Origin of the sequence: Corynebacterium bouchesdurhonense, from assembly GCF_900078305.2 — a bacterium.
Taxonomy (GTDB): Bacteria; Actinomycetota; Actinomycetes; order Mycobacteriales; family Mycobacteriaceae; genus Corynebacterium; species Corynebacterium bouchesdurhonense.
The window spans coordinates 744,792-799,617 of the sequence record NZ_LT546028.1 but is presented as its reverse complement, the minus strand read 5'-3'; the positions used below and the strand labels follow the sequence as shown (position 1 = coordinate 799,617).

Sequence of the window (54,826 nt, the reverse complement as noted above, 5' to 3'; positions counted from 1 at the left end):
TACACCGCCGAGGAAATGCAGCGCATGGGCGCGGTGAACATCGTGGCGGACCACGGGGAACTGGAGCAGACCGCGATCGAGGCGGCGCGCGAGATCAACGGCAAGTCCCCCACCGCGCAGCGCATGCTCAAGTTCGCCTTCAACCTCACCGACGACGGCCTGATGGGCCAGCAGGTCTTCGCCGGCGAGGCGACCCGCCTGGCGTACATGACCGACGAGGCCGTGGAGGGCCGCGACTCCTTCCTGGAGAAGCGCGCGCCGAACTGGGAGCAGTTCCCCTACTACTACTAGACGCGGCGGGCAGGGCGCATCCCCTTCAGTGCCCGGAGTAGCGCGGCTGAAACCAGGGCGAGCAGGACTACCCCAAGTCCGCAAGCGACCCAAACCCGCGCGCCGGTAGCGGTGACCGGCCAGGCCGGCACGGCAACGATCCACAGCGCGGACTCCGCCAGCACGTCGCCGCCGATCGTGGCGGAGACGATAGTGACTACAACGGTCGCGGCCAGCGCCCACATCACGCCGAAGCGCACGGTCACTGCCAGCGAGGCGAGCGTGAGAACAGCGCCCGCAAGCAACGAGATAAAGGCGAAACGGGCATCGCCTACAAGCACACCGGCGAACATGCACACCAGCACAACGATGCAGATAAACCACGCCGCAAGCGCGGTTCTCACCTGCGAGTGTTCAATCTGCATGAGCGCCCACGCCGGGCGAATGCGCGGCCACACGAGCGTTGGCAGCACCCCCGCGCCGACCGGCAGGATCGCATAGGCGAACAGCGCCCCGCGCACATCGGCCGGGTAGCGGGCGCCAAACACCAGCACGAGGGCTGTGAGCACGAGCACCACGCTTAACGACGGCGTCCGCCCCGCCCTCGCGACCCCTTGCAACGCAGACACGAAACCGGTGCGCTCGGGCCGCTGCGTGGCCGGCCCCACGGCGACGGGAGCGCCCACCGCGTGGATAATCCGGTGGGCGAGCAGGGGCCGGGCGCGGCGCGGGGTAAGCGCAGCGGCGACGAACCCGACTACGGCTAACACCAGGGTGAGCGCGAGCGCGGGCAGAGGCGACTCGTCAGCCATAGGCGAGGTGCCTTCCAGCGGCAGGAGGTTAAAGTGCAACCCCATCGCGGGCAGGGTGAGGCGCGCAGGCCAGGCTCCCGGGTTGGCCCACCACCAGCTGCGTTCGGTGAAATAGCCGAGCTCGATGGTAAAGCCGAAAGCCGCGACCAGCGTGGGCAGCAACCCGATGCGCCGGGTGGCAGCGGCAGCCAATCCAGCCGGGCCGAGCATGCCAAGCCACACGAACACAGCAACGACCGCGATGGTTCCCGCACTGCCCAGGCCAAGCGCTAGCACCGCCGCGAACGGCACGGCGAAGTCGAGGGCGACAAAGACTGCCAGGGCCAGCCACACTACCGCGATACGCGCAGCACGGGTGCCTATGGGAGCAACCGGCCGCCAGAGCGTGCCCCCGGCGCGCGCGTCGCGCTCACGGTCTTCAGCAAGACCCGCGAACAGCGCCGCCGCCGGCGCAGCCATGCCGGTAACGAGCAACCCCTGGGGGTACAGCAGGTCTCTGGCGGCGTTTACCTCGCCGACAAGCGAAAACGCGGTCAGCAGCAGGCCGAGGAATAGACCCGCTCCGGCGAGCCACCACAGCATCGAGCCTTTGGCACGGATCCATTCTGCGCGTAGCAGACTCATCGTCCGCCTCCCGCGGTGAGGCGGAAGAAAGACTCCTCCAGGTTTGGGCCCAATTCCACGAGTTCGCCGGTGAAGCGGACGCTGCCGCCGGCAATGACGGTGGCGTCGTCGGCCATATGCAGCACCTCGCCGAGCTGGTGGGAGCTGACTAAGACAGTGCGCCCCGCGCTGGCGTAATCCCTGAGGTAAGCGCGCAGGTGGGCGATACCCTCCGGGTCGAGGCCGTTTTGCGGCTCGTCCAGGATGAGCACCTCTGGCTCACCCAGCAACGCCTGCGCCAACGCAAGCCTGCCTTTCATGCCGGTGGAGAAGGTCCCTGCCTTTTTCTTGCCGGCCGCCTGCAGGCCAACAAGCTCAAGCACCCGGTCTGCCTCCGAGTCAGGCAATCCGAGCAACGTAGTGTGCACGCGTAGGTTGTTGCGGGCGCTTAGGTGGCTGTAGACGGCCGGGTCGTTGACCGAGGCGCCCACGTGCCGCAGCGCATCGCGGGTGAGCGGCTTGCCCATCAGCGTCACCTCGCCCGCGTCCGGTTCAAGCAGGCCCAGAAGGACCGACATCAGCGTCGATTTGCCGGCCCCGTTGGGGCCCAGCAGCGCATGGACGCGGCCGGGTGTGGTGGTCAGTGAGATGTCGCGCAGCACGTGGTGGTCGCCGAAGGAGACGTCCACGCCGCGGCAAGCGAGTTGAGTGTCAGTCATGGCTTTATCGTCCGCGGCGGGCGGGCTCGCCACATCGGCCGGCGGGACCAATCTGCCTCCTCCTCTAGGAGGAGATGCCAGCCCGCTGGGCGAGCAGCGCCAGCGCCACCCGGTCTCGCACGCCGAGCTTCGACAGCAGGCTTGACACGTGCGTTTTGACAGTCGTTTCGGCGATGAAGAGCGTGGCGGCAATCTCCGCGTTTGTGGCACCGCGGCCGATCTCGGCGAGCACGTCGCGCTCGCGGGCGGTGAGTTCATCGAGCCTCTTGCCCGCGTCCGGGTCGCCTGCACCGCCGCGAACCCACTGCATGACCCTCCCGGTCACCGCGGGCGCGAGCACCGATTCGCCGTGGGCAACAGCGCGCACCGCCCCAGCAAGGACGTCTGGCTCCGCGTCCTTGAGCAGGAATCCGTGCACACCGGCGTCGATGGCTGAGTGGATGAGGACGTCGTCGTCGAACGTGGTCAGCATAATCACCCGCGGGCCCATCTCCATGATCGCGCGGGCGGCCGCGATGCCATCAAGCACCGGCATGCGGATATCCAACACGGCGACGTCGATGCGGTGCACCCGCGCCTTCTCCACAGCCTCCGCCCCGTTGACCGCAGTGGCCGCTACGGTGATGTCGTCTTCGGCACCTAGAATGGTCGCAAGCGCGTTGAGCAGCAACGACTGATCGTCAGCCAGCAGGATCCGGATCATGCTGCCAGCTCCGCGCGCACGGTGAACGTCTCCCCCGCCTGCCACGCCTCGAGCGCGCCGCCGGCGCTCGCTGCGCGCTCTCGAAGCCCCTCCAGGCCGACGCCGGCGCCTGGCTGCGGGCGCTCCTGCCCGGTGGAGATCACCTCTACCTCTACCGTCGGCCCCGGTGTGACGCGCACGGACACCACGGGGTTTACCTGGTGGCGCGCCGCGTTGGTCAGTGCTTCGGCGACAATGCGGTAGATGGTGAGGGAAGTCACCGGCGGAAAGTCGATAGGCGGGGCGTCAAGCGCGACTTCAAGACCGGCGTCGCGGAAGCGCTGCACCAACGCGGGCAGGTCTGCGACCCCCGCCACCGGCGCGAACCCTCGATCACTTTCGCGCAAGCCACGTACCAGGAGGCGAATTTCCGAGAGCGACTCGCCCGCGGCCGCATTGATCTGCTGCAGTGCTTCGCGCTCCCTGCCAGAGACGAGACCCGCGGTGGCCTGCACCTTGATCAGGGTTAAGGAGTGCCCCAGCACGTCGTGGATGTCACGCGCGATGGCCTGTCGCTCGTTCACCCGCGCCGCCGCGAGCCGCTGCTCTTTCGCCTCCGCCTCCCTGCGGCGCGCTGCTTCCTCCCCCGCAAGGTTTGCCCCCAAAAGGTACGCCACCGCGCAACCCGCCCAGTGCAGCGCCAACGTGAGCGCGCCGTCCGCGCCTCGGCGGTAAAACAGCACGAGCTGCTCGTTCCATGTCCACATAAACGGGGAGAGGAACGCCCACGCACACGCCGCTGCCAGAACACCCAAGGCGAAACGCTTGTCCGTGAGCCTGCCGGCGACAAACGCCGCCACCGGCACAGACAACACCCAGAAGGAGTAACCCAGGTTCACCGGCGCTACGAGCCAAACCAGCGCCCACGCAATATTGAGCGACACCAGCGCAGCCGAGGCGACACGCGGTTTGGCGGTGAGCACCGCAAACGCCGCAACATACCCCCACGACAGCACCGCCTGCGCCCATCCGGAGGCGACGCTTGGGTCACCGAATACCGCCACGGTGTAGGCGGCAGCCAGCACTGCAGCCGCGCCTGCGAGCACCGCGTCGCCTGTTTTCACATGCACGGGCGACTAGCTTATCGACGGCTCCGCGCCTCCACCTCCTCCTCCGGTAGGAGGTTTGGATGACGGTCGTCCGAATGCAGTGCTTTTATGAGTCGACCAATAAGAGGAGACCTCACGGGTTGCTACCCTTATCCCCCGTGTCACACCTCCTCGAATTGACCCCTGTCGACCCGGCTAACCCCCTGGCTATCATGCCCGCGCTCGAGGAGGCGCTGACCGGCCAGCGCACGCTTTTACCCGTCCCCGCCAACGACCCGGCGCGCGCGAGCCTGTTGCGCAACACGCTTAAACCCGGCGCGCCCATCGACGACGACATCGCCCTGGTCGTATCCACCTCCGGTTCCACCGGCACACCCAAAGGCGCAATGCTCACGCCCGCGAACCTGATCTCCAGCGCGGACGCCACCCACCAGGCGCTCGGCGGTGAGGGCCAGTGGCTGCTGGCCATGCCCGCCGCCTACATCGCGGGGATCCAGGTGCTGGTACGCAGCATGGTCGCTGGCGTCGAGCCCGCGTTCATCGACCTCTCCCACGGCTTCAACGTCGCCGAGTTCGCTGAGCGCGCCCAAGAGCTCGCCCGCACCGGCGAGCGCACCTACACCGCGCTCACCCCAATGCAGCTGACCAAGGCCACCTCCACGCTCAAGGGCATCGAGGCACTGCGCAGCTTCAGCGCGGTCCTTGTCGGCGGCGCGGCCACCAACCCGCGCCTGCTCGAATCGGCGGCGAAACTGCACATCAACGCGGTCACCACCTACGGCTCCTCCGAAACCTCCGGCGGCTGCGTGTACGACGGCCGACCGATCCCCGGCGCGCGGGTGAAAGTAGACGGCGGCCGCGTGTGCCTCGGCGGTCCAATGGTCGCCCGCGGCTACCACCTGCTCGAATCCCCCGACCTCAAGGACGGTTGGTTCCGCACCTCCGATGCCGGATCGCTGGAGGGCGGCGTGCTCACCGTCCTCGGCCGCACGGACAACGTCATCTCCTCCGGCGGCCTCAAACTGCACCCCGAGGTGCTGGAAGCGGAGCTCTTGCGTATCGACGGCGTCACCGCCGCCACCGTCATCGGCAAAGACGACGACCGCCTGGGGCAACGCATATGCGCCGCCTACACCGGCTCCGCGTCAGTGCCCGACGTCCTGGACGCGCTCGCAGATGCGGAGGACGCCGACCGCATCCCGCACTGGCAGATCCCGAAAGAACTCAAGGTCGTGGCGGCACTGCCTCGGCTCGGGCCGGGCAAGGTGGACCGCGCGGCGGTCAAGGAGCTGTTTTAAAGATGGATGGCGAGAACGGCCCCGCCGAGGTTCCCGTGTCGGCTAAAGACGTGCTCGACTCGATTACAAGCGACTTCCCGGATGGGTGGGCTGACAAGTTACACGAGCCTGCGGAGCTCCACCTGGAGCCGATCCCCGATTGGGATGAATGATGCGTTCACGCCCTAGCCGAGTGGGTTCTCAATGACCAGGGGTACCAGCCCTCACCCCGCTGCGAGGGCCGCCGCACGCTGATACGACACCCCCAACACTTGTCCCATTTCACGCACCGTGAAACCTTGCTGTTTCATGGTGCGGGCCAGCGCCCGTTTAGCAGCAGCGGCGTCAATGGCAGCGGTATCCGCCTTTGTTTGGAGCTCCTCCGCCTGCGCCCTCAGACCTTCAATATCGGGTGCCAGAACGGGCACAACTTCAATCCGGAACGCTTGCGGCTGCAGACCGGATTGATATGCGATCGCTTCCGCGACCTCGTCCTCGGCCTGGTCGAGCCGCTTCGTCTGCGACACCACACCCAGCTCTTCACACTCCAGAACCCAGGCCCCGCTCGACCCACGCTCTGCGGTTACCGTGTACCGCTTCATCGCCACCATCCCTTTCCAAGTACGTCCTCGAACTGATCAAAGAACTTTCGTGCGGTGAGGTCATCGATCTCCCTGTGCCGTCCGAGAGTTCGACTGACATTTCCAACCCGGTAGGCATCGTGCTTGCGAAGCGGGATCTCTTCGAACTCCAAACCACGCTTTCGGGCTTCCACCCTCAATCTCTTGATTACCGCAGAACGCTTCAATAATCAATCCCCCCTCGAACACTTTCGTCTACCAGGTGTAGACGACCACATTGGTCTCGTCTATTAGACGCCGACAATGCCTCTCCGGTTCCCGCCTCCGAACACCTGACTGTCGCCTGTCCCACGAGCGATCAACGAGAAATTCACCCGCCAGCTGGTCATCGAGGCATGGGCTGACGGCGTGATCACCGGCAAGGAGCGCCAACGACTCATCGACATCGCCGCCACGTTGGAAGTGGACGCCACGCGCATCCGCTCGCTTATCGACGAACCACAGGCCCCAACCTCCCCCACCCAATTCACCCTCTCCCCCGGTGACCGCGTCGCCTTCACCGGCTCGCTGGACATCCCGTACGAGATCTGGGCGCAGCGCGCGGCGGCCGCCCGGGCCGATCTAGGATGTGAGACCCTGCCTACTATGAATCGTATGGAAGCGACTTCGAGCATAGAAGGCGTCACGCTGAATCTCCTGGCATTTTCGAACGCGTCGTCGCTTGGGGATTGTGCGTGTCGGCGCAGCGGTTACACTTGGACGCGACGTGAGCGCTAACCATGTCGGCCCACACGGCTAGGCCCCGCGCCGCTTTGATCACCAGCACGAAGGTTTGGTGAGACTAGCTATCTGGCCAGCCTGTTAGCTCACGGACGATGTCCGCGAGCAAATTGGCCAGAAGCCCGCCCAAGGCCCGGATCGCGATCTCGGACATCGCTTTCCGGGCCTTCGGCTTATCCGGCTGATCACAACGGGCATGACAAAGAACGTAGCAAGTGGGCCCGACACGACTGTGACGTGCAGAGATGACGACCGGAGGTCGTCGATAAGTGGGAGGCTCCTAGGACTCCGCGAGGACCGACTCCCAAATGACCGCCTCGGCAATGAGGGTGTCCGCGAGCTTCTGGTTATGAAAGCGCGAGTACATCGTTGAGCCGCGCCGCATGAGGCGGACGTTGAGTTCGTAGGAGGCGTCGACGAATGCGTCGAGCTGAGGGAAATCAATCTCCCCGGTAGTGATTTGGTCCAAGTCTTCTGGGTCGAACCAGAATCCGCCGACGTGCTCGTTGGAATATCTGCCGGCGGATGCGCCCCAGCGAGCTCGGTGCATCCCACTTTCCGGATCCCGGAACTGCTCGTAATTGTCAAGGCTCGAAGTGTTGATCCGAACGGTGTAGTAGAAGGATCCATCATGCATCCGGCGATCGGCGGTGATGTAGAGGGTTTCCAAATTCCCGCACGAGATCGTGATCAGCCTGTGGTGATTGTCAGATTTGTTGGTGGAGGGCAGGCAGGTTGCCGTCCAGAGCTGGCCCGCTGTGGCTGCGGGGTCTGGGATGGTCAGCGCGATGTACCACCCCAGAATCGAGCGCAGTGTGGGAAACATCGGGTGGGTAAGCAGGTTGGCGAATTTTTCTTCCCCCTCGTCCGCGAGCGACTTCGCTGGCCCCTTGGCACGTTCCGGCTCCCAGGGAAGCGCGACGGTTGAGCCGGCTGCGGTAACGATCTCGATGGTCTCGTCGCCCCGGGGACGGCCAGCGAGCATGACGTTGCGCAACGGCATGAGCTGCTCAGTCTCGGTGATCAAAATCTGCTCGGCCTCGTTGAGGCGGGCCTTAGAGAACGGGAAGAAGTCCACACCCACGATGTCTGGGTAGTGGCGACGGTGCGCGCCGTAGCGACGGATGACGTTTGTCGCCTGGCCGCAATACGCCTCACCGTTGGCGAAGCGCAAGCGATAGACGCCGCAGCGGGACTCGCCACGCTTGAACGCGGGGGCGAGTGAGTCGAGATCGCGCGTGTCGATGGACTTGCCCTTGGGGAACCTCACACGTGTGAAGATATCGCAGGTCGGATGGTATCGCGCGTGGGCGCGTACAAAGCACAACCGTGTAATTCGTGCAACAATGCGAAAGCGTGAGGCTAGAGAAGCTACGCTCCCGCAAACCGTCCACAAATCCGAAGTACGCGACCTCCCCCTCCACCACCCACTACCGCGACACCTCGCCGGCGCGCATGCAGGCGTCCCGATTGCGGCACAAGCAGCGAAGGCCGCTTTCGCCGGTGTTCTAGGCCTCATCCAGGAGCTCGACCACGAGCGTTTTCACGCGGGCGTCGATGTCGTCGCGCACCAGGCGCATCCGTTCGGGGCCGGTGATGCCGCGGGCCGAAGGTTCGTCGATAAGCCATCGCTCTGTGTTGGGGGCTTCAAGCTGGACCTCGGAACCGAGCAGCACCACGCGGTCGGCGGTGCGGAGGATCTCCGGGTCGATGGGTTTGGGGTGGCCGTGGGACATGTCGGCGCCGACTTCCGCGATTGACTCGACGGATTCCTGGTTGAGTTTGGTGCCGGGCTCGGTGCCGGCGGAGTGGATCTCGAGGCGGTCGCCGGCGTGTTTTTCCGCGAGTGCCGCGGCCATCTGCGACTTGCCGCTGTTGCGGACGCAGAGGAAGAGGACTTTGGGTCGCATGGGGGCTCCTTAATTGGGAAGGGTTGGATCGGCCGGGAAGAGGCGCGGGCCGAGGGCGCGCATGACGTAGACAAGTCCTACCAACACCGGGATCTCAATGAGCGGGCCGATGGTGCCCGCCAACGCCTGGGCGGACTCGGCGCCGAAGGTGCCGATGGCCACCGCGATGGCGAGCTCGAAGTTGTTGCCGGCGGCAGTAAATGCCACCGACGCAGACTGGGCGTAATTCATGCCGGTGAACTTCGCGGTTGCGAGGGCCACGGCGAACATGCCCACGAAGTAGCACAGTAGCGGCAGCGCCACCGTGGCCACGGTCCACGGGCGAGACAGGATTTGGTCGCCCTGCAGCGAGAACAACAGCACGATGGTGTACAGGAGGCCCACCAGCGCCAGCGGCGAAATCTTGGGCAGGAACGTGTTCTCGTACCAGTCGCGACCCTTGGTGCGCTCGCCGATGATGCGGGAGAGTAACCCGGCAAGCAGGGGGATGCCCAGGAAGACGAGGACGGCGGTGACGATGGCGGTGAAGGAGAACTCCACCGATGTGGTCTCCAGCCCCAGCCAGCCGGGCAGGATCTGCAGGTAGAACCAACCCAGCACCCCAAACATGAGGACCTGGAACACGGAGTTGATGGCCACCAGCACTGCGGTGGCCTCCCGGTCGGCGCAAGCGAGGTCGGACCACACCAGCACCATGGCGATGCAGCGTGCCAGACCGACGATGATTAAGCCGGTGCGCAGCTCGGGCTCGTTGGGCAGGAAGATCCAGGCGAGCGCGAACATGAACGCAGGCCCGACAATCCAGTTGAGCACGATGGACACGGCCATGAGCCGTTTGTCGGTGGCGATCTCGCGGGTCTTGTCGTAGCGCACCTTGGCCAGCGGCGGGTACATCATCACCAGCAGGCCGAGCGCGATGGGAAGAGAGATCCCGCCGACTTCGAGGCGTTCAAGTGCGCCCGAAAGCCCCGGTACAGCTCGGCCGAGTCCGAGCCCCGCCGCCATCGCGAGCATGATCCACACCGGCAGGAACCGGTCCAAAAATGACAGTCGCTCTACAGGCTGAGAGGCCGGGTCGTGCATCTGGAATCCTAATCTATTGACAGCAACCAGCACAAACACTAAACCGCATATTTATAACTGTCAATATGACGAGGGAGAAAGCATGGAAGACCACGTCGCCACCACAGTAAACACTGGCCCCGAATGCTGCTCGCTGGGCTCCGGCGTGCTCTCCGCAGACGACGCGACGCGTTACGCGGCCCTGTTCAAAGTTTTGGCGGACCCCGGCCGGCTGCAACTACTTTCCTGGCTTGCCGAAGAGGGCTGCGAGCCGATGAGCGTGAGCGAACTGACGCAACGTTCTGGGCTCAGCCAACCGACGGTTTCCCACCACCTCAAAAAGCTGACCGAGGCCGGTCTCCTGGAAAAGAGCCGCCTGGGTAGGTCGGTCATACACCGGCTGCGCCCAGAGCTATTCGCAGAACTTCGCGCCGTGCTGCAAATGGACTGAGCCTAACCAGCGCAGATCTCCTTACTCCGCGACGCGCAGTGGTTTAGCCACGCCTTGCCAGCGCTCAGAGGTGCGACCCTCCGGCCTCCCCCCCTATCCGCACACGCCAGGTCCGACCGCACCGCCGACAGGCGCTTTACTGGCTGAGAGGTTCGGTCGTGGAAATACTGCCACCATCCCCTACTGCTGGGAAAAGCGCTCTAAGTCGTCCGGCGCACCCGCCATCACAATCAAGTTCGACGGGGAAAGTTCCTGGCCCGGGACAAACGGCTGCCACTCGCTGTTGCTGTTGCGCACGGAGACCACCTGCACGCGGTGCTCATCCCACAACTTCTCCGGGTCGCAGGGCCTCGAAAGCAGGACGCGCGGCGGGACCATTTTGATCACGCCGTAGTTCTCCGCGAGCTCGGCGAAATCCTGGAACCGCCCGCCGAGCAGGTGAGCGACGCGGCGGCCGGTGTCGTGCTCCGGACGCACCACATGGTGCACACCGAGGCGCTCCAAGATGCGGGCGTGGGAGTCGGAGTCGGCCTTGGCCCAAATGTCGGGCACGCCTAGGTCCACCAGGTTGGAGGCGGTCAGGATTGATGCCTCGAGTGCGGAACCGATGCCGAGCACCGCGCGTTTGACCTCCTCGATGCCGAGCTGGCGCAGTGCTTCGGGGTCGGTGGTGTCGGCGACGGTGGCGTCGGTAAGCAATGGCGCGTGTTCACGCACAAGCCGCTCATCGGCGTCGATGCCGAGCACCTCCACGCCGTAGCGGGTGAGTTCTTGGGCGATCGCGCCGCCGAAACGGCCGAGGCCGATCACCACCACGGGTGGGATGTTGAACCGTTGGGAGCGTGAGCGGCGGGGAAAGTTAGCCAATGAAGGGCCTTTCTGTGGGGTAGTCGAACCTGCGGGAGACGGTGCGCAGCGCCAGCGCCGCGACGAGGGTGAACGGGCCGATGCGCCCGACGTACATCAGCAGGCACAGCACCAGCTGGGACGGGGTGCTCAAACCGGCGGTGATGCCGGTGGACAGCCCGGTGGTGGCGAACGCTGATATCACCTCGAAGCTGACCTGGTCAGCCGTGAATTGAGGGTCGAAGAGGCGCAGCGCCGCAACACCGCCGGTGACTGACACCACCCCAGCCGCGGCGACCGTCATGGCCTGGCGCACCACGCTCTTCGGCACGGTGCGGTGGCCCACGGTGGTGTCGTCGCGCCCGCGAAACTCGGCAGCCATAGCCGCAAGCAGCACGATCGCGGTGGTGACCTTGATGCCGCCCGCGGTGCCAGCGGAGCCGCCGCCGATGAACATGTAGATATCCGTGACCATCAGCGTGATCGGGTGGGCGTCGGCGTAGTCGATGGAGTTGAAGCCGGCGGTGCGCGGGGTCACGCCCGAAAAGAACGCGTTGAGCCACTTCGCGCCCAGCGGCATGCCAGCGAGGAACCCGCGCCACTCCAGCGCTACGATGAGCAGCGTGGCGGTGAGCACGAGAACCGCGGTGCCTTTCAGCGTCATACGGGTGGTGATGGACAGCCGCCGCGAGCTCACCGACGTGCCTCGCAGCCAGCCACGCAGGCGTTCCCCGACGCGGCGCACCAGCTCGGAAAGCACCGGGTACCCCAAGCCCCCGATCATCAGCGCGCCGGCGAGCGGGATGAGGATCCAGCCGTCGGCGTTGTAGGAGATCAGACTGTCCGGCCGCAGGCCAAAGCCGGCGTTGTTGAACGCCGACACCGCGTGGAAAATCCCCTCCCACGCCGCGCGCGGCACAGACATGCCGTAGGCGGTGGTGAAGCGGGCGAAGAGGAGCACAGCCACCGTCGCCTCAAAGAACACCGTGAGCAGCAGCGTAGCGACGAGCGTTCGCCTCACCCCGCCCTCGAAAATCGGCCGACCTTCAGCCGCGGTGGAGTAGCGCGTGCGCAGCTTCACCCGCCCCGTGAGCAGCATACCGGTCAAGGACGCAATACTCATGATGCCGAGGCCGCCAGCTTGGATGAGCACGAGCACGACGACCTGGCCGAACAGGTTGTAGTGACTACCGGTATCGACAACAACAAGACCCGTAAGCGTCGTTGCCGACGTGGCCGTGAAGAAGGCTGCCGTGGGCGGTGTGGCGGTACCGTCCGCAGAGGCGAGCGGCGTGGCCAGCAGCACCGTTCCCGCCAGAATCAGTGCGAGAAAGCCGAGCGAAGTCAGCTGCGCCGGACCCAACCACCTCGAAGAGGTCGTAGCGTTCACCGGCAGAACGCTACTCCGCGGCGCGCAGCTTGGCCACGTCTTCGGAGGAGTACGTCGCCGCGATCTGCACGTCGTTGCCGCCGGAGAGGTTCACGCGCGACAGGCGCACGCGCTGCGAGCCCAGGACCAGCGGAAAGTTCGCCGACCGTGCCGACACCTGCTGCACCGGGAACCCGGCGCGAAGCGCGCAGTGGTTCAGCCACACGTCGTCGGCGCGCGGGGGGAGGTCCAAAAACTCGGTGCCGCGCCCTGCCCCCATAGCGCACCATCTCTAGCGGGTAGCGCACGCCGTCCACGCCGGTGGCGGAGTTCAGGTGGGACGGCTGGGAAGACCGTGCTGGCCTCCACTTCTTATACGGTGCGATGCCGTTCGCGTCCAGCACGATTCTGTGGGCGCGGTAGGGGCGCGCGGCGTTGAGCAGGACCGGCAACCGCACAAATGCGCCGGGAGCCGTAATCCCTTGCGCACGGCGTAGTCAATCCACATGGCGATAAACCCGAGCCGACACCTCGGGGAGAGGGCATGATAGAGGCCATGACTCAACCCGCAAGCCCAGCAGGTAATACCGGACCGGGCGGCAGCGCCGGCCAAGCCAACGCCAACAACACAGGCAACACAGACAACACAGACAACACTGGCAGCGCCGCGACGCTCCGCGACTGGTGGCAGGCCGCGCGCCCGCACACCTGGCCAAATGCGTTTGCGCCCGTCATTGCCGGTACGGGCGCGGCGGCGTTCTGGGGCTCGGCGCACGTTGGTAAGGCGCTGCTTGCGCTCGGTGTTGCGTGGGCGCTGATTGTGGGCGTGAACTACGCCAATGATTACTCGGACGGGATTCGGGGCACGGATGACAACCGCACGGGCCCGACCCGCCTGACTGCCTCCGGGCTGGCGGCTCCGGAGAACGTGAAGATGACGGCGTTCATCGCCTTTGGCGTAGCGGCGGCGCTGGGCATCATCCTCGCGGTGAGCTCGTGGTGGCTGGTTCTGGTGGGTGCGGTGTGTATCGCCGCGGCCTGGTTCTACACCGGCGGGTCACGCCCCTACGGCTACGCGGGGTTAGGGGAGCTGGCGGTGTTCGTCTTCTTCGGCCTGGTGGCAGTGATGGGGACGGAGTTCACGCAGTCCGGGTTCGTCTCGCGTGAGGGTTTCTGGAGCGCGATCGGTATCGGCGCGATCTCGGCGTCAGTGAACCTGGCCAACAACATCCGCGACATCGACACCGACGCCGCCGCGGGCAAGCAGACGCTGGCGGTGCGCCTGGGAGACGCCGGGGCACGAAAGCTGTTCACCGTGCTCACGCTTACACCCTTCGTTGCCTCGGCGCTGCTGGCCGTAAGTTACTCCCCGGCGTTGATCGGGCTGGCGGCGCTGCCGTTTGCGGTGGCGTCCATACTCAAGGTGCGTGGCGGCGCGAGCGGCAAGGACCTGATCCCGGTGCTGGGCATGAACGGGCGCACCATGCTCATCTGGGCGGTGCTCACCGCGATCGCCCTTGCCATCGCGGGCTCTTTCTACTGGGGCCAAACGGTGCCGTACATCGGTGAGAGCGACTTCGGCTGGACTATGGACATCCCACTCGATAGGCCCGGGATCCTGGCGCCTTAAACAATGCTCGACATCCTCACTGGCTTTGCCATCATCTTCGTGGTGATCGGGGCTGGCTACCTGCTGGCGCAGTTCAAGGTGATCCAGGCGCAGAACCGCCTGATGTTGAACCAGATCGCGTTCTGGGCGGCCACCCCGTCGCTGATCTTCAGCTCGGTCGCAGTGTCGGATACCTCGGCGTTCCTCTCCCCGGTGGTGCTGGTGATCGCGGTGTCGTCACTGGCCACCATGGCGGCGTATGCGCTGCTCAGCGCGCTGTTTTTCCGCCGTGGCGTGCCCGAGACCATGTCTGGGGCGGCCGCGGCCAGCTACTACAACTCCGTCAACATCGGGCTGCCGATTGCCACGTACGTGATCGGCGATCCCGTCTACGTGGTGCCCGCCCTGGTGCTGCAGATGGCGGTACTCACCCCGATCATCATCACGGGCCTGAACTTCGGCGGCGAGACCAAGGGGGCGACGCTAAAGGCGGTCGTCTCGGGGGTGACCGCGCCGGTGGTTCTTGCGGCCGTCGCGGGGTTCGTCGTCTCCGCCGCACATTGGACGGTGCCCGAACCGGTCATGGCCCCGCTGAAGATCCTGGGCGGCGCGTCCATCCCGCTGATCCTGATGAGCTTCGGAGCCTCGCTGAAGGGCGACCGCGTGCTCCAGCAGGACCCCGTGCCCACCCTGGTCGCCTCCGCGCTGAAATTGGCGGGCATGCCGGCGATCGCCTGGGCCGCCGGGACGGCGATGGGCTTGAGCGCGGAGCTGCTGTACGCCGCCGTCATCCTCGCGGCCCTGCCCACGGCGCAGAACGTGTACAACTACGCGGCCACGTACCGGGTCGGGCAGACGGTGGCGCGGGACACGATCTTCATTACTACGTTCCTGTCCCTGCCAGCGATGCTGGTGATCGCGTGGCTCTTCGGCTAGCGCCGGTTGACCACGCCGGCTAGCGCCAGCTAGCGCTCGGCGAGCTCGTCGGCGATCCAGTTCTTGCGGGCGGTGCGTTGCTCGCGCCAGTGCGCCAACGCCGCGTTGGCGGCCAGCCGCTGTTTGGTGAAGATCACCATGGACAGCGGGAAGGCCACAATGAGGGCGAGGAGGGCGGACATGACGAGGGGCACGGGGGCGTCGATAAGCAATGCAAGCCCCTGGATGACCACGGTGAGCATCACAAAAAGCAGGAGGCGGAGCAGGCCGTAGACCGCGATCGCCTTGGTCGCGCGGGAGCGGGCGCGGGGGTCGGCGGCGGTGGGCTGGGTGCTGGGGCTTGGCTGCGTCACGCTTGTTTACCCTAGATGGCCACCAAGTAATGTTGGTAGTCATGGGAAGGCTTCTACTCCTCGTTCTGGTTGTCGCCGCCGCCTACCTCATGTGGAAGGCGTTCGGCCCCGGCTCGGCGCAGCGCTACGGCACGCTGAAGCAGCAGCCACCGGCCCGCCCGGAGATCAAAGGCCCGGACGATGACGAGGAATTTTTGTGGAATATTGAGAAGAACCGCTTCAAGGAGCGCCGCGCCAGGGAGGAAGCGGAGCGCAAGCGCCGCGAGGAGGAGGAGCGCCGCCGCCGCCGTGAGGAGGGCTAGCTGCTTGTCGACGCCCCCTTTTCTAGCCCCGCCCCTCCAACTTCAGCGCCAGCCCCAGCTCCTCCGCCACCGCCACCACCTTCTCCCACCGCACCCCGGCGCCGCCGTGCTCAATCGTGTGCAGTGTGGAGCGGGACACCCCCGCGGCCGATGCGACGTCCTGCTGGACGCGACCGGTCTCGCGTCGCCGCTGAGCTAGCTGCTCCCCGAGCTCGATGAGCACCGGGTCATCGCTCGCCGGCTTGCCCTCCTTGCGGCGCGGCTGGTTGCGGGGGCCGGTCACTGCTGGCCCTCTGAGTGTGCCTTCGAGTGTGCCTTCGCCTTCAGCTCGGCTTCTTCCTCCAGCACGGCGGGCAGCTTCTCCGCCCAGGCCAGGGCGTCGCGCACCCCGTCGGCCACGGAGCGCTCCGGCTCCCAACCAAGCACGCGCCGCGCCTTCTCGATACGCGCCGCGCTGCCCACCACGTCCCCGTCACGCGGCGGGGCGGTGCGCACCTCGAGCGGGGTGCCCGTGGCCTCGCCGAAGGCCTCGGCGAGCTCGAAAACGGTGGTGCCCTGCCCGGTGCCGAGGTTGATGGTGGTGTGGGTGGGCTCGAAGGGGGCGCCAAACAGCGCAAGCGCCGCGACATGCGCCCGGGCGAGGTCCCACACGTGGACGTAGTCGCGCAGGCCCGAGCCGTCGCGGGTGGGCCACTGCACCCCGGTGACGGTAAACGGGGCGCCCGCGTTGTGCGCCTCGATCATCTTGCCCATCGCGTGGGTGGGGTGCGGGTTCTGCAGCCCGGTGCGCAGCTCGGGATCAGCGCCGATGGGGTTGAAGTAGCGGAGGGAGAGCGCCTGCAGCTCGCCGGCGGCAGCGGAGTCTGCAAGCACGCGCTCCACCATGTGCTTGGACGCAGCGTACGGGCTCAGCGGGCGCACCGCGCTGGACTCGTCCACCATGAAGTCCTCGCCCGGCTCGTACATGGACGCGGTGGAGGAAAGGATGACGCGGCGGATGCCGTTGCGCGTAAGCGAGCGCAGCAGTGAGACGGACTTGGCCACGTTGTTGTCGTAGTACGCCAGCGGGTTGGACACGCTCTCCGGCACCACGATCATGGCGGCGCAGTGCACTACCGCGTCGATGTCCGGGTGCTCGGCCGCGATCCGGTCGATCAGCGCCGCGTCCGCGATGTCGCCCTCGTAGTGGTCGAAGCGGCGCGCGAACACGCGCAGGCCCGTGGAGTAGTTGTCCAGGATCACGGGCGTGATCCCGTTGTCCGCGCAGCAGGACGCGATGGTGGACCCGATGTAGCCGGCGCCGCCGGTGATGAGAACCTTCACGCGTACTCCCTTAATTCAGGCCGGCGTAGGAGTGGAGGGACGCCGCCACGAAGTTCACGTACGTCATGTTGAACACCGTCATGCACAGCGCGAAGACGTTAATCCACGCAGCGGCCGTGGACTTCCACCCGGCGGTGGCGCGCGCGTGCAGGTAGGCAGCGTAGAGCACCCAGGTGATCATGGACACGGTCTCCTTCGCATCCCAGTTCCAGAACCGACCCCACGCCACCTCGGCCCAGATCGCGCCGAACACGATGCCCACACCGAAGAGCGGCAGGGTGACAATCGCCGTCTTGTACGCGATGGTGTCCAGCGTCTTTGCGCTGGGCAGAGGCTTTGCGACGCTCCCGAAGAAGCCGTGCTCCTCCCCCTTCGGCTGCCACATGCGCAGCAGGTACAGCAGGGCAAAGATGCCCGAGACGACGCCGATGGACGCGCCGATGGACACCGTGGACACGTGCACCGGCATCCAGTAGGACTGCAGCGCCGGTACCACGGGGGCGGCCTGCAGGTGGAAGACGGTGGAGTTGAGGAACATCACCACGACCATGGGGAACAAAAGCCACGGCCAGATGGAGTGCCAGCCCTTGCGCTGGATCACGGTGGCGGCCACGAGCATGATCACGGCCGTCATGAACAAGATGTACTCGTAGAGGTTGCCCAGCGGGAAGCGGCGGGCCGCGAAGCCGCGAGTGACAAAGGCCGCGACGTGCAGCGCCACACCGAACCAGACCAGCGCCTGCGTCATGCCGGCCCACTTGCGGGCGGAGGCGACGCGCTTGTCGTACTCGGCGCCGCCCTCGGCGGTCGCGCGCTCCTCGTGCTCGCGGCGCAGGTCGATCACCCCGAGCAGGCGGCCGTAGTAAATGCAGGACATGACGAGCGCCGCAATGTAGATGACAAAGGCGGTGCGGAACGTTAAGTCCGACAGCGTTGCCATTGAGGAGTCCACAAGCATGTGCTTAACCTACTCCACCGGCCTCGGCCGGGGCTACAGGTCCGGCTCGTCCAGGTCGCCCCCGCCGCCGGGGCGCGAGGCCGCTTCGCCGCCGGTGCCGAGGATAGCGGCCGCCACCTCGTCGAACTCGCTGCCCCACCCGGCGCGGTCGGTGCGCGCCAGGCCGGCGATCTCCACCTCGACGAGGCCAGCGCCGCCATTTTGGCCCGTGCCCTCCACCGGGCGCAGGCGCACCCACACGCGGCGGCGCTTGATGGTCAGCGAGGCCGCGAGGGCCGCCAGCATGACGGCTGTGGTGGCCAGCGCCCAGCCCTGCAGCGGGTCGCGTGAGATCTGGTAGTTGGCGTACTCGGCGGCGCCGTCGAAGCGCACCTTCACGGTGCCGGCGTCGCCCAGATCCACCTCCGTCTCCTGGCCGGGTTCGAGGTTGAGGCGCTGCGCCTTCTCCAACCGCCCGTCGGCGATGAGCGACTGGTCCAGCACGAAGATGTTCTGCGGGCGGCCGGTGTCCAGGCCGGCGTCGCCCACGTATACCTCGGCGGCCAGCGCCGGGTCATCCATGGCCGGGAAGGCGGACTGCAGCATGTCGCCGTTCGGCCCGGTCCAGGACGCGGTGGGCGCGAACACGCCCTCGATGGCGATCTGGTGGGCGCGGCGCTCCGACAGGTCCGGGTACATGCCGGCGGGCGGGTCGAAGCGCATCACGCCGGAGGACAGGAACGTCTGCGCGTCGGTGGGCCGAAACTGCACCATCTGGGTGCGCGTCTCCCCGTTGGGCCAGGTGATGGTCACCTGCGGCGCGAAGCCGTGGCCCTGCAGGTACACGCGGTTGCCGCGCACGCGCAGGGGCTTGTTCACCTCCAGGGTGAACGGTTCCCACTCGCTTTTGGGCTTGCTCACGTCGTCGGTGTAGGTGATGTCGGAGGTGAACCCGCTGGCCTGGCCGTTGGGCAGGTAGTCGGCCACGAAATTCTGCGATTCGAAGCAGAAGGGTGTGAGCCCGGTGCCGTCGAAAAGCGATCCGGCCCGAAAAACATCGAAGTTGGCGGGAGAGGTGTTGCAGAACTCGCGCGAGCGCTCCACCGGCACGGCGGACGGCGCCTGCGAGTTGGTCACCACGATGGCCTGGCCCTCGTAGAACACCATGCGCCCGGCGGCGAAGGTGACAATCATGCCCACCAGGCCGATGTGGAACAGCAGGTTCATCAGCTCGCGCGTGTAGCCGCGCTCCGCCGAGATCGAGTGCGCGCCCGCGCGGTCCGCGGCCGGCTCGTACGTTGCGGTGTGCCACTTCCGCAGCACCGAGTGCACATGCTTGTCGACGCTCCCGATGTCACCCTCAACCACCCCCGACGCGTGCAGCGGCATCCGCGACAGGTACTTCGGCGCGCGCGTGGGCGTGGCCCGGTAGGCGCGCCAGTGGTCCAGCGAGCGCGGGATAATGCAGCCGACCAGGGAGACCATGAGCAGGGTGACAATGGCCACGAACCACGTGGAGCTGAAGACGTCGAAGAACTGCAGCTTGTCGTAGATCGGCCCCATGGTTGGGTTGGCCTTCAGGTAATCGTCCACCAGCGAGGCGCTGACCTGGCGCTGCGGGAGCAAGGCGCCCGGGATCGCGGCGAGGGCGAGCAAAAACAGCAGGATGAGCGCGGTACTCATGCTGGTTAGCCAGTGCCACGCGCGGCGCAGCCACGTCACAACCTTGGGCAATTAGATCACCGTTCCTCCGAAGCCGAGCGTGAGCTGGCGGGCCCAGCCGATGAAATGGTCCCACGCGCCGGTGAGCAGCAGCACGCCGACGGCGATCATGGCCACCCCGCCCGCGACCTGAATCTGGCGGGAGTGGCGGCGCAGGAAGTCCACGCTGCGCACCGCCCGCATTGAGCCGAGCGCGACCAGGAGGAACGGCAGGCCGAGGCCCAGGCAGTAGGCGATGACGAGGACCACGCCGCGCGCCGCGGTCACGCCCGCGGTACCCACGGACACGGAGATGATGGCCGCGAGCGTGGGACCCAGGCAAGGGGTCCAGCCGAGGGCGAACACGCCGCCGAGCAGCGGGGCGCCGAGCCAGGTGGCCCAGCGCTTCGGTTGCATGCGCGTGTCCTTCTGCAGCGCCGGCACCGCGCCCATGAACACCGCGCCCATGGTGATGGTGACCACGCCGCCGATGCGCATGAGCGTGTCCGCGTTGAGGCGGATCAGGCTGATCGCCCCGAACACCGAGACCGTGGCCAGGAGGAACACCACCGTGAAGCCGAGGACGAACAGCCCGGCCGCGGCCGCGACTGCGCCGCGCTTGCGGGTCACGCGCGGGCCGCCGTCCTCGTACGTCATCTCCCCGCCCACCACGCCGGTGAGGTAGGACAGGTAGCCCGGCACGAGCGGGATCACGCAGGGGGACGCGAACGACACCAGGCCGGCCAGCGCCGCGGCGAGGATCCCCAGCAGCAGCGGACCGGAGGCCGCCACCTCAGAAAACGCCTCGCCCACCTAGGCCTCCTGCCCTAGGCGCTCCACCACGTCCAGCACGTCCTGCGCCGTGACCTCGCGCAGGAACACCGCGGCCGGCCGGTGCTGGGAGTCGAGCACCACGGTGGTGGGGATGACGGAGCTGGGCACGCCGCCGAGGAACGCCGCCGTCTTAAACGGCGGGTCATAGATGGAGGGGTAGGTCACCCCGTTGTCCGCGAGGAAGTCGCGGGCGATCTGCGGGTTCGGGTCGCGCACGTTGATGCCCAGCACGGTGCCGCGCGCGCCGGCGCTGCCGCTTTGGAGCGCCTCCTGGATCTCCTGGAGGTCATCCACCTCGGCGCGGCAGGGCGCGCACCACTGGCCCCAGGCGTTGAGCACCACCACCTGGCCGTCGAAGTCGCTCAGCGCGATCTCCTCGCCGGGCTGCGTGAGCGACTCCCCGGAGAAGTCCTGCAACGGCTGGCGCTCGGCCTCGTCGTAGAAGATCTCCACCTGCCCGCCGGGCGAGTGGAAGGCGAAGGTGCCGCCCTCGTCGCCGCCGCCTGCGCCGCACCCGGCTAGCAGGAGGGCGCAGGACAGCGTGGCGGCAAAAGTGCGTTGCATGTCGGCGGGCTCCCTCTCGGTGTGTACCCCGGCTAGATGTGGGCTGCCGGGGTTTCGTAAGACCAGTCAATAACAACGTCGCCGTCAAACACAAGTGACGTCACGCTGGCCAGGTCGCACCGCCGGCTCGCGTGCGCCAGGGGTTTGCCCTGCACGTAGCGCTGCACCATGACGATGGGCAGCTGGTGGCTCACCAGCACCGCCTCGTGGCCTAGGGCCTTCTGGCGGGCGCCCTCCACCGCGGCGAGCATGCGCTCGAGGATCTCGGCGTAGGGTTCGCCCCAGCTCGGCTCGAGCGGGTTGGTCATGTGCCGCCAGCGGATGGGGTTGGCCAGCTGCGTGCGCCACCCCTTGGTGCGCAGCCCTTCGAAGGTGTTGCCGGCCTCGAGGATGCCGTCCACGGTGTCTACCTCGCACCCGGTGACCTGGGAAATCGGCGCGGCCGTCTCCTGGGCGCGCTCCAGGGGGCTCGCGGCAAGGTATGTCACCTCCCGGCCCTCGAAGAATTTTGCGGTTGCCGCGGCCATCGACCGCCCGCGCGAGCTCAGGTGGTAGCCGGGCATGCGCCCGTACAGCAGCTTCTGCGGGTTGTAGACCTCGCCGTGGCGGACGAGGTGCACAACGGTGCGCTCGCTCACTTGCCGGCCCCATCCGCGGTGGCGGCGGCCGCCGCCTTGGCGGCCGGCACCAGCGCCTCCTCGATGCGCCCGAAGTCCTCGTCCGTCAGGGCGGTGGAGACGAACCAGGTCTCAAACGCGCTCGGCGGGGCGTACACCCCGGCGTCCAGCAGCGCGTGGAAGAACGGGGCGTAGCGGAAGGTGTCCGCCGCCTGCATGTCCTGGAAGTTACGGCCCTCGCCCTCGGCGAAGCGGAAGGAGAGCATGGTGGAGGCGCGCTGCACGTGGTGGGCCACGCCCTCGCGCGTCAGTGCCTCGGAGACCAGGCCGGCGAGCGTGTCCGCGTTGCGCTTGAGCACCGGGTAGATGTCCTCCGTGGCCAGGCGCAGCGAGGCCATGCCGGCGGCCATCGCCACCGGGTTCCCGGACAGGGTGCCCGCCTGGTAGACGGGGCCGTTGGGGGCGAGCTTCTCCATAATCTCGCGGCGCCCGCCGAACGCGGCCGCCGGCAGGCCGCCGGAGATGACCTTGCCAAAGGTGGTCAAGTCGCCCGCCACGTGGTCCACGCCGTACCAGCCGGAGTAGGAGGTGCGGAAGCCCGTCATCACCTCGTCCAAGATGAGCAGCGCGCCGTGAGCGTGCGCGATCTCCTTCAGCTGGGCGTTGAAGCCGTCCTGCGGGGCAACGGTGCCCATGTTGCCGGCGGCGGCCTCGGCGATGATGCAGGCGATCTCGCCCGGGTTCTGCGCGAACGCCTCGCGCACCGCCTCGATGTTGTTGTACGGCACCACGATGGTGTCCGCCGCCTGCGCTCCGGTCACGCCCGGGGAATCCGGCAGAGAGAAGGTGGCGATGCCGGAGCCGGCAGAGGCGAGCAGCGCATCGACGTGGCCGTGGTAACAGCCCTCAAACTTCAGCACCTTCGGGCGGCCCGTGTAGCCGCGCGCCAAGCGCACCGCGCTCATGGTGGCCTCGGTGCCGGAGTTGACCATGCGCACCTCCTCCACCGAGGTGCGCTCCACGATCATCTCCGCGATGCGCACCTCGGCCTCCGTCGGTGCGCCGAAGCTCAGGCCGTTCACCAGCGCTTTTTCCACCGCCTCGATGATCTGCGGGTGGGCGTTGCCGTGGATCATCGGGCCCCAGGAGCACACCAGGTCCACGTAGTTGTTGCCGTCCGCGTCCACCAGGGTGGAGCCGTGGGCGTTGGCAATGAAGCGGGTCTGCCCGCCCACGGAGCCGAAGCCGCGCACCGGCGAGTTCACCCCGCCCGGGGTCAGCTGCCGCGCGCGCTCGAACAACTCCTTGGAGCGGGCGGTGTTGCGGGAGGTGGGATTTTGGATGGGATCCGGGGCAGTCATGCTTGTCTATCCTAGGGCATATGAAAATCGCGTTTTTGGGCCTCGGCCGCATGGGAACTGAGCTGGCGCTGAAGCTGGTGGACGAGCACGACCTCACGGTGTGGAACCGCACGCCGGAGAAGACCGAACCGCTGGTGGCGCGCGGCGCACGGGCCGCAGGCATACCCGCGGAGGCGGTCGAGGGCGCGGAGCTGGTGATCACCTCCTTCTTCGGCCCCGACGTGGTGCGCGAGGTGGTCATCCAGCCAGGGCTGATCCCCGAGGGCGTGACCTGGGCGGATGCCACCACCATCTCGCCGGCGGACGCGGACGAGTTCGCCGCGGCGGTCCCCGGCTTCGTGCACACGCCGGTGGTCGGCTCGTTGCCGCCCGCCCGCGAGGGCAAGCTCGGGGTGTACGTGGGTGGAGCAGATGCTTCTCGACGCTCCCTTGTCGCCGACGTAGTCTCCCCGTGGGCCGCCGCCAACCCGGAGCGCCTCCGGCAGGTGGAGACGGCGGCGCAGGCGAGCGTCGGCAAGCTGATTGCAAACCTCGCGCTCGCGGTGACAATCGAGGGCTTCAAGGAGGCGCTCGACCTCGGTGCATCGCAGGGCCTCGGCGCCGAGCAGGTGGTGGGCATGCTGAAATCCACCGGCCTGGAGTTCATCGTGAACATGAAGGCGCCGTTCCTGCTCGGCGAGCGCGACACCGCGCCGGGCGATTTCTCGGTGGACGCGATTGCGAAGGACGCGCGGCTGATGCTGGCCACCGCTGACCGCAACCTGCCGGCGGTGGCCGCGGCCTTGGGCTCGCTCGAGGCGCAGCAAAGCGCCGGGCGCGGCGACGAGGACTTCTCCTCCGTGGTGGTCTACCGGGACTAGCCCGCGCTAGCTAGCGGCCGGCCTCGAGCTCGTTGCCCACGGTGACCGCGGGGGCCGCGGGGGCCGCCTCCGCCTGCTGCTTTTTTGATTGCGCGCGGAACGCGCCCACCATCACCACCACAATCAGCGCGATGGCCACCCAGTTGGCCACCTTGGCGTACTGGTCCAGCACGAACACCACCGGCTCCCCAATCCACCAGCCCAGGCCGAGGTAGATGAAGGACCACAGGGTCTTGGCCACGAAGTCCAGCACCATGAACTTCCACAGGGGCATCCCCGTCATGCCCATCAGCACGAACACCACGAACGCGATGGGAAGCGGGATGGGCACGTAGGCCAGGAAAATGCCCAGCCAACCCAGCTTGCGGGCCCAGCCCTCCACCCGCTCGATGTTCTTCTCGGCGCGTTTCGAGTTCGCGCCCTGCACGTCGAGGATGCCGCGGCCCCATAGCTTGCCGGCCCACCAGTAGATCCAGTCGAACTTGATGCTCACCAGCGAGCCGATGAGCAGGAACAGCAGCCAGTGCGGGGCCTCGCCCACGCCCGCAAGGGCGCCGGTGGAGGCGGCGCCCACCCGCGAACCGGTCAGCGCCAGCATGATCGGCGGGTCTAGGCCCAAGAGCCACGCCCGCAGCGGGATCATGGCCATGCCAAAGACGCCGACGAAGCCGAACCAGCCGAGGCACCAGTAGTCCGCCTTGGTGGGCTTACCGTTCCAGGGCAGCCCGTCCTGCTCCCACCACTGTTCCTCGCGCTGCGGGGCCTCATTTTCCATAGGCGTACAACTTAGTGTGCGCCGGGCGCAGTGACCACCTGCGCCCACAGGGGTATGCTTGCATTTTGCCTACACATCTATTGCAGGTCACCTGGAGGTTGCTATGCCGGCACAGAACAGCGATGTCACCCTCACTATCCGGGGCATAGATGCGTCGGTGAAAGCCAAGCTCAAGCAGCGGGCCGCGCGCCACGGTCGCTCGATGGAGGGCGAGGTCCGGCACATCTTGGCCGACGCGGTACGCCCCGTGAATGTTGGCGTGGAATTTCACCAGCTTGGCGCCGTTTTCGGCGGTTTGGACGACCTCGCTGAAGTAATGGAGGACGCAGTCACCGATCGCCGCGGGAACGCGCCGTGATCGTGCTCGATACCAACGTGGTGTCGGAACTGGGGCGCTATGCGCCGGATACGCGGGTCCTCGCGTGGTCCGAATCGGCTGGAGACCTCCTCACAATTACCGCTGTCACGGCAGCCGAGATGACCCGCGGGGTAAGTCTTCTTCCGCGGGGTGCAAGACGCGACGCCCTCGCCGCGAGCGTGACAGGGCAGCTCATGAGCTTCGAGATGCGCGGGGGTGTACTCCCGTTCGATGCGCGGGCCGCCCACGAGTTCGGTGATGTCGCTGCGCGGCGCAACGCTGCCGGCCGCCCCGTCGCGGATGCCGATGCGATGATCGCCGCGATCTGCCGAGCGCACGGCGCCCCGCTGGCGACGCGAAACATCAAAGACTTCACAGGCACCGGGGTCACCCTGATCAACCCCTGGGACGAGCCCCCAACCTAGCGCAGGCGCTCGGCCGCAGCGCGCGCGTGGGCGATCACCGCCGGCACGCCAACGCCGCCGACCCATGCGCCCGTGACGGCGACGCCCTCCGGCAGCTGCTCCACCACGCGCGCCACCGTGTCGAGGTGGTGCTCGTCGTAGCGCGGGATGCCTCCGAACCAGCGCTGGACGTAGATCTCCTCCAGCCCTGCCTCGCGGCCGTCGAACCCGGTGATGGCCTTCAAGTCATCGAGCGCCCAATCCACCAGGTCGTCCTCGCTGGCGCGCAGCGCGACGTCGTCGCCGAAGCGCCCGAAGCTCGCGCGCACTAGGGCACCGCCGCGCTCGGCTAGGTGCGGCCACTTGCGGGAGGAGAAGGTGAACGCCTTGGCGCGCACGTCCTGCTCCCCCGCTGCGACCAGCACGCCGGAGTTCTGCGGCAGGCCCTCGTCGGTGGCAAACCGCATGCCCACCACGGCGGAGTTGGCCAGCTTCACCGGGGTAAGTGCAGCGGCCGCCCCGGGCGCGACCTGCTTGAGCAACAGCGCCGCCGTGGGGGCCGGCACGGCCAGCAGCACCGCGTCATACTCCACGTCCTCGCCGCCCTTGAGGCGGAACGTGCCAGCGGCACCGTCGCCCACCCGCTCGATGCCGGAGATGAACGCGTCCACGTAAATGTCCGCGCCGGAGCGCTCCGCCAGCTCCTCGTAGAGCTCCTGGTAGCCGTCGCGGAATGCGTTGAACACCGCGCCCTGGCCGGTGGGCAGCTCCTTGCGCGCGTTCTCCAGGTTGCGCACCGCCTCGGACAGATGCACCGGCCCGCGCTCGGCCAGCCGGTCGAACTCCTCCGCCAGCTGCGGGATCGTCGCCCGCACGCCGAGGTCGTCCGCGGCGCAGGAATACACCCCGCCGAGCAGCGAGGTCACAATGTTGTCCACCACTTCATCGCCGTAGCGTTCGCGCACAAGCTTGCCGACGTTCACGTCCGAGCCAATCTCCCACTCGAAACCGGGCGCGTCACCCTCGGCGTCGATCTTCGCGGCCGTTGCCTCCGAGACCAAGTGCGCAACCGGCGCGGACGAGGAGGGGATGCCCATGATCCCCGCGTGCGGCAGCGGCTCGGTGCGCCCGTCCACGTACACCAAGGAGCCCAGCCCCGACGGCTCCACCAAGGAGTCGCCGAGCCCCAGCTCCTTGAAGAACTCCACCGCGTCCACCCGGCGCGCCATGAACGCCTCGGCGCCCATGTCGGTGGGGCCCGCCTCGAACGCGACGGTGTAGAGCTTGCCGCCGATGCGGTCGGTGGCCTCGTAGACGTCCACGCGGGCGCCCGCATCCCGCAGCTCGTACGCGGCGGTCAGCCCCGCCAGCCCGGCACCGATGATGGCAATATTCACGGTTTACGCCTCCGTCTCGTCCGTCTCGTTCGTGTCGTCCGTCTCGTGGATGATGCGGACGGCCTCAGTCACCGCGTCCGCGTCCGTGGTGGGCAGCACCCCGTGCCCCAGGTTGAAGATGTGCCCGGTGGCGGTGCCCTCCTCCATCGCGCGCTTGGCCTCCGCCTTGATGCGCGCCACCTCGGAGCGGACCACGTCGGTGCCCGCGAAGAGCAGCGCCGGGTCCAGGTTTCCCTGCAGCACCCGCGGGGAGGCGAAGCGGCGGGCGGCGGTATCCAGGGGCACGCGCCAGTCCACGCCCATCACCTCGCTGCCGGCCTCGGACATGGCGCCGAGCAATTCGCCTGTGGCCACGCCGAAGTGGATGCGCGGGATCTCGCCCGCCACCGTCTCCAGGATCTCCGTGGAGTACGGCAGCACGTGCTCCCGGTAATCCGCCTCGGTGAGGAAGCCCGCCCAGGAGTCGAACAGCTGCATGGCGTCGATGCCGGCCTCCACCTGGGTGCGCAGAAACGAGGTGATCGTGGGCACCAGGCGGCGCATCAGCGCGTGCCACGTGTCGGGCTCGGCGTGCATCATCGCCTTCGTCTTCTCGTGGTTCTTGCTGGGCCCGCCCTCGACAAGGTAGCTGGCCAGGGTGAACGGGGCGCCGACGAAGCCGATGAGCGCCTGGGTGTCGGTCAGTTCGGCGAGGATCGTCTCGATGCCGGCTGCGACTTCGTCCACGGGTGCGTCGAGAAGCGGAAGCTCCTCCACGTCGCGCTTGGTGCGGATCGGCTGCGCCATCACCGGCCCCTTGCCGGGCACGATCTCCACGTCCACGCCGGCCGCTTTGAGCGGTACCACGATGTCCGAGAACAGGATTGCGGCATCCACGTCGTGGCGGCGCACGGGCTGCAGAGTGATCTCAGCGAGCAGGTCCGGCATGAAGCAGGAATCGAGCATGGGGATGCCCTCGCGCACCTCGCGGTACTCCGGAAGCGAGCGGCCGGCCTGGCGCATGAACCAGACCGGGGTGCGCGCGGGGGTGCGGCCGTGGGCGGCCTCAATCAGCGGGGCATGGGTGAGGTCGCGTCGTGTCATGGTGCCTAAGCCTACCGTCGCCGGCTGGGCGGCCGAGGCCCGAGCTCCCAGCGGCTCGCGCTACTGGGGGAAGCGGCGGGCGCCGATGGAGCGGTACTCGATGATCAGGGAGCTGCCCAGCATCAGCAGGGTGGCGCCCATGGGCGGCAGCGCGCCGAACGCGGCGAGCGCGACCGCCACCGCGTTGTACACGATGGCGAAGACCATGTTCGAGTCAATAATGCGCGAGACGCGGCGGCCGTGCTCGATCAGCTGGGGCACGGCGGTGACCTCCGGGCGCAGCACTACGGCGTCCACATCGGCCTCGGCCTTCTTCACGTTCACGTCCAATATCTCGTCGTCCGCGTAGAGGATGCCCACGTCCCCGACCGCGACGACGTCAAGCACCGAGGTGCTGCCCACCATGGCCACGTTGGCGCCGCGGGTGTGCAGCTGGCGCACCGCGGCCGGCTTCTCCTGCGCGGTCATACCTGCCAGCACCGAGGTGATGCCCAGCATGTTGGCAAAGCGGCGGCTCACGGCGTACGTGTCGCGAGAAAGCATCACCGTGGTCAGCCCCATGGACTCGAGGCGGTCCACGGCGTCGGCGGCGTCGTTCTTCGCAGGCTCGTGCAGCGTGATCACGCCGCGGTCCTTGCCCTTCCAACGCACCACCAGGGGCGCACCGCCGGAGGTAGCCGCCAGCGCGAGGCGGCCGCTGAGCTGGGAGAGGTTGGTGGGGCGCCACAGCGTAGCGTCGATGCGGGTGGTCTGGTCTTCCTGCGGCGACTTGTCGTCCGCCACCGGGCGGACCTCCACGCGGCCCACGCAGCTGCCGTCCGCCTGGAACTCCGAGTCGTCCAGGTCCACGCGCCACGGCGCACCGTGGGTCTTGGCCTCGCGCGCCGCGGCGACGATGGCGCGCGACGCAGGGTGGTTCGACTCCACCAGCAGCGCCGCAGCTACCAGCAGCACAAGCTCCGAGTCCTCGCCGCGGGCCGCGGTGACGGTTTCCACCGACATATCAGGCTGGATCAGCGTCCCGACGCGGTTGAACACCACCGTGTCCACCTCTTCCAGGCGGCGCAGCGCGGAACCGTCCCGGATCAAGATGCCGTTGCGCGCCGCCGCCTCGATGCCGTTGCGCGTGGCCAGCGCCGGCGAGATGGCCAGCGCCACCGGGGCCACCACCGCGAGAATGGCCAGGGCGGTGGAGAACGCCGCGTTGTAGTCGCCCGTGAGCAGGATCCACATACCGAAATCCAGGACCGCCAGCACGTAGGCGGTAGGGATCAGCACGCTCGCGGACTTGGTTGAGATCATGGTGGAGTTGTTCTCGCGCTTCGAGGCGTCCCCCACCCAGCGGCTTACCGACGCCCACCGCGTGGCGTGGCCCGTTCGCTGCGCGCGCACCTTCAACTTCCCGCGCTCCACCACCGCGCCGGCCGAGACCACGTCGCCGACCTTGAACTCCGGGTCCGCGCTCACCCCGATCAGGACGTGGCTGAGCGCGCCTGAGCCGCCAACCACCTCGCCGTCCACGGGCACGATCTCACCGCGGGTGACAATCACGTCGTCGCCCCGGTTGATCTCTGAGACGGCGATGACTTCCGCGTCCGCCTTGCCGCGGCGGCACACCTGGTACTCGGTCTCCGACGCGGGGGTGAGTCGGTTCATCTCGTCCACCAGGCTGTTGCCAGCGCGTTTGGTGAAGAAGCGGCCGATCAGAAGCAGCGCGGTCACGCCGCAGGCCACGTCGAGGAAGATCTCCACCTGGTTACCCCGCCTGGTGGACAGCCACCCGCCGCTGGACACCCAACCCAGGCGGCCGGCCTCGGTGAGGAAAAGCACCGCGGCGGACCAGGTATAGGCGGCCAGAACCGCGATCGAGCTCGCCCCGTCGAGCGCGGAGATACCGCGGCGCACGCCGCCGGCCATCGCGCGGTGGAACGGGAACGCGCACCACAGCGCCACCGGGGTGGCGAGCGCGAAGCACACCCACTGCCAGCCCTGGAACTGCAGCGCGGGCACGTAGCTCATGGCGATGACGGGGATTGCCAGCACAATCGCGGTGATCAGCCTGGCCGGGGTAACCAGGTCGCGCGCGGTGAAGAGCACGTCGTCGCTGTCGTTGCGCTTGGCCGTGTCGCGGCGGTTCATGAACCCCGCCTCGCGCGCCACGGTCAGGTTCGCCTGCGCGTCGCGGCGGCGGCGCCGGATGCGCTCCGACATTGCGCGGGTGCTGCGCCGCGGCGAGCGCAGCTCCGACGCCGCGGTCAGCGCACGGCGGCGCAGGGTGTTGTCGCTCATCTCTGCCTCGATGCCGAAGCTCGCGATGACGGCGGTGATGGCCTCCGGGTCAAGGTCCGCCGGGGCGGTAACCCACGCCGTGGAGGTGGGGTACACCAGCTGTGCCGAAACCCCGGGGATGGTTTCGAGCGCCTCCTCGATGTCGCTGAGCTGCGGGCCGTCCTTGACCCCGGTCAGCTCGAACGCATAGGAGGCGTTGCCCCTGCCGTACGCCTCATCGTCCTCATCGGACCTGCGGCCGTCGGGGTTGATGCCGCACATCCGCGCGGCGTCGCGCGCTAGCTCGATGGAGCGGGTGAGCTCTTCCGATTCTGCCGACACGGTGGGCTACTTCACCCCCCGCCACAGATCGCCGCTCTGCGCGTCCACATACGCGTTGGCCGCCGGGCGGAACGCCGCGAACATGGCGAACGCGACGAGGGCGACGATGACAAAAGACACCGTGCCCGACACGCCGACGAAGAAGCCGGCGAAGTTGAGGAAGATGGTCGCCAGCGCGAACCCGGCCGCCCACCGGCGGGCCGCCTTCGACCCGCGCTCGAAAAAGGACGCCGCGCCGGCGAGGCAGAGCCCCAGGACGATGTTGCCGAGGGAGACGATGAAGAGGTTTCCGCGGAAGGTGCCCCGCACCTCCGGGTCGATGTCCGCGGGCACGCCCGATTTCAGCAGCATCAGCCCGGTGACGAGCATGAGCACCGCCGCGGCGAGCAGCAACCGGTAGCCCCACTTCAGGGACTGCGGCCAGGTGTCGCCCACCTCGCCGGTGAACCGGCGGTTCCGATCGCTCGGGTCGGAGATCATCGTTGGGTACATGTTCGGCATGCCCGTCTCGCTCCTTATGTATGTGGCGGGTTTTATCGGGCGGGCCCGCCCGCACCGCCGCCCGGTTTCGTGTCCGCGCCCGCCTCCACGTAATCGCGCGATTCCTTCTGCGAAGAGTAGATCACGCCTAACACACCCGCTACGGCAAGGATGATCTGGATGATGCCGTCGGCCGCGAAGAACGCCCCCGGCACCGCCGTGGAGCTCGGCAGCGCGACGTAGAGCGCGGCGGCGCGGATGGCAAAGAACCCGGCGAAGATCTGCAGCATCCGGCGAGCCCCCGGAGCCCACTTCTTCTGCGAGGAGATCGCGTTCAGACCCGCCGCGAAGACGCCGATGATAGCCAGCTGGATCAGCCCAGCCACCACCACGGTGGCCCACATACCGGCATGGAGCGTGGCATCGCTCAGCGCGTCACCCTGACTCTTCGCGGCCTGCTTGGCGGATTCCTTCAGCGGCGCCGGGTCGATCACCACCGAGATCACGGTGAGCAGCTGGTGCAGCAGCTCGCCGGCGATCATCACGGCCCAGCAGACCAGCATGTAGCGCACGGCCTCCGGCTTCGAGCCCTTCTCGGGGTGCGGGCCGGCGACCGCACGCGGCTCAACGTGCGACCCGGAGCCCGGGTTTGGCGGCGGGAGGCTAACCACGGTCGCCCCCCTCACCGCGCAGCCGCTTCGAGGCCTCGATGGCGTAGTAGGTGAAGATCTGGTCCGCGCCCGCGCGCTTGATGGAGGTCAGCGCCTCCATCATGGTCTCCTCGAAGTCGATCCAGCCGTTCTGGCCAGCGGCCACCATCATGGCGTACTCACCGGACACCTGGTACGCGGCCACCGGCACGGGCGACATCTCCGCCACCTTGGCCAGCACGTCCAGGTACGGCATGGCGGGCTTGACCATCACAAAGTCCGCGCCCTCGTCGATGTCCAGCTGGGTTTCCAGGAGGGACTCGCGGATGTTGGCCGGGTCCTGCTGGTAGGTGCGGCGGTCCCCCTTGAGGGAGGAGCCGACCGCGTCCCGGAACGGGCCGAAGAACTTGGACGCGTACTTTGCGGAGTACGCCATGATGGCCACGTCCTGGTGGCCGGCCGCGTCGAGCGCCTCGCGGATAACGCCCACCTGGCCGTCCATCATCCCGGAGGGGCTTACGATGTGCGCGCCCGCGTCAGCCTGCGCCACCGCCATCTTCACGTACAGCGGCAGAGTCGCGTCGTTGTCCACCACGTCCCGGCCCCAGCGGTCGGTGCGCACCACGCCGCAGTGGCCGTGATCGGTGAACTCGTCCAGGCACGTGTCGGCCATAATCACCAGGTCATTGCCGAACTCCTCGCGCAGGGCGGCGAGGGTGCGGTTGAGCACGCCGTCCTCCGCCCACGCCACGGAGCCGGTGGCGTCCTTGTCCTCGTCCAACGGCACGCCGAACACGTCCACGCAGGTCACGCCCGCCTCGAGCGCCTCGTGGCAGAGCGTTTTCAGCGAGTCGGTGGTGTGCTGGTACACGCCCGGCATCGAGGAGATCTCGCGCTTCTCCCCGATCCCGTCTGCGGCGAACACCGGCAGGATGAAGTCCGCCGGGTGCAGGCGGGTCTCCGCGGCCAGGGCGCGGATCTGCGGGTTCTGCCGCAGGCGGCGGGGCCGCCGGGGCAGGAAGACGTCGGTGTTGCCGGATTCGAAGTCGGGTTGCAGTGGCATGCGCCCCATCTTAGGACGCCCCCCCAACCCGGCCTATTCTTCCGGTTCTTCCGCGCCCGCGGAATCGGCGGTGCCCTCCGGCTCCCCCGCCTGCGCGGCCGCTACATCTCCCGCGGCGTCGGCCGGCTTGCGGCGGGCGCGGCGCTTCTTGCGCGGGGGCGGCAGCTGGCCTGCGGCGCGGAGGTCAGCGACGTGGTCGGCCAGGGCGTCGACAAGCGAAGGCACGTCAGCAACCTCGGGGACGACATCCACCCGCAACCCCTGCTCGCGGGCCTCGGCCGCGGTCATCGGGCCAATGCAGGCGATGATGGTGCGCTGGTGCGGCTTGCCGGCGATGCCCACCAGGTTCTTCACGGTGGACGCGCTGGTGAAGCAGACCGCGTCGAAGCCGCCGGTTTTGATCATGTCGCGCACCTCGGGCGCGGGTGGGGCGGCGCGCACGGTGCGGTAGGCCACCACGTCGTCGACCTCCCAGCCCTTCTCCACCAGGCCGTCCACCAGCACGTCGGTGCCTAGGTCGGCGCGCGGCAGCAGCACGCGGGAGACCGGGTCAATGTCCTCCACGTAGTCGGGGAACGCCTCGACCAGGCCGGCCGCGTTCTGCTTCGTGCGGTGGGGCACCAGCTCCGGGAACATGCCGCGGGCGCGGATCGCGTCGGCGGTGCGCTGCCCCACCGCCGCCAGGTGCACGCCGGCGAACGAGCGGGCATCGAGCCCCAGCTCCTCAAACTTGTCCCACACCGCGTCAACGGCGTTGGTGGAGGTGAAGACCACCCACTGGTAGCGACCCTCCACGATGCCCTTGATCGCGCGGTCCATCTGCGCCGGGTTGCGCGGCGGCTCCATGGAGATGGTGGGCACGGACTGCGGGATGGCGCCGTAGGAGCTCAACCGCGCGTTCATCGGCCCGGCCTGGTCCTTGGCGCGCGGCACGAGCACGCGCCACCCGTACAGCGGCCGGTTCTCCCACCAGGAGTACTTCGCGCGCTCGTCTGCCACGGTGCCGAGGGTGACAATCAGCGGGCCTGAAAGGTCCGCGTCGAGCTTGCCCACGGTCTCAAGCGTCGCGTCGAAGGTGCGCTGCAGGCGGGTGGTGCCGTTGACCGTCACAGTCACGTCGGTGGAGCCGGCAAAGCCGCGCTGCATGAGCTGCTGCGCCATCTCCTCCAGGTGCTCCTTGGACGCCTGGAACACCAGGGGCTGCGGCGCGGTGGCCAGCTGGTCCCAGTCCACGGAGCTGTTGGCCAGGTCGGTCTCGGTGTAGGTGGAGCCGAGCGCGATGCCGGCGAAGGTGGGCACGGTGGACGGCAGGGACATTCCGGGCACCACCTGGAACTCCAGGCCAGCGGCGGCCACGGCGGAGACCTCGTCCATCACGGAATCGCGGGTCAGGGGGTTGCCGCACACCAGGCGCACCACGTCGCCTTCGCCGCCTTCGCCGCGCTCGACCGCGGCCGCGGACTCCTCCAGCGCGAGCTTAAGCTTGTCGACGATCCCCTCTTCGCCCAATCCCACCTCGCTGACCTCGGCCGCGGTGGGGGCGGCGGGGCGGGGCGGCTTGCGCCGGGCGCCGGCCTCCTTGGCCTCCGCGACCAGCGCCTCGTACGCCGCCTCGGCCTTGTCCAGCTTGGTTTGCGGCACCGGCAGCTGGGCCGCGACCACGTTTCGGACCCCCTCAGAGACCTCCGGATCAACCAGGGCTATAGCATTAGATTCCAGTACCTCGCGGGCACGGATCGTGAGCAGGTCGGGGTTGCCCGGCCCAGCGCCGACAAAGACGATCTTTCCCAATGTCATGCAACGATCTTTTCTATGGCACAAATAGTGGTCCCGGCCATCACGGGTGCAAACGGACCCCGGTGACGCCGAGACGAGAAGACGTATGGTATCTCCTCCACCTTAAAGTGGAGTGCCCGCGAAACAAAAACAGGAACAAAAACCGCGCCGGCGCCTGACCGCCTACTCCATAATCTGCGCCGCGCCCCGTTCCAGCAGCGCGGCCGCCACCGAGCGGCCGAGGGAGACGGGGTCGGTGCCCCGCGCCGTCTCGGTGAGCTGGGTCGACCCATCCAGTGCGAATACGCCCGCGCGCAGGGTAATCTCGCCGCCGTCCACGGTGGCGTACGCCGCCACCGGCGCGGTACAGCCCGCCTCCAGCGCGGCCAGCACCTGGCGCTCCGCGGTTGCCTGGGCGGTGGCGTCCGCGTCAGCCAGGGCGTCGATCGCGGCGCGGGTCTTGGCGTCCCCGGCCCGGCACTCCACCGCCAGGGCGCCCTGGGCTGGGGCGGGCATGAACACGGAGGCGTCGAAAAGCTGCGTCGCGCGCTCCCCGTACCCGCCGCGCGAAAGCCCAGCAAATGCCAGCACGATGGCGTCGAGTTCCCCTGACTCCACGTAGCCCATCCTGGTCTCGATGTTGCCGCGCAGCGGGCGGATGTCCAGGTCGGGGCGGATCGCGCGCAGCTGCGAGATGCGGCGCGGCGCGGAGGTGCCCACGCGGGCGCCGGCGGGCAGCTCTGCAAGCGTCAGCCCGTCGCGGGCGATGAGCGCCTCCCTGTTGTCCTCGCGCTCGGGTACGACCAAGTGGGCGCGCGGCTCCTCCGCGGTGGGGAGATCCTTGAAGGAGTGGACGGCCACGTCCACGGTGCCCGCGAAGAGCGCGTCGCGCAGCGCGGAGGTGAACACGCCCACCCCGATGCGCTCCACGGGCGCCTGGGAGAGATCCCCGGCGGTGGTGACAATCTGCAGCTCCGCCTGGGCGCCGTGTGCAATGAGCTGGTCCCGGACGTGGCCGGACTGGGTGACCGCGAGGTGGGAACCGCGGGTGCCGATGCGCATCATGAGTGCTCCTTTGCGTTCATCTCTTCTGGGCGGGGAAGCCGCTGGGCGTCCACTGCGATGGAGGCGGCGCCGGAAGCCTGCTCGAGCCCGAACAGCTCCTCGATGGCCATCTCCACGCTGACCGGCTCCGAGGACGCGGCCAGCTCCTTGATCTTCACCGTCGGGGTGTGCAGGAGCTTGTCCACCACGCGCTTGAGCGAGCGCGACACCTGCTCGAAGTCCTCCTCGCTCAAGTGGGGCAGCTTCCCGCGCAACCGGCCCAGTTCCTCGGCCTGGATTTCCGCGGCCGAGCGGCGCAACCGCGCCACCGTCGGCGCAACCTCGCGCACGCGCTGCTGCGAGCCGAAGGCCAGCGCCTCCTCGGCGACGATGTCCTGGGCGCGGCGCAGCGCCAACGAGTCCTTCGTCTTCGTCTGCCCACGGCGGCCGTGCAGGTACTCGATGTTGATCAGGTGCACCCCGACGTGCTGCGTCACGTCGTCCGCGATGTCGCGCGGCAGCGAGAGGTCCACCAGCACGGTGGGCCCGGAGATGTCTTCGGCGGTGATGGTGAAGCCGTCCGACGCCGTGGCGGACACGGCCAAGTCCACCCGCGCCAGCGCGCCCGCGCGGGCGTTGAAGTCCACCACTTCCGCCGGCACCCCCGCCTCGCGGGAGTGCTCCGCCACCCGCTCGGCGCGCGAGCGGGTGCGGTTGGCCAAGATCAGCTTGTCCACGCCGCGTTTGCCCAGCTGCGTGGCAGCCAGGGAGCTCATCGCGCCCGCACCGAGCACCAGCGCCGTCTTCCCCTCAAGGGTGTCCAGGCCCAACAGCTGCATCGCCTCGTCCAGCGCGAAGGTGACCATGGAGCTGCCGGCATCGTCGATGTCCGTCTCGGTGTGCACGCGCTTGCCGGTGTGCAGCGCGGTCTGCGCCAGCGAGTGCAGGGTCGCGCCCACGGTGCCGCGGTCCGCCGCGTCCTGGTAGGCGGCGCGTACCTGGCCGATAATCTGCTGCTCGCCCACCACCATCGAATCCAGCCCCGCGGCCACGGAGAACAGGTGCTCGGCCGCGGCATCCGCGTAGCGCACATAGAGGTAGGAGCGCAGCTCCGCGTCGGACACGCCTGAGACGTCCGCCAGCACCGCCAGCACGTCCTCCACGCCGGAGTGGAACGCGCTGGTTACCGTGTAGATCTCCAGCCGGTTGCAGGTGGAGATAATCATGGCCTCGCTCAGCGACGCCCGCTCCACCAGCGCTGTCGCGGTGCGGCGCTGCACGGAGTCGTCCATGCTGAGCCGCTCAAGCAGCGCCACCGGCGCAGACCTGTGCGACATCCCTACCACCAGTACGCTCACGCAACGCCTCCCAAACTCAAAATCAACCGAAAGTATAGCCCTCGGGTTCCCTCCCACCCCGAAGGCCCGAAAGCTCCGCCTCCAGCTCCGCGTTGTCCACTTCCCAGCACGCGAACTCCTCGCCGTCTATCACCACCACGGGCACCCGGTCCCCGTACTCCGCGGCCAGCTCAGGGTCGCCGTCCACGTCAACCAGCACAAGGTGGGCATCATGCTTGTCGACGACCGGCGTAATCTGCGCCGCCACCCTCGCACACGACCCGCACGTGGAGCGCACCATCAACTCCACCGTCGGCCCAACCGTCGGCTCCGTGGGCGTAGACCTTTCATTCCCCGCAGACATTGCAGCTCCTTCCCGCGGACGCGATAGCGGTACCATTAGCGCCAACCCGCATAAGCTAGCACCCCGGGCCGACACCCCGGAGAAAGATGGTGACGGAAGCGATGGCCGAGCCGAAGGAAATCCTGGCCCAGTGGTCCGTCTCCCACGGCAACTTGCGCCGCTTCTTCGAAGATCTCGCGCTGCCGCCGATCGACGAGGAGGCCCAGCGCGCGGCCGGCGAGGCCGCGGCCGCCGCCGCGATCGAGGAAACCTTCGGCATCGGGATCGAGGACTTCTCGGTGGGCGTGCACTCCGTGGGCGGCGCCTTCGCCGCGGCGGGCCGGCCGCACCTCACGCAGCCCGACCCGGACGTGCCGGTGGACACGGGCGCGGCGGCGTTCTTCGACGTGGACAACACCCTCATCCAGGGCTCGTCGCTCATCCTGCTGGCAGAGGAGTTGGCCAAGCGCCGCTTCATCTCGGTGCGCGAGCTGGCCCCGGCCCTGGTCAAGCAGCTGCGCTACCGCCTCTCCGGCTCCGAAAACCCGGCGGATATCGCGGAAGGCCGCGAGCAGGCGCTCAGCATTGTCAAGGGCAAGTCCGTGGCGGAGCTCCAGGCGCTGTGCAAGGACATCGTGGACCGGCACATGCTGACCAAGGCCTACGAGTCCACCGTGGACCTCGCCGCCATGCACATCGCCGCCGGGCAGCAGGTGTGGCTGGTCTCCGCCACCCCGGTGCAGATCGGGCAGGCGCTGGCGGAGCGCCTCGGCTTCACCGGAGCGCTGGGCACCGTGGCGGAGGAGGAGGACGGGAAGTTCACCGGCCGCCTCGTGGGCGACATCCTGCACGGGCCGGGCAAGCAGCACGCCGTGGCGGCCCTGGCCGCCATCCAGCAGCTGGACCTGGAGCGCTGTACCGCGTACTCGGACAGCATCAATGACCTGCCCATGCTGGAGATGGTCGGCTCGCCGGTGGCGGTCAACCCGGACCGCAAGCTGCGCCGGTATGCCAGGCAGCGGGGCTGGGCGGTGCGGGACTACCGCTCGGTGCGCCGCCTCGCGCGCTCCTACCTCGCCCCGGCCGCGGCCGCGGGGGCGGTTGCGGCGGGGGTTGTGTGGGCTGCAAGGGGGCGTCGATAAGCAAAAGCCCGCTCCCGGAACGTACCGGAAACGGGCTGCAAGCCTCGCGGGGCGTTACTTACCCAGCTTGCGACGCTGCACGCGGGTGCGGCGCAGCATCTTGCGGTGCTTCTTCTTGGACATGCGCTTGCGGCGCTTCTTAATCACTGAGCCCATTTGGGTGCCTCATTTCTTCGGTGTACATGTACAGTCCGCCGGCCGCCACCGCGGGCCGGCAAGCGATCCGCGGCTGCCCGCCGAGGTGCACTCCCGTGCGGGGCAGGGCCAGCATGAATGGGTAACAGCATAGCGCCGCGGGCAGCGATGACAAAAAATTCCGGTGCCCGCCCAAAGCTGGGCGGGCACCGGAGCGGAGGGGCGCGCGTAAGGGAAAAGCCCTAGGACGCGTCCGTCTCAACGTTGTACACCGAGGACTCGAGGTACTCGCCGACCGCGGACTCGTTCACGCGGAACGAGCGGCCCACGCGCACCGCCGGCAGCTCGCCGGAGTGCACCAGGCGGTACACGGTCATCTTGGAAACGCGCATGATCTCCGCGACTTCCGCAACGGTGAGGAACTTACCCTTCTCATCATTTGCCATGTTGTATTCAACCTTCCGCACATCAGGCGCGCTGCAGGCTTCCCCTCCCGCAGAACGGACACGCACGTGCTCCAAACAGCCTAGCGTGAACTGAGTGCCACTGGCGACTTGTGAGCTGCAAATTTTTCAGTGTGCTGAGTGTTGGCTGGTGAACCGCCTGAGCGCGGGTGAGTACCCGTGATTACCGGTGGTTACTGGTGAGCACTTGAGTGAAAGCGGGGGCTGGGCGCCCGGCGCGGGTCTCGCGGCAGGACTTCAGGGCGGCTAGCCCAGCTCCGCCGAGCGCTTAGCGCAGGCATCGGTGGCGCGGAACACGGCGCCGCGCAGGCCGGATTCCTCGAACTCCCGCAGGGCCGCCACCGTGGTGCCCGCCGGCGAGGACACGGCGGCGCGCAGCTGGGCCGGGTCCGCGTCGCCGTCGAGCATCGCGCCCGCCCCGGCGGCCGTGGCGCCGGCAAGTGTCTGCGCGAGATCCCGCGGCAGGCCCAGGGCCACACCGGCGTCGATCAGCGCCTCGGTGAGCAGGAAGTAATACGCGGGGCCGGAGCCTGACAGCGCCGTCACGGCGTCCATCTTCTGCTCCTCCACCTCCACCACTCGGCCGGCGGCGGCGAGTAGCTCTCGGATCTGCCCGCGCTGCTCCTCGTCCACGAAGCGGCCGAAGCTCACCGCGAGCACGCCCTTGCCCACCAGCATCGGGGTGTTCGGCATGACGCGCACCACCGGCATGCCCGCCGACGGCAAGGCCTCCTCCATCGAGGCCAGGCTCACGCCCGCCGCCATGGAGATCACCACGGCATTGCCGTCACCGGCATCGAGCTCGTCGCCGATCTCCTCCAGCACCGGCGCGATCTGGCCCGGCTTCACGCAGAGGAAGACGAAGGCCGCGTCCCCCACCGCGGCGCGGTTATCCTGCTCCACCGCCACCCCGTACGTGCCCGCCAAGTAGGCGGAGCGCTCCTGGGAGCGGTTGGTGGCGGTGATGCGGCGCGGTTCCACCCCGGATTCCACGAGCCCCGCGATCAGGGCCTCGCCGATGTTGCCGGCGCCGATGACTGCGATGTGTTCCATGCGGCCCAGCCTAGGCCGAAGCGGCACTTAGAGCAGTGCCGGGCCGAACGCGGCCACCGCCGCGGCGAGTCCCGCCAGCGCCATGGTCAGCGCGTCGCGGCCGTGGCGCATCGCGCCGACGCCGGCCACCACGCCCGCAACCGCGGCGACGCCGAGCAGCGCCGCCACTACAGCCATGGTGTTCGCCCAGATCCACTTGAACAGCAGGAAGCCGAGCACGCCCAGCACCACGCCGAGGAAGACGAGCAGCACCAAAACGATCGGGTTGACCGTGGCCTCCTCCACCACAATCTCCTCAGCCGGCACCGCCGCCGCGTCCCCGGCCGCGCTGAAGTTCTCCGCGAATGGGTCGAAGTCGTCCCTCTGCGCCACCGGCGCGGTTTCAACCGCGGCCGCAGCGGGCTCTTGCTTTTCGACGCCCCCGTGAGTCTGAGTCGCCGCTTCGACCCGCACCGGCTCCGGCTCCGGTGTCGCAGCTGGCTCCGGTGCCGCAGCCGGCGCCGTGACCTTCTTAAATACGGTCGTCTCGCCCTCCGACGCGCGCGGCTCCGTCTTGCGTTCGACCGGGCGCGGCTCCGCCTTCGGCTCAGGTTCCTGCTTCGAGCTCGGCACCGGCTTCGGCGTCGGCTTCGCGGTCACGATCCGCGTCGAGGAGGCGGGGGCCGGCTTCTGCGTCTGCGGCGCAGGCACCGGGGTGGCCTCAGGCGCCGGCGTTGCCTCCGGCACCGGAGTGGCCTCAGGCGCCGGCGTTGCCTCCGGCACCGGGGCGGTCTCAGTCACCGGCGTTGCCTCCGGCTCCGGGGCGTCGATGGGGATGCTGGAGTGCTTTGCCTCTACCGGGCGCGCCTCCACCTTCTTGATGGATCCGGTGAGCTCGGCAACGGAAACGCCGCCCTCCTCCAGGCTGCGGCGGCGCCGGCGGCGCGCTCCCGCCTCGGGGTTTTCCTGCTGCGCGCGCGCGAGGATTTCTGCGACCGTGAGCTGCTTCTCCTCAGACATCAGTCGTCCTCTCCTTCATCGATACCTGGGGCATGACCTTGGTCGATCCATTTCAGGATTACACCCTCGCGCAACGCCCACGGACAGATCTCCAACTTATCAATATTTAAAGCCCGCATTGCGGCTTCGGCCACCAACGCGCCGGCCACAATCTGGTGGGAGCGGTCCGAGTTAATGCCCTCGAGCTCCGCGCGGTCCGCCGCGGTCATGCGGGAGATGAAGGCGATGAGCTGGCGCAGGCCGGGGGCGGTGAGCGTGCGCTTCACGTACGGGCCGGCTGAGGACGGCGCCGCGCCGGTGAGGCGGGCAAGCGAGCGGAAGGTCTTGGATGTGCCCACGGCCAGCCCGGCCTCGCCCATCTGCTTGAAGTGCTCGGCGGGCCCGGCCAGCTCGGCGTCGATGTAATCGCGCAGGAGGTTGATCTTCTTGCGCTCCGGCGGGTCGGTGTCGAACCACTCGTGGGTCAGGCGCCCGGCGCCGAGGTCGAGGGAGACGGCGTAATCCGGCACCTCCTCGGTGCCCGTGGACATCTCCAGCGAACCGCCGCCGATGTCCAGGTTGGTAATGCGTCCGGCGGACCAGCCGTACCAGCGCCGGGTGGCCAGGAAGGTCAGGCGCGCCTCCTCTTCGCCGGAGATGACGCGCAGCTTCACGCCGGTCTTCTTCTCCACGGCCTTGAGCACCTCGTCGGCGTTCTTGGCGGAGCGCACGGCGGATGTGGCGAAGGCGAGGAACTCCTCGCACTTGAGGTTGTCGGCCAGGCTGGAGGCCTCCTGGACAGCGTCGATAAGCTTGTCCACTCCCTTTTCCTCGATGTTGCCCTTCTTGTCCAAGAGCTCCACGAGCCGCAGCGGCTGCTTCCAGTCGGACATCGGGGTGGGGCGGGCGCCGCCGTGAGCATCGACCGCCACGAGGTGGACAGTGTTGCTGCCTACATCCAAAACACCTAAACGCACAACAAAAGAGTAACGGGTCTACGGTACTGAGGTGTGAATCAACTGTCCCCCCGCCCAGAACCGGTCTTCCTCGGCTTCCCCGCGGACTCTCCCGCGGGCCGCTCGATCGGGGCGGGGCGGGAGGTTGCCCCGGATTTCCCGCGCGAGTGGTTCGAGTTCGTACACCCCGATGATCCGCACCACTACTTCAGCATCGACCTCACGTGGCTCGAGTCCACCTGGACGTGCCGCTTCGGCACCCCGCAGTGCCACGGCATCGACGAGTCCCTGCCCGAGGTGGGCTGCTGCATCCACGGCGCGTACCTCGCGGACGAGTCGGACCGGGATGACCTCTACCGCGCCGTGAGCGACATGCCCGCCGAGTACTGGCAGCTGCGCCCCGCGGACGTGGATTCCTACCTGGCCGCGGCGGATCCGACGCTGCTCGAGCCGTGGCTCGAGTGGGATGAGGAGGAGCAATCGCTTGACGACGCCTCCGACGACGGCCCCCACATCAAAACCCGCGTCATCGACGGCGCCTGCATCTTTGCCAACCGCCGCGGTTGGCGCACCGGCCCCGGATGCGCCCTGCACCAGTGGGCCGCGGCCACTGACCAGGACATGCTCCGCGCCAAACCGGAGGTGTGCTGGCAGGTTCCCTTCTCCCGCGAGGACGAGTGGCAGGAGCGCCCGGACGGCCAGGAGATCCTGCGCACCACCATTGGCGAGTACGACCGTCGTCAGTGGGGCGGCGGGGGCGAGGACTTCGACTGGTGGTGCAGCGGCGCACCCGCCTGCCACGCCCCGCAGGCGGACGGCTCACTGGAGCCGGTGTGGCGCACTATGAAAGACGAGCTGGTTGGGCTCATCGGCGAGCGCCCCTACGAGGTGCTCGCGGCGCACTGTGAGGCCCGCCGGGCACTGCCGGTCGAGGCCCGCGCCCAGCACCCGGCCAGCGCTTACGCCTCGAACTTGTAGCCCAGTCCGCGCACGGTAACCAGCTGCTTGGGCCGCGACGGCACCTGCTCAATCTTGGTGCGCAGGCGCTTGACGTGCACGTCCAGGGTCTTCGTGTCGCCCACGTAGTCAGCGCCCCAGATGCGGTCGATGAGCTGGCCGCGGGTGAGCACCCGCCCGGCGTTGCGCATGAGGTACTCGAGGAGGTCGAACTCCTTCAGGGGCATGGCCACCGGCTGACCGTCGACAAGCACAGTGTGCCTCTCCACATCCATGCGCACCCGACCCACCTCCAAGATCTGGTCGTCGGGCTCGTCAACCTCCTCCACCTCTGGGCCGCGGCGCAGCACGGCGCGGATGCGGGCCACCAGCTCGCGGGTGGAGTACGGCTTGGTCACGTAATCGTCCGCGCCGAGCTCGAGGCCAACCACCTTGTCTATCTCCGAGTCGCGGGCGGTGACCATGATGATGGGCACGTCCGACTCGGCGCGCAACCTCTTGCACACGTCGGTGCCGCTCATGCCGGGCAGCATGAGGTCCAGCAGCACCAGGTCCACCGGCTGGGCGGCGAACTCGTCAAGCGCGCTGGTGCCGTCCGGGGCGATGACGGTGGTGAAGCCCTCTTTCTGGAGCAAGTAGGCAAGGGGCTCCGCCAGGGATTCCTCGTCCTCAACAATGAGGATGGTGGTCATTGCTTCTCCTTGTCCTTCCTGGGGTCCTTCTTGGGGTCCTTCTTGGGCAGCATCGCGCTCGCGCCGCCCGCGCCGGAGCCCGCCCAGATGGGCAGCTCGATGGTGAACGTCGACCCCGTCCCGGGGCGCGACCACAGTTTGATATTACCGCCGTGGTTGGCCACCACGTGCTTAACAATGGCAAGGCCCAGACCGGTGCCGCCCGTGGAGCGCGACCTCGCCTTGTCCACCCGGTAGAAGCGCTCGAAAACGCGCTTTTGGTCCTCGGGCGCGATGCCGATGCCGCGGTCCGTCACCCGCACCAACACCACGTTGTCGCGCACCACCTTCTGCGAGATGCTCACCGGCTGGCCGTCCGGGGAGTAGTTGATGGCGTTGCTGACCAGGTTGGACACCGCCGCGGTGAGCAGCGCCTTGTCCCCCATCACCTCGATGCCGGTGGCGGCGCCGCGCGTGAGCGAGATGTCGCGGTTCTCGGCGGTGACGTGGTTGCGGGCAATCGCGTCGTCGATCACCTCGTCGATGCACACCGGCGCCATCTCCGGCAGGGCCTCGGCGCCCTGGAGCTTGGACAGGCTGATCAGGTCCGCGATCATGTCGCCCATGCGGTGGGCCTCTTTGAGGAGCTTGTTGCCGAAGTGATCCACCATGTCCTCGTCAGCCGGATCCTGCAGGAGGGCCTCGGCGAGCAGGGCGATGCCTCCCACCGGTGTCTTCAGCTCGTGCGAGACGTTCGCTACAAAGTCGCGGCGAGCCGCCTCCATGCGCACGTTCTCAGACTCGTCGGTGGAGTAGGCGATGACGTAGGAGCTGTCGGTGAGCGCGAGCGGCTTGACCACCACACTCACGTTGCGGATCCGGCTGCCGGTGGCCCGGCGCGGCAGGTCCAAGTCCAGGGTGTGGGCCTCCAAGTCATCGAACGCCACCAGCGCCGCGTCCCACACCTCGGGGTTGATCGCCCTGTCGTGCACGATGGACATGTCGTGCGCCCGGGCGTTGGACATCAGCACGCGCCCGCCCCGGTTGAAGATGGCGATGCCGGTGGGCGAGCCCTGCACGGCGAGATTGAGCAGCTCGCTGACGGTACCCACCTCGCGCTCACCCGCATCCGCCTCCTCCCGCGCGCGGCCGCGCCAACGGGTGAACCAGCGCACACCGAGCGCTACGGCGGCAGTGACCGCGACACCGAGGAGGAACGCGGCGAGTGGCGACACCTACTTCTGGCCCTGGTTGGCCACTGCGGCGGCGCCGGCCTCGGCGGCTTCCGGGTCCAGGTAGGTGCCGCCCGGGTTGAGCACGCGGCCGCGCTCGTCGAGCTCGTAGACCAGGGGCATGCCGGTGGGGATGTTCAGGCCGGCGATGTCCTCGTCGGAGATGTTGTCCAGGTACTTGACCAGGGCACGAAGGGAGTTGCCGTGCGCGGCGATCATGACGTTCTTGCCGGCCATCGCCTGCGGCGCGATCTCGTCGATGTAGTACGGCAGGAAGCGCTCCACCACGTCCTTCAGGCACTCGGTGCGGGGCACCTCGGGCAGGAAGGCGTAGCGCGGGTCGTCCGTCTGCGCGTACTGGTTGTCCGTGTCGATCTCCGGCGGCGGGGTGTCGTAGGAGCGGCGCCACTCCATGAACTGCTCCTCGCCGAACTCCTCGCGGATCTCGGCCTTGTTCAGGCCCTGCAGCTTGCCGTAGTGGCGCTCGTTGAGGCGCCAGCTTCGCTCAACCGGGATCCAGTGGCGGTCCGCGGCGTTCAGCGCGATGTTGGCGGTGCGGATGGCGCGGCGCAACAGGGAGGTGTACAGCACGTCCGGCAGCACGCCCTTTTCCACCATGAGCTTGCCGGCGTTCACCGCTTCGCGCTCGCCTTGCTCGGTCAGGTCAACGTCCACCCAGCCGGTGAATTGGTTGGACTTGTTCCAATTGCTCTGCCCGTGACGGACAAGGATCAACTTTCCGTTAGCCATGCCCCCAAGCATGCCACGATTTGGGCCCCGCAGGCAGGCACTTCGCGCTATTGTCGCGTTTATGCGCACCCGAATGACCCACCCCGGGCCCTTGCCGCAGCCCTCGCCTCGGCCGCCATCGCGGCCGCGGGCATCGCCTCCCCCGCCATCGCCGCAGCCGAGCCCGCGTGGGCGGCTCCCGGCGCCCCGATGCGCGTGTTCCCGAAAGACCCGCCGGAGACGGTGAAGAACAAGCGAGGCCAGGAGGTGAAGGTGCCGAAGCAGTTCTGGATGGACACCTGCTCCCAGGGCCCCGTCGGCACGGTGCGGCTGCCGGACGGCACCACCCAGCGCGTCATCCTCACCGCGTCGCACTGCGTGGACGGCAAGCTGGGCAACCCGCCGGTGTCGGACGCGGTGACAGTGCCGGTAAACAGCGGCTCGGGCTACGAGCGCGTGGGGCGCACCATCAAGTCGAGCCACGTGCCCCCGGCCGCGCTGGACCTCAGCAACCCCGCGCTGAGCATCAAGGCCCCGGATTGGGCCGTTGTGCTTGTCGACGACTCCGTTGCCACCTCCAACCTCGCCCAGTCACGCAACGCCAACGGGGGCGCCCAGGGCGACCCGGTGGCCATCACCTCGATCCGGGACTTCCGCACCCTGGCCCCCGGCGAAGTCTCCGTGGACAATTTCGGCCAGCCGATCTGCAAGGACGGCGCCACCACCGGGCGTTCCTGCGGCACCCAACTGGGCCGCACCCGCAACGGCGTCTACAGCTGGGGGCTGCGCTACCAGCCCGGCGATTCCGGCGGTATCAACTACGACCCTCGCGACGGCGCCGCCGTGGGCGTGAGCACCATCGTGTTCAACAGCCTGGGCAAGGCGCAGCCGGCGGACCGCATTATCGAGGACGCCTACGGTGTGCCGGACGGGCAGGTCAACGAGTACTTCACCCCGGCGGCCCCCGCCCCGCGCGACGAGTTCATCCCCTTCGGCGTGGAGGCCCAGTACGTGGCCGACAAGATCGCGCAGGACAACCCGGACCTGCACCGCGCCAACCCGCAGCAGGAGCTCGGCAACGCGCTGGGCAAGGCGCAGCAGGACGCCCGCCAGGCGGCCGAAAGCGCACTGCAGGGCCAGCTAGACCCGGCCCAGCTGCAGCAGGTTGCGCGCGACAACGCCGCCAACATCTCGTACTGGGCCGGCGCCGCGCTGGCCGCCGGCAGCTCCCGCTAGGGCCGGGCCCAAGGGCCCAACCAGCCGAAACCGCTCAGCCGCCGGCGGGTTGCCGGGTGCCGGCGCCGGGCACGAAGCCGGCGAGGGTGTCGGCGTAGACGCCCCGCAGTCGCTCGGCGGAACCCGCCCAGGAGAACGTGGCGGCGTGGGCGACGGCGGCTTCGCCCATGGAGATTCTCAAGGGGTCGTCGATAAGCAATTGCTCGAGTGTGTCGGCCCACGCCTGCGTGCCGTGACCATCCACGAGCAGCCCCGTCTCCCCCTCCGCAACGGCGAGCGGGAGGCCACCCACGCGCGCGGCCACCACCGGCGTGCCCGTGGCCTGGGCCTCAACCGCCACCAGCCCGAAACTCTCGTTGTAGCTGGGCACGGCCACGATGTCCGCAGCCTGGTAAATGCTCACCAGCTCCTGCGGCGGGCGCGGGCCGAGGAAGCGCGTGATGTGCTCGATGCCCTCCTCGCGCGCGAGCTCGCGGTACCGCTCTACGCTTCCGCTTCCCGACGCTCCCCCGCACACCAGCACCCGCAGCGGCGCGTCCACCCGGCCGCGCCGCGCCAGCTCCCCGGCCGCGCGCAGCAGCACCTGGGGGCCCTTGAAATCCTGCAGCCGGCCCACGAACGCCACCACCTTGGCGTGGACCGGGATGCCGAGCTGGCGGCGCGACTGCTCGGTGTTGCGGTTGGTGCCGGGGGTGAACAGCGCGGTGTCGGCCCCGGGGCTGACCACGGCGATCTTGGCCGGATCCACGTCATAGAAGCGGGAGAGCTGCACGGTTTCATCAGCCGTGTTGACCACCAACGTTTGGGCGTTATCCACCAGCTGCTGCTCGCAGATCCGGCGCGCCTCGCTTTCGGTGGTGCCGTCCGCGGACGCCGCGTTCTTCACCGCAGCCCACGTGTGGCCGGTGTGCACCAGCGGCACCCCCGCGAGATCTGCAAGCAACCAGCCAACCTGGCCTGACAACCAGTAGTGGGAATGAATGAGGTGATACGCCGCATGGTGGGTGCGGGCGAACTGCACCACTGACCCGGCAAAAGCGGCGAGTTGCGTGGGCAGGTCTTCCTTCTCCAGGCCCTCGTAGGGCCCGGCGACCACGTTGATCACCCGGTACCCGGGCTCGACCTCCACTACCTCGCCCTGGCTCGGGCGCGTGGCTCGGGTGAACACGTCCACCTCGGTGCCCTGGCGGGCGAGCTGGCTTGCCACGTTGTGGATGTAGACGTTCATGCCCCCGGCATCGCCGGATCCCGGCTGCTCAAGCGGGGATGTGTGCATGGAGATCATGGCGACGCGCATGGGGGCAAGTGTAACCCGCCGCGCGAACGCACCCTTGCCCACTCTTGCCAAACCTACGGTTGCGTAGGTTATAGTTTTGCTTCGTCCCTCAAAACCACTTCATGGGAGCACCCCAAGGGAGCAAGGAGCCGACTCGTGGGAGCATCTGAGCAGAAAGCCTGGCTCGGGCAGTACGCGCCGTGGACCAACCCGGCGCCGAACGTGGGCAGCGACACCATCGTCAGCCTCTTCAACCAATCCGTGGCCACCCAGCCACACCGCCCGGCCACCTGGTTCATGGGCAAAGCCCTCACCTACGCGCAGCTGAACGCGCAGGTCAGCCGATGCGCAGCCGCGCTGGCCAAGCTGGGGGTGGGAGAGGGCGACCGGGTCGCGGTAGCCCTGCCAAACTGCCCGCAGCACATCATCGCCATCACCGCCATCCTGCGGCTTGGGGCCACCGTGGTGGAGCACAACCCCCTGTACACCGCCGCGGAACTCGAGCCGCAGTTTTTGGACCACGGAGCACGAGTGGCCATCGTCTTCGACCGCTCCGCGGACACCTTCATCTCACTCGCCCACCGCACGAGCCTGGAAACCGTGGTTGCAGTGAATCTGATCGAGGCGATGCCCTGGCACCTGCGCGCAGCCCTTGCCATGCCGCTTCCCCAGACCCGCAAGCAGCGCGAAAAGCTCAGTGGCACGCCCGGCCCGGAGGCGGTTGCCTGGGAAAAATTCCTCGCCAGCGCAGACCACTCCCGCCAAACCGCGTTCCCACTAGTCACGCAGGAGCACACCGCGTTCATCCTCTACACCTCCGGCACCTCAGGGGCCCCGAAAGGCGCACCTTTGACCCACCGCAACATCATCGCGGTGATCCGCGCCGGCCTGGAGTGGCTTGAGGATTGGGGCGCGGTGGAGGAGAGGGTGCTGGCAATCCTCCCGCAGTTTCACATCTACGGCGTGACCTTGAACTACGTCCTGCCACTGACCACCGCGGCCCAGATGGTGCTGGTGCCCGCCCCGGAACCGAAGATCTACCAGAAGGCAATCTTGAAGACGCGGCCCACACTACTGCCCGGCGTGCCCACGCTGTATGCCAAGATCGCGGACTGGGCGATTGAAACCGGGGCAGACCTTACCTCCATCCACACCTCGTTCTCCGGCGCGTCCACCCTGCCGGCGCCACTCTTAGAGAAGTGGGAGCGGGTGACCGGTGGCCGCCTCATCGAGGGCTACGGGCTGACCGAGACCGCCCCGCTGCTCACCGGCAACCCCCTCGACGGCGGGCGCCGCCCGGGCTACGTGGGCCTGCCCCTCCCCAACACGGAGATCCGCATTGCCAACCCGGATAACCCCGATGAGACGATGCCGGACGGCGAGCCCGGCGAGCTGGTGGCCCGCGGGCCCCAGGTGTTTGCCGGCTACCTGAACAATGAGGAAGCCAACCAGCGCGCCTTTCACAACGGCTGGTTCCGCACCGGTGATATGGCCGTGATGGAGCCGGACGGTTGGATCAGGCTGGTCTCGCGCATCAAGGAGATGATCATCACCGGCGGCTTCAACGTCTACCCGGACGAGGTGGAGGGCGTGCTGCGGGAGCACCCGGACATCGAGGACATCGCCGTGGTGGGCCGGCCTCGCCCGGACGGTTCGGAGGACGTGGTTGCCTGCATCACCCTGGTGCACGGCGCGGAGCTGAACCCAGTTGGCCTCAAGGAATACGCGCGCGAGCGCCTGACTAGGTACAAGGTACCGCGAGACTTCTACCACTTTGATCAGCTCAACCGGGACCAGACGGGAAAGATCCGCCGGCGCGAGGTTCGCGACACCCTGCTGGGCCTTCTTACGCAACCGTAGGTTTGGCGTAGTGTGGGCGCCATGACATCGTCCCCAATCGACATGCACAGCAACAAAGAAAAGCCCTGGCTGGAGTACTACCCCGAGTGGACCGCCCACTCCCTGGAGTACGGCGGGCAGACGCTTCCGCAGCTTTATGACGCCAACCTGGTGAAAAACGCCGACAAGCCAGCCACCCGCTTCTTCGGCCGGGTGCAGACCTACTCCGAGCTCGACCGCGAGGTGCGCCGCGCCGCCGCCGGGCTGAAGGCCTTCGGCGTGCGCCCGGGCGACCGCGTTGCCATCATGTTGCCGAATTGCCCCCAGCACGTGGCCGCCTACTACGCCGTGCAAATGCTCGGCGGCGTAGTGGTCGAGCACAACCCGCTCTACACCGCCAACGAGCTGCGCCCACAGTTCCGCGACCACGGCGCCCGCATCGCCATCGTGTGGGACAAGTCCGCCGACACGCTGGAGCAGCTGCGCACCGACACCCCGCTGGAGACGGTGGTGGCCGTGGACATGACACGCGCCATGCCGCACCTGCAGCAGCTCGCGCTGCGCATCCCCTTCGGCAAGCTGCGCGAGGCCCGCGCCTCGCTCACCGGCCCGTCCTCCAACACCGTCCCGTGGGAGGCGCTGACCAGCTCCGCCATCGGCGGCGAGGGCGATGACGTGGTCACCCCCGACACCGTCACCCCGGACTCCCCCGCCCTGATCCTCTACACCTCCGGCACCACGGGCGCGCCGAAGGGCGCCGTGCTCACCCACAACAACCTCTTGGCCAACCCGCTCCAGGGCCGCGCCTGGGTGAAGGAGCTGCAGGAACCGGGCCAGCGCATGCTCGCCACCCTGCCGTTCTTCCACGCCTACGGCCTGACCTTCTCGCTCACGCTGATGATGCTCATCGGCTCCGAGCTGGTGCTGCTGCCGGCGCCGAAGATGGACCTGGTGATGGACACGTTGAAGAAGACCCCGCCATCCTTCGTCCCCGGTGTGCCCACCGTGTTCGAGCGCATCGTCACCACCGCCAAGGAGAAGAACATCGACCTCTCCGAGGTGAACATCGGCTTCTCCGGGGCGTCCTCGCTGCCGGCGACCGTGATCGAGGACTGGGAGTCCCTCACCGGCGGCCACCTAGTGGAGGGCTACGGCCTGACCGAGACCGGCCCGATCCTCGTCGGCAACCCGCGCTCCGCGGACCGCCGCCCCGGCTACATCGGCATCCCCTTCCCGGACACCGAGATCCGCATCGCCAACAAGGAGAACCTGGACGAGGATATGCCCTTTGGCGAGGCCGGGGAGATCCTCGCCCGCGGGCCGCAGGTGTTCCAGGGCTACTTCAACAACCCGGAGGCTACCGAGGCCGCGTTCCACAACGGCTGGTTCCGCACCGGCGACATGGGCGTGATGGAGGAGGACGGCTTCATCCGTCTGGTCTCGCGCATCAAGGAGCTCATCATCACCGGCGGGTTCAACGTGTACCCGGCCGAGGTGGAGGAGGTGATGCGCCGCCACCGCGACGTGAAGGACGTGGCGGTGGTTGGTCGGCCCCGCTCCGACGGCTCGGAGGACGTGGTGGCCTGCATCGTGCTGGAGGACGGCGCCGCGCTTGACCCCGAGGGCCTGAAGGAGTACGCGCGCGAGAACCTCACCCGCTACAAGGTGCCGCGCACGTTCTACCACTTCGAGGAGTTGGCGCGCGACCCGATGGGCAAGATCCGCCGCCGCGAGGTGCGCGACGACCTGCTCGCCCGCCTGGCCGAGGCGTAAGGACCTTCGGCGCTCCCTAGAGCCCGACCCACACGGGCTCGGGGCGCAGTTCCACGCCGAATTGCTTTTCGACGCCCCCCTGCACCCGCCGCGCCAACGCCACAACGTCGTCGGCGGTAGCGGCGCCCCGGTTGGTCAGTGCCAGGGTGTGCTTGGTTGAAAGGCGCGCCGGCGCCCCCTCCCCGGGGAAGCCGCGCTCGAACCCGGCGCGCTCAATCAGCCACGCCGCCGACAGCTTCTCCATGCCATCTGCGGCGGCGTAGCGGGGCATGCCGGGCTCGCCCACCTTCGCCTCGATCTCGTCCGCCAAGGCCGTGGGCACTACCGGGTTGGTGAAGAAGGATCCGGCGGACCACGTGTCGCGGTCCTCGCTATCAAGCACCATGCCCTTCGCCCGGCGCGTCTCGAGCACCGACTCGCGCGCCTGCGCTAGCGGCACCCGCTCGCCGCCTAGGTGGCGCAGCGGGATCGACAGCTCCGTGCGCTCGAGTCGCAGCTCGATCTCCAGCACCACCGCCCGAGAGGTGAACTTCAGGTTGGAGTAGCGGTACGCCAGGTCCAGGGAGGACGCGGGGACCCACTCGTCCTCGCCGGTCTCGCGGTTGTACAGGCGCACGCGCTCGAGCACGTCGGCGATCTCGGAGCCGTAGGCGCCCACGTTCTGCACCGGGGTGGCGCCCGCGGAGCCGGGGATACCGGAGAGGGCCTCGATGCCGCCGAGCCCGCGCTCCACGGCGTAGGCCACCACGGCGTCCCACTCGGTGCCGGCGCCGACGCGGAGGAGGGGGCGGGAGCTGGATGCGTCGACAAGCGATATGCCCCCGTTGCGCACGAGCACCGCCGCGAGGTCGAGCTCACCGTCCGCCACCAGAAGGTTCGAACCTCCCCCCACCACCAGAAGGGGTGCGTCCGCCGCATCGAGGGAGGCCACGGTGCGCGCGAGCGCATCGGCCGTGCCGCAGGCCACCACCTGCGACGGAGTGCCGCCAACACGCAGCGTGGTTAGGGAAGCGAAAGATGAGTTGAGCACCTACGCCACGGTAGTCTGTTGGGCATGACTGCACGTAGCGAAACGACCGTTACCATCAACCACCCCGCGCAGAAGGTCGCGCAGGCCTACGCCTCGAGGGAGTACTGGGAGTACGTGGCCGAGCACCTCTCGCCTGAGGCCGGTTCGCTCAACGAGTTCACCGGCAACCAGGCCGTCCTCTTCGAGGTGCTGCCCACGTCCATCCTGCCGGCCGCCGCCCAAGCCATGGTCTCGCAGGACCTCAAGCTCAAGCGCGTGGTGAACATCGGCGAGCTCGACGGCGAGCGCGCCACCCACACCTTCACCGGCGACGTGAAGGGCACCCCGGTGGACTTCTCCGGCGAGATCACCATGACCGGCGAGGGCGACACCACCACCCTGGCGTACGACAATGAGGTCAAGGTGGACATCCCCTTCATGGGCGCCGCCCTGGAGCCGAAGGTGGCCGACGCGCTGGAGGAGATCTCCGAGAACGAGGCCAAGCTCACCGAGCAGTGGATCTCGGACAATCTCTAAACACCACCACAACCTGCGCTCTACGCAGGGGCCGGGCAAGCCGTACGGGGTAATCACCCGCGGCACCACCGGCTACAACCGGCTGCGGCGCTCCGACCGCTGGACCCGCTACCACCCCCGCGTGGCCGAACTGATGCGCTCAGTGGAAGCACCGCTGGCCGTGGACGTGGGCTACGGCGCCTCCTTCACCACCACCGTGGAGTGGGCGCGGTGGCTGCGCCAGCTCAACCCCCGCGTTGAGGTGGTGGGCCTGGAGATCGACCCCGCGCGCGTGCTGCCCGCCCGCGACGGGGTCCGCTTCGAACTCGGCGGCTTCGAGCTGGCCGGCTACAACCCCCACCTCGTGCGCGCCTTCAACGTGCTGCGCCAGTACGACGCCGCCGAGGTGCCCGAGGTGTGGGACGCCGTGACGTCGCGCCTCGCCCCCGGCGGACTGTTCATCGAGGGCACCTGCGACGAGCTGGGCCGGCGCGCGGCGTGGGTGCTGCTCGACGCCGGCGGCCCCGTCAGCCTCACCCTTTCCTGGGATCCGCACGATGTGGCATCGCCTGGCGACGTCGCCGAGCGCCTGCCCAAGGCGCTGATCCACCGCAACGTGCCCGGCGAGCCGATCCACGCCCTGCTCGCCGACGCCGACGCCGCCTGGGCCAACGCGGCCGGGTGGGCGCCCCACGGCCCGCGCGTGCGCTGGCGCCACGCCCACGCCGAGCTGGTACAAAAGGGCTGGCCCCTCGCCCCGGCGCGCCGCCGGCTGCGGGACAACACGCTCACTGTCGATTGGGCGGCCGTGGCGCCGCCCGCACACTAGAGCGCCCGTACACTAGGCCGCATGAAAACGGCGTGGAAATGGATCATCGGAGTGTTGGCGACGCTGCTCGTCCTGCTCCTCATCGCGGAGGCCGGCATTCGTACCTTCCTGGCCCACCAGATCACCTCCGGCTTTGAGCAACAGCCCGGGGCCGCGGCGGCCGCGGACCCAAAGGTCTCCTTCGGTTCAAGCCCCGTCACCCTGGGCCTCATCGGTGGCTCCCTGCCTCACATGACGGTGGAGACGCCCTCAACGCTGTCCGTGAACGGCGACGAGTTCTCCGGCACCCCCGCCGCCACCATCCGGCTGGACAAGGTGCGCATCACCGGTGGCGAGCCGGTGGCGCGGGACTTCCAGCTGGATACGGAGCTGCCGAACGACTTCATCCGCGCAGTTTTGAACCAGGGCATCCACGAGCAGCTGGGGGACAACCGCTTCCTTACCAGCGTGATCACCGTCTCGGACGTGACATCCAACCCGGACAGCGGCACCTTCGCCCTCACGTTCACCAGCGGTGTGGCCGGCATCGAGCTGCGGCCCACCCCAACCGACGGGCAGCTCGGCTTCGAGGCCACCAACACCACGCTCTTCGGCTTCGACCTGCCCAGCGACGTCTCCGCCTCCCTCAGCGACGCCATGGCCGAGGGACTGCGCCAGGAGGTCACGGGCGGCCTTGAGGTGCGGGATATGACGGTGGTGCCGGGCGGGCTCCACCTAGAAATGACGGGCCACGACGTCAACCTGCAAAACCTGCAGGCCGAGGCGCAGCCCGGATTCAGCGCAGTTTCAGCCCGGTAGCGGCCAGCGCTCCTAGTAGTTGCCCCGCAGCAGGTTGTTGATCTG

The 54,826-nt window shown here is 68.1% G+C and carries 61 protein-coding genes (2 of these 61 only partly in view); 19 read left to right on the top strand and 42 right to left on the bottom strand.

From position 1 onward, the window contains the following. On the top strand, nt 1–291 hold the 3' portion of the coding sequence (locus BN4252_RS08480; protein WP_230208615.1) for a 1,4-dihydroxy-2-naphthoyl-CoA synthase. Its footprint begins 729 nt before the window's first position; only the last 291 of its 1,020 coding nucleotides appear in the window; its start codon lies beyond the left edge, outside the window; it ends in the stop codon at nt 289–291. Here BN4252_RS08480 and BN4252_RS08475 read toward each other — a convergent pair. The 4 genes from BN4252_RS08475 to BN4252_RS08460 all read right to left on the bottom strand — a co-directional run bounded on the left by BN4252_RS08475 (nt 288) and on the right by BN4252_RS08460 (nt 4,216). Further along, nucleotides 288–1,706: an ABC-2 family transporter permease gene (locus tag BN4252_RS08475; protein ID WP_096877791.1), complete on the bottom strand. Its 1,419-nt coding sequence runs from the start codon at nt 1,704–1,706 to the stop codon at nt 288–290. The two genes, BN4252_RS08480 and BN4252_RS08475, sit on opposite strands and share 4 nt — an antisense overlap. Further along, the gene (locus tag BN4252_RS08470; protein ID WP_066529038.1) at nt 1,703–2,404 is read right to left on the bottom strand and encodes an ATP-binding cassette domain-containing protein; all 702 of its coding nucleotides are present in this window, start codon (nt 2,402–2,404) and stop codon (nt 1,703–1,705) included. Before BN4252_RS08470 ends, BN4252_RS08475 begins: the two co-directional genes overlap by 4 nt. A 64-nt stretch (nt 2,405–2,468) precedes the next feature. Then, nucleotides 2,469–3,107, bottom strand: coding sequence for a response regulator (locus BN4252_RS08465; RefSeq protein WP_066529036.1), 639 nt, complete (start codon nt 3,105–3,107; stop codon nt 2,469–2,471). Next, complete coding sequence (locus BN4252_RS08460) at nt 3,104–4,216, bottom strand: sensor histidine kinase (RefSeq protein WP_143341192.1); 1,113 nt, start codon at nt 4,214–4,216, stop codon at nt 3,104–3,106. Before BN4252_RS08460 ends, BN4252_RS08465 begins: the two co-directional genes overlap by 4 nt. A 137-nt stretch (nt 4,217–4,353) precedes the next feature. On the opposite strand from BN4252_RS08460, the gene menE reads away from it, so the two are divergent. Then, a complete protein-coding gene (gene menE / locus BN4252_RS08455; protein ID WP_187370938.1) occupies nt 4,354–5,493 on the top strand; it encodes an o-succinylbenzoate--CoA ligase in 1,140 nt (379 codons plus the stop codon). 2 nt (nt 5,494–5,495) lie between these two features. Then, the gene (locus BN4252_RS11205) at nt 5,496–5,645 is read left to right on the top strand and encodes a hypothetical protein (RefSeq protein ID WP_154670159.1); all 150 of its coding nucleotides are present in this window, start codon (nt 5,496–5,498) and stop codon (nt 5,643–5,645) included. A 51-nt stretch (nt 5,646–5,696) separates the two neighbouring features. Here the strand turns inward: BN4252_RS11205 and BN4252_RS08450 are convergent, their stop codons facing one another. Continuing rightward, nucleotides 5,697–6,074, bottom strand: a complete 378-nt coding sequence (locus BN4252_RS08450; RefSeq protein WP_066529391.1) for a hypothetical protein — start codon at nt 6,072–6,074, stop codon at nt 5,697–5,699. 387 nt (nt 6,075–6,461) lie between these two features. Between BN4252_RS08450 and BN4252_RS08440 the strand changes: the two genes are divergently transcribed. Further along, nucleotides 6,462–6,830 (top strand): hypothetical protein, encoded by a 369-nt coding sequence (locus BN4252_RS08440; protein ID WP_066529031.1) that lies wholly within the window; start codon nt 6,462–6,464, stop codon nt 6,828–6,830. A gap of 283 nt (nt 6,831–7,113) precedes the next feature. Here BN4252_RS08440 and BN4252_RS08435 read toward each other — a convergent pair whose 3' ends face one another. The 3 genes from BN4252_RS08435 to arsB form a co-directional block, all read right to left on the bottom strand. Next, the gene (locus BN4252_RS08435) at nt 7,114–8,103 is read right to left on the bottom strand and encodes a GIY-YIG nuclease family protein (protein ID WP_230208614.1); all 990 of its coding nucleotides are present in this window, start codon (nt 8,101–8,103) and stop codon (nt 7,114–7,116) included. A gap of 238 nt (nt 8,104–8,341) precedes the next feature. Further along, nucleotides 8,342–8,743 carry an arsenate reductase/protein-tyrosine-phosphatase family protein gene (locus BN4252_RS08430; RefSeq protein WP_066529028.1) on the bottom strand — a complete coding sequence of 134 codons (402 nt, stop codon included), beginning with the start codon at nt 8,741–8,743 and terminating at the stop codon, nt 8,342–8,344. A gap of 9 nt (nt 8,744–8,752) precedes the next feature. Beyond that, complete coding sequence (gene arsB / locus BN4252_RS08425; RefSeq protein ID WP_066529025.1) at nt 8,753–9,826, bottom strand: ACR3 family arsenite efflux transporter; 1,074 nt, start codon at nt 9,824–9,826, stop codon at nt 8,753–8,755. An 82-nt stretch (nt 9,827–9,908) separates the two neighbouring features. Between arsB and BN4252_RS08420 the strand changes: the two genes are divergently transcribed. Then, the gene (locus BN4252_RS08420) at nt 9,909–10,256 is read left to right on the top strand and encodes an ArsR/SmtB family transcription factor (RefSeq protein WP_066529022.1); all 348 of its coding nucleotides are present in this window, start codon (nt 9,909–9,911) and stop codon (nt 10,254–10,256) included. A 180-nt stretch (nt 10,257–10,436) separates the two neighbouring features. Here the strand turns inward: BN4252_RS08420 and BN4252_RS08415 are convergent, their stop codons facing one another. From BN4252_RS08415 to BN4252_RS08405, 3 genes are read right to left on the bottom strand one after another with little or no spacing between them, the layout of a single operon-like run. Next, nucleotides 10,437–11,123, bottom strand: coding sequence for a potassium channel family protein (locus BN4252_RS08415; RefSeq protein WP_066529019.1), 687 nt, complete (start codon nt 11,121–11,123; stop codon nt 10,437–10,439). After that, nucleotides 11,116–12,492, bottom strand: coding sequence for a TrkH family potassium uptake protein (locus tag BN4252_RS08410; protein WP_066529014.1), 1,377 nt, complete (start codon nt 12,490–12,492; stop codon nt 11,116–11,118). Before BN4252_RS08410 ends, BN4252_RS08415 begins: the two co-directional genes overlap by 8 nt. Before the next feature lie 10 nt (nt 12,493–12,502). Beyond that, on the bottom strand, nt 12,503–12,751 hold the full coding sequence (locus BN4252_RS08405; RefSeq protein ID WP_066529009.1) for a hypothetical protein: 249 nt from the start codon (nt 12,749–12,751) through the stop codon (nt 12,503–12,505). A 276-nt stretch (nt 12,752–13,027) separates the two neighbouring features. Between BN4252_RS08405 and BN4252_RS08400 the strand changes: the two genes are divergently transcribed. Both BN4252_RS08400 and BN4252_RS08395 read left to right on the top strand, forming a co-directional pair. Then, nucleotides 13,028–14,101, top strand: coding sequence for a 1,4-dihydroxy-2-naphthoate polyprenyltransferase (locus BN4252_RS08400; protein ID WP_078056846.1), 1,074 nt, complete (start codon nt 13,028–13,030; stop codon nt 14,099–14,101). 3 nt (nt 14,102–14,104) lie between these two features. After that, nucleotides 14,105–15,016: an AEC family transporter gene (locus tag BN4252_RS08395; RefSeq protein WP_066529008.1), complete on the top strand. Its 912-nt coding sequence runs from the start codon at nt 14,105–14,107 to the stop codon at nt 15,014–15,016. Nucleotides 15,017–15,045: 29 nt separating this feature from the next. Here BN4252_RS08395 and BN4252_RS08390 read toward each other — a convergent pair whose 3' ends face one another. After that, complete coding sequence (locus tag BN4252_RS08390) at nt 15,046–15,369, bottom strand: DUF4229 domain-containing protein (protein ID WP_066529005.1); 324 nt, start codon at nt 15,367–15,369, stop codon at nt 15,046–15,048. Between the two features lie 41 nt (nt 15,370–15,410). Here BN4252_RS08390 and BN4252_RS08385 point away from each other — a divergent pair, with 41 nt between their 5' ends. Further along, nucleotides 15,411–15,671, top strand: coding sequence for a hypothetical protein (locus tag BN4252_RS08385; RefSeq protein WP_066528999.1), 261 nt, complete (start codon nt 15,411–15,413; stop codon nt 15,669–15,671). Between the two features lie 22 nt (nt 15,672–15,693). Here the strand turns inward: BN4252_RS08385 and BN4252_RS08380 are convergent, their stop codons facing one another. From BN4252_RS08380 to hemL, 8 genes are read right to left on the bottom strand one after another with little or no spacing between them, the layout of a single operon-like run. Beyond that, a complete protein-coding gene (locus tag BN4252_RS08380) occupies nt 15,694–15,954 on the bottom strand; it encodes a helix-turn-helix domain-containing protein (protein ID WP_066528996.1) in 261 nt (86 codons plus the stop codon). Then, nucleotides 15,951–16,994 carry a UDP-glucose 4-epimerase GalE gene (gene galE, locus BN4252_RS08375; RefSeq protein WP_066528991.1) on the bottom strand — a complete coding sequence of 348 codons (1,044 nt, stop codon included), beginning with the start codon at nt 16,992–16,994 and terminating at the stop codon, nt 15,951–15,953. Before galE ends, BN4252_RS08380 begins: the two co-directional genes overlap by 4 nt. A gap of 10 nt (nt 16,995–17,004) precedes the next feature. Beyond that, entirely contained in the window at nt 17,005–17,952 is a 948-nt protein-coding gene (ccsB, locus tag BN4252_RS08370; protein ID WP_066528989.1) for a c-type cytochrome biogenesis protein CcsB, read from the bottom strand. A 33-nt stretch (nt 17,953–17,985) separates the two neighbouring features. Then, complete coding sequence (locus BN4252_RS08365; RefSeq protein ID WP_066529381.1) at nt 17,986–19,614, bottom strand: cytochrome c biogenesis protein ResB; 1,629 nt, start codon at nt 19,612–19,614, stop codon at nt 17,986–17,988. A 51-nt stretch (nt 19,615–19,665) separates the two neighbouring features. Next, nucleotides 19,666–20,445 carry a cytochrome c biogenesis CcdA family protein gene (locus BN4252_RS08360; RefSeq protein WP_066528980.1) on the bottom strand — a complete coding sequence of 260 codons (780 nt, stop codon included), beginning with the start codon at nt 20,443–20,445 and terminating at the stop codon, nt 19,666–19,668. Beyond that, nucleotides 20,446–21,030 (bottom strand): TlpA family protein disulfide reductase, encoded by a 585-nt coding sequence (locus tag BN4252_RS08355; protein WP_066528975.1) that lies wholly within the window; start codon nt 21,028–21,030, stop codon nt 20,446–20,448. A 32-nt stretch (nt 21,031–21,062) separates the two neighbouring features. Beyond that, nucleotides 21,063–21,668: a histidine phosphatase family protein gene (locus BN4252_RS08350; protein ID WP_066528968.1), complete on the bottom strand. Its 606-nt coding sequence runs from the start codon at nt 21,666–21,668 to the stop codon at nt 21,063–21,065. Then, a complete protein-coding gene (gene hemL / locus BN4252_RS08345) occupies nt 21,665–23,008 on the bottom strand; it encodes a glutamate-1-semialdehyde 2,1-aminomutase (protein ID WP_066528963.1) in 1,344 nt (447 codons plus the stop codon). The genes BN4252_RS08350 and hemL overlap by 4 nt, the downstream gene beginning before the upstream one ends. 20 nt (nt 23,009–23,028) lie before the next feature. On the opposite strand from hemL, the gene BN4252_RS08340 reads away from it, so the two are divergent. Next, nucleotides 23,029–23,868 carry an NAD(P)-dependent oxidoreductase gene (locus BN4252_RS08340; RefSeq protein ID WP_066528961.1) on the top strand — a complete coding sequence of 280 codons (840 nt, stop codon included), beginning with the start codon at nt 23,029–23,031 and terminating at the stop codon, nt 23,866–23,868. 10 nt (nt 23,869–23,878) lie between these two features. Here the strand turns inward: BN4252_RS08340 and BN4252_RS08335 are convergent, their stop codons facing one another. Next, nucleotides 23,879–24,643, bottom strand: coding sequence for a DedA family protein (locus BN4252_RS08335; protein WP_066528959.1), 765 nt, complete (start codon nt 24,641–24,643; stop codon nt 23,879–23,881). A gap of 103 nt (nt 24,644–24,746) precedes the next feature. On the opposite strand from BN4252_RS08335, the gene BN4252_RS08330 reads away from it, so the two are divergent. Both BN4252_RS08330 and BN4252_RS08325 read left to right on the top strand, forming a co-directional pair. Beyond that, nucleotides 24,747–25,001, top strand: coding sequence for a FitA-like ribbon-helix-helix domain-containing protein (locus BN4252_RS08330; protein ID WP_066528953.1), 255 nt, complete (start codon nt 24,747–24,749; stop codon nt 24,999–25,001). Next, nucleotides 24,998–25,426 (top strand): type II toxin-antitoxin system VapC family toxin, encoded by a 429-nt coding sequence (locus BN4252_RS08325; RefSeq protein WP_066528948.1) that lies wholly within the window; start codon nt 24,998–25,000, stop codon nt 25,424–25,426. Before BN4252_RS08330 ends, BN4252_RS08325 begins: the two co-directional genes overlap by 4 nt. Here BN4252_RS08325 and BN4252_RS08320 read toward each other — a convergent pair. The 10 genes from BN4252_RS08320 to BN4252_RS08275 form a co-directional block, all read right to left on the bottom strand. After that, nucleotides 25,423–26,802 carry a protoporphyrinogen oxidase gene (locus BN4252_RS08320; RefSeq protein ID WP_066528942.1) on the bottom strand — a complete coding sequence of 460 codons (1,380 nt, stop codon included), beginning with the start codon at nt 26,800–26,802 and terminating at the stop codon, nt 25,423–25,425. The genes BN4252_RS08325 and BN4252_RS08320 overlap by 4 nt on opposite strands. 3 nt (nt 26,803–26,805) lie before the next feature. Then, the gene (gene hemE, locus BN4252_RS08315) at nt 26,806–27,885 is read right to left on the bottom strand and encodes a uroporphyrinogen decarboxylase (protein ID WP_066528938.1); all 1,080 of its coding nucleotides are present in this window, start codon (nt 27,883–27,885) and stop codon (nt 26,806–26,808) included. 60 nt (nt 27,886–27,945) lie between these two features. Next, nucleotides 27,946–30,495 carry a heavy metal translocating P-type ATPase gene (locus tag BN4252_RS08310; RefSeq protein ID WP_066528929.1) on the bottom strand — a complete coding sequence of 850 codons (2,550 nt, stop codon included), beginning with the start codon at nt 30,493–30,495 and terminating at the stop codon, nt 27,946–27,948. 6 nt (nt 30,496–30,501) lie between these two features. Further along, entirely contained in the window at nt 30,502–30,996 is a 495-nt protein-coding gene (locus tag BN4252_RS08305) for a hypothetical protein (RefSeq protein WP_066528926.1), read from the bottom strand. A gap of 32 nt (nt 30,997–31,028) precedes the next feature. Further along, nucleotides 31,029–31,646 (bottom strand): hypothetical protein, encoded by a 618-nt coding sequence (locus tag BN4252_RS08300; protein WP_066528920.1) that lies wholly within the window; start codon nt 31,644–31,646, stop codon nt 31,029–31,031. Next, nucleotides 31,639–32,688, bottom strand: a complete 1,050-nt coding sequence (gene hemB, locus BN4252_RS08295; RefSeq protein WP_066528918.1) for a porphobilinogen synthase — start codon at nt 32,686–32,688, stop codon at nt 31,639–31,641. The genes BN4252_RS08300 and hemB overlap by 8 nt, the downstream gene beginning before the upstream one ends. A gap of 33 nt (nt 32,689–32,721) precedes the next feature. Next, nucleotides 32,722–34,485 (bottom strand): bifunctional uroporphyrinogen-III C-methyltransferase/uroporphyrinogen-III synthase, encoded by a 1,764-nt coding sequence (locus BN4252_RS08290; protein WP_066528913.1) that lies wholly within the window; start codon nt 34,483–34,485, stop codon nt 32,722–32,724. 162 nt (nt 34,486–34,647) lie between these two features. Further along, on the bottom strand, nt 34,648–35,529 hold the full coding sequence (gene hemC, locus BN4252_RS08285; protein ID WP_066528911.1) for a hydroxymethylbilane synthase: 882 nt from the start codon (nt 35,527–35,529) through the stop codon (nt 34,648–34,650). Further along, a complete protein-coding gene (locus BN4252_RS08280) occupies nt 35,526–36,866 on the bottom strand; it encodes a glutamyl-tRNA reductase (RefSeq protein WP_078056845.1) in 1,341 nt (446 codons plus the stop codon). The genes hemC and BN4252_RS08280 overlap by 4 nt, the downstream gene beginning before the upstream one ends. A 22-nt stretch (nt 36,867–36,888) precedes the next feature. Further along, nucleotides 36,889–37,209: a glutaredoxin family protein gene (locus BN4252_RS08275; RefSeq protein WP_066528907.1), complete on the bottom strand. Its 321-nt coding sequence runs from the start codon at nt 37,207–37,209 to the stop codon at nt 36,889–36,891. Nucleotides 37,210–37,310: 101 nt separating this feature from the next. Between BN4252_RS08275 and BN4252_RS08270 the strand changes: the two genes are divergently transcribed. Continuing rightward, nucleotides 37,311–38,330, top strand: coding sequence for an HAD family hydrolase (locus BN4252_RS08270; RefSeq protein ID WP_230208613.1), 1,020 nt, complete (start codon nt 37,311–37,313; stop codon nt 38,328–38,330). A gap of 54 nt (nt 38,331–38,384) precedes the next feature. On the opposite strand, the gene BN4252_RS08265 is transcribed toward BN4252_RS08270, so the two are convergent. The 5 genes from BN4252_RS08265 to BN4252_RS08245 all read right to left on the bottom strand — a co-directional run bounded on the left by BN4252_RS08265 (nt 38,385) and on the right by BN4252_RS08245 (nt 41,937). After that, on the bottom strand, nt 38,385–38,486 hold the full coding sequence (locus BN4252_RS08265) for a 30S ribosomal protein bS22 (RefSeq protein WP_003855542.1): 102 nt from the start codon (nt 38,484–38,486) through the stop codon (nt 38,385–38,387). Nucleotides 38,487–38,707: 221 nt separating this feature from the next. Next, the gene (locus tag BN4252_RS08260) at nt 38,708–38,911 is read right to left on the bottom strand and encodes a helix-turn-helix domain-containing protein (protein ID WP_066528903.1); all 204 of its coding nucleotides are present in this window, start codon (nt 38,909–38,911) and stop codon (nt 38,708–38,710) included. Between the two features lie 264 nt (nt 38,912–39,175). After that, entirely contained in the window at nt 39,176–39,982 is an 807-nt protein-coding gene (gene proC, locus BN4252_RS08255; RefSeq protein WP_066528901.1) for a pyrroline-5-carboxylate reductase, read from the bottom strand. A gap of 27 nt (nt 39,983–40,009) precedes the next feature. After that, on the bottom strand, nt 40,010–40,981 hold the full coding sequence (locus tag BN4252_RS08250) for a hypothetical protein (protein WP_066528897.1): 972 nt from the start codon (nt 40,979–40,981) through the stop codon (nt 40,010–40,012). After that, a complete protein-coding gene (locus tag BN4252_RS08245) occupies nt 40,981–41,937 on the bottom strand; it encodes a Ppx/GppA phosphatase family protein (protein ID WP_066528894.1) in 957 nt (318 codons plus the stop codon). The genes BN4252_RS08250 and BN4252_RS08245 overlap by 1 nt, the downstream gene beginning before the upstream one ends. A gap of 33 nt (nt 41,938–41,970) precedes the next feature. On the opposite strand from BN4252_RS08245, the gene BN4252_RS08240 reads away from it, so the two are divergent. Then, nucleotides 41,971–42,894, top strand: a complete 924-nt coding sequence (locus BN4252_RS08240; RefSeq protein WP_066528893.1) for a hypothetical protein — start codon at nt 41,971–41,973, stop codon at nt 42,892–42,894. On the opposite strand, the gene BN4252_RS08235 is transcribed toward BN4252_RS08240, so the two are convergent. Genes BN4252_RS08235 through BN4252_RS08225 form a run of 3 tightly spaced genes read right to left on the bottom strand, consistent with a single transcriptional unit; the run spans nt 42,876 to nt 45,526 of the window. Further along, a complete protein-coding gene (locus BN4252_RS08235; protein WP_066528891.1) occupies nt 42,876–43,565 on the bottom strand; it encodes a response regulator transcription factor in 690 nt (229 codons plus the stop codon). The genes BN4252_RS08240 and BN4252_RS08235 overlap by 19 nt on opposite strands. Then, nucleotides 43,562–44,779, bottom strand: coding sequence for a sensor histidine kinase (locus BN4252_RS08230; protein ID WP_066528889.1), 1,218 nt, complete (start codon nt 44,777–44,779; stop codon nt 43,562–43,564). The genes BN4252_RS08235 and BN4252_RS08230 overlap by 4 nt, the downstream gene beginning before the upstream one ends. Then, complete coding sequence (locus BN4252_RS08225) at nt 44,780–45,526, bottom strand: phosphoglyceromutase (protein ID WP_066528886.1); 747 nt, start codon at nt 45,524–45,526, stop codon at nt 44,780–44,782. On the opposite strand from BN4252_RS08225, the gene BN4252_RS11345 reads away from it, so the two are divergent. Then, complete coding sequence (locus BN4252_RS11345; protein WP_187370937.1) at nt 45,494–46,741, top strand: chymotrypsin family serine protease; 1,248 nt, start codon at nt 45,494–45,496, stop codon at nt 46,739–46,741. The genes BN4252_RS08225 and BN4252_RS11345 overlap by 33 nt on opposite strands. A 34-nt stretch (nt 46,742–46,775) precedes the next feature. Here the strand turns inward: BN4252_RS11345 and mshA are convergent, their stop codons facing one another. Then, entirely contained in the window at nt 46,776–48,038 is a 1,263-nt protein-coding gene (mshA, locus tag BN4252_RS08210; RefSeq protein WP_066528880.1) for a D-inositol-3-phosphate glycosyltransferase, read from the bottom strand. Between the two features lie 135 nt (nt 48,039–48,173). Here mshA and BN4252_RS08205 point away from each other — a divergent pair, with 135 nt between their 5' ends. Both BN4252_RS08205 and BN4252_RS08200 read left to right on the top strand, forming a co-directional pair. Then, nucleotides 48,174–49,877: a long-chain-fatty-acid--CoA ligase gene (locus BN4252_RS08205; protein WP_066528877.1), complete on the top strand. Its 1,704-nt coding sequence runs from the start codon at nt 48,174–48,176 to the stop codon at nt 49,875–49,877. 42 nt (nt 49,878–49,919) lie between these two features. Beyond that, on the top strand, nt 49,920–51,629 hold the full coding sequence (locus BN4252_RS08200) for a long-chain-fatty-acid--CoA ligase (protein ID WP_066529371.1): 1,710 nt from the start codon (nt 49,920–49,922) through the stop codon (nt 51,627–51,629). A gap of 16 nt (nt 51,630–51,645) precedes the next feature. On the opposite strand, the gene BN4252_RS08195 is transcribed toward BN4252_RS08200, so the two are convergent. Continuing rightward, a complete protein-coding gene (locus tag BN4252_RS08195; RefSeq protein ID WP_066528874.1) occupies nt 51,646–52,659 on the bottom strand; it encodes a UDP-N-acetylmuramate dehydrogenase in 1,014 nt (337 codons plus the stop codon). Nucleotides 52,660–52,683: 24 nt separating this feature from the next. Here BN4252_RS08195 and BN4252_RS08190 point away from each other — a divergent pair, with 24 nt between their 5' ends. The 3 genes from BN4252_RS08190 to BN4252_RS08180 are packed head-to-tail and all read left to right on the top strand — an operon-like array spanning nt 52,684 to nt 54,781. Next, a complete protein-coding gene (locus BN4252_RS08190) occupies nt 52,684–53,175 on the top strand; it encodes a DUF2505 domain-containing protein (RefSeq protein WP_066528872.1) in 492 nt (163 codons plus the stop codon). Then, the gene (locus BN4252_RS08185) at nt 53,168–53,983 is read left to right on the top strand and encodes a class I SAM-dependent methyltransferase (protein WP_066529368.1); all 816 of its coding nucleotides are present in this window, start codon (nt 53,168–53,170) and stop codon (nt 53,981–53,983) included. The genes BN4252_RS08190 and BN4252_RS08185 overlap by 8 nt, the downstream gene beginning before the upstream one ends. Nucleotides 53,984–54,004: 21 nt before the next feature. Further along, nucleotides 54,005–54,781, top strand: a complete 777-nt coding sequence (locus BN4252_RS08180; RefSeq protein ID WP_078056842.1) for an LmeA family phospholipid-binding protein — start codon at nt 54,005–54,007, stop codon at nt 54,779–54,781. A 12-nt stretch (nt 54,782–54,793) separates the two neighbouring features. Here BN4252_RS08180 and BN4252_RS08175 read toward each other — a convergent pair whose 3' ends face one another. Then, nucleotides 54,794–54,826: the 3' end of a DUF2516 family protein gene (locus tag BN4252_RS08175; protein WP_078056841.1), read on the bottom strand. 276 nt of this gene lie beyond the right edge of the window; the window shows 33 of its 309 coding nt (coding positions 277–309); the start codon falls outside the window, past its right edge; it ends in the stop codon at nt 54,794–54,796.

Coding starts and splice junctions, on each gene's coding strand:
- BN4252_RS08200 (WP_066529371.1), top strand. CDS start 49,920: ATGCACAGCAACAAAGAAAAGCCCTGGCTGGAGTACTACCCCGAGTGG.
- BN4252_RS11205 (WP_154670159.1), top strand. CDS start 5,496: ATGGATGGCGAGAACGGCCCCGCCGAGGTTCCCGTGTCGGCTAAAGAC.
- ccsB (WP_066528989.1), bottom strand. CDS start 17,952: ATGCTTGTGGACTCCTCAATGGCAACGCTGTCGGACTTAACGTTCCGC.
- BN4252_RS08465 (WP_066529036.1), bottom strand. CDS start 3,107: ATGATCCGGATCCTGCTGGCTGACGATCAGTCGTTGCTGCTCAACGCG.
- BN4252_RS08190 (WP_066528872.1), top strand. CDS start 52,684: ATGACTGCACGTAGCGAAACGACCGTTACCATCAACCACCCCGCGCAG.
- mshA (WP_066528880.1), bottom strand. CDS start 48,038: ATGCGCGTCGCCATGATCTCCATGCACACATCCCCGCTTGAGCAGCCG.
- BN4252_RS08355 (WP_066528975.1), bottom strand. CDS start 21,030: ATGCAACGCACTTTTGCCGCCACGCTGTCCTGCGCCCTCCTGCTAGCC.
- BN4252_RS08430 (WP_066529028.1), bottom strand. CDS start 8,743: ATGCGACCCAAAGTCCTCTTCCTCTGCGTCCGCAACAGCGGCAAGTCG.
- hemB (WP_066528918.1), bottom strand. CDS start 32,688: ATGCCACTGCAACCCGACTTCGAATCCGGCAACACCGACGTCTTCCTG.
- BN4252_RS08475 (WP_096877791.1), bottom strand. CDS start 1,706: ATGAGTCTGCTACGCGCAGAATGGATCCGTGCCAAAGGCTCGATGCTG.
- BN4252_RS08270 (WP_230208613.1), top strand. CDS start 37,311: ATGGCCGAGCCGAAGGAAATCCTGGCCCAGTGGTCCGTCTCCCACGGC.
- BN4252_RS08330 (WP_066528953.1), top strand. CDS start 24,747: ATGCCGGCACAGAACAGCGATGTCACCCTCACTATCCGGGGCATAGAT.
- BN4252_RS08275 (WP_066528907.1), bottom strand. CDS start 37,209: ATGTCTGCGGGGAATGAAAGGTCTACGCCCACGGAGCCGACGGTTGGG.
- BN4252_RS08450 (WP_066529391.1), bottom strand. CDS start 6,074: ATGAAGCGGTACACGGTAACCGCAGAGCGTGGGTCGAGCGGGGCCTGG.
- hemC (WP_066528911.1), bottom strand. CDS start 35,529: ATGATGCGCATCGGCACCCGCGGTTCCCACCTCGCGGTCACCCAGTCC.
- BN4252_RS08260 (WP_066528903.1), bottom strand. CDS start 38,911: ATGGCAAATGATGAGAAGGGTAAGTTCCTCACCGTTGCGGAAGTCGCG.
- hemL (WP_066528963.1), bottom strand. CDS start 23,008: ATGACTGCCCCGGATCCCATCCAAAATCCCACCTCCCGCAACACCGCC.
- BN4252_RS08290 (WP_066528913.1), bottom strand. CDS start 34,485: ATGACATTGGGAAAGATCGTCTTTGTCGGCGCTGGGCCGGGCAACCCC.
- BN4252_RS08385 (WP_066528999.1), top strand. CDS start 15,411: ATGGGAAGGCTTCTACTCCTCGTTCTGGTTGTCGCCGCCGCCTACCTC.
- hemE (WP_066528938.1), bottom strand. CDS start 27,885: ATGACACGACGCGACCTCACCCATGCCCCGCTGATTGAGGCCGCCCAC.
- BN4252_RS08395 (WP_066529008.1), top strand. CDS start 14,105: ATGCTCGACATCCTCACTGGCTTTGCCATCATCTTCGTGGTGATCGGG.
- BN4252_RS08470 (WP_066529038.1), bottom strand. CDS start 2,404: ATGACTGACACTCAACTCGCTTGCCGCGGCGTGGACGTCTCCTTCGGC.
- BN4252_RS08335 (WP_066528959.1), bottom strand. CDS start 24,643: ATGGAAAATGAGGCCCCGCAGCGCGAGGAACAGTGGTGGGAGCAGGAC.
- BN4252_RS08340 (WP_066528961.1), top strand. CDS start 23,029: ATGAAAATCGCGTTTTTGGGCCTCGGCCGCATGGGAACTGAGCTGGCG.
- BN4252_RS08365 (WP_066529381.1), bottom strand. CDS start 19,614: ATGAGTACCGCGCTCATCCTGCTGTTTTTGCTCGCCCTCGCCGCGATC.
- arsB (WP_066529025.1), bottom strand. CDS start 9,826: ATGCACGACCCGGCCTCTCAGCCTGTAGAGCGACTGTCATTTTTGGAC.
- BN4252_RS08265 (WP_003855542.1), bottom strand. CDS start 38,486: ATGGGCTCAGTGATTAAGAAGCGCCGCAAGCGCATGTCCAAGAAGAAG.
- BN4252_RS08250 (WP_066528897.1), bottom strand. CDS start 40,981: ATGTCTGAGGAGAAGCAGCTCACGGTCGCAGAAATCCTCGCGCGCGCG.
- BN4252_RS08235 (WP_066528891.1), bottom strand. CDS start 43,565: ATGACCACCATCCTCATTGTTGAGGACGAGGAATCCCTGGCGGAGCCC.
- BN4252_RS08420 (WP_066529022.1), top strand. CDS start 9,909: ATGGAAGACCACGTCGCCACCACAGTAAACACTGGCCCCGAATGCTGC.
- BN4252_RS08305 (WP_066528926.1), bottom strand. CDS start 30,996: ATGCCGAACATGTACCCAACGATGATCTCCGACCCGAGCGATCGGAAC.
- BN4252_RS08405 (WP_066529009.1), bottom strand. CDS start 12,751: ATGGGGGCAGGGCGCGGCACCGAGTTTTTGGACCTCCCCCCGCGCGCC.
- BN4252_RS08400 (WP_078056846.1), top strand. CDS start 13,028: ATGACTCAACCCGCAAGCCCAGCAGGTAATACCGGACCGGGCGGCAGC.
- proC (WP_066528901.1), bottom strand. CDS start 39,982: ATGGAACACATCGCAGTCATCGGCGCCGGCAACATCGGCGAGGCCCTG.
- BN4252_RS08180 (WP_078056842.1), top strand. CDS start 54,005: ATGAAAACGGCGTGGAAATGGATCATCGGAGTGTTGGCGACGCTGCTC.
- BN4252_RS08225 (WP_066528886.1), bottom strand. CDS start 45,526: ATGGCTAACGGAAAGTTGATCCTTGTCCGTCACGGGCAGAGCAATTGG.